This is a genomic window from Streptomyces sp. DSM 116795 (assembly GCF_055792905.1).
Genome location: NZ_CM147707.1, coordinates 4,633,355 through 4,691,025, shown reverse-complemented (window position 1 = coordinate 4,691,025; position 57,671 = coordinate 4,633,355). Strand labels below are relative to the sequence as shown.

45 protein-coding genes and 1 tRNA gene (2 of these 46 running past the window's edge) are annotated in these 57,671 nt (G+C 71.3%); 20 read left to right on the top strand and 26 right to left on the bottom strand.

What is annotated here, in order from left to right; translation table 11 throughout:
- Positions 1 to 324: the 5' end (the start) of a SurA N-terminal domain-containing protein gene (locus ACSMXX_RS20250; protein ID WP_473180118.1), read on the bottom strand. It extends 369 nt beyond the left edge of the window; 324 of the gene's 693 nt are visible here — the first part of the coding sequence; it begins with the start codon at positions 322 to 324; its stop codon lies beyond the left edge, outside the window.
- A 274-nt stretch (positions 325 to 598) separates the two neighbouring features.
- On the opposite strand from ACSMXX_RS20250, the gene ACSMXX_RS20245 reads away from it, so the two are divergent.
- Positions 599 to 1,933 carry an alpha/beta hydrolase family protein gene (locus ACSMXX_RS20245; protein ID WP_473180117.1) on the top strand — a complete coding sequence of 445 codons (1,335 nt, stop codon included), beginning with the start codon at positions 599 to 601 and terminating at the stop codon, positions 1,931 to 1,933.
- Between the two features lie 144 nt (positions 1,934 to 2,077).
- Here the strand turns inward: ACSMXX_RS20245 and mfd are convergent, their stop codons facing one another.
- The 4 genes from mfd to ACSMXX_RS20225 all read right to left on the bottom strand — a co-directional run bounded on the left by mfd (position 2,078) and on the right by ACSMXX_RS20225 (position 10,123).
- A complete protein-coding gene (mfd, locus tag ACSMXX_RS20240; RefSeq protein ID WP_473180116.1) occupies positions 2,078 to 5,677 on the bottom strand; it encodes a transcription-repair coupling factor in 3,600 nt (1,199 codons plus the stop codon).
- Positions 5,678 to 6,092: 415 nt separating this feature from the next.
- Entirely contained in the window at positions 6,093 to 6,452 is a 360-nt protein-coding gene (locus tag ACSMXX_RS20235; protein WP_473180115.1) for a hypothetical protein, read from the bottom strand.
- Between the two features lie 132 nt (positions 6,453 to 6,584).
- Positions 6,585 to 9,170, bottom strand: a complete 2,586-nt coding sequence (locus ACSMXX_RS20230; RefSeq protein WP_473180114.1) for an ABC transporter permease — start codon at positions 9,168 to 9,170, stop codon at positions 6,585 to 6,587.
- A complete protein-coding gene (locus ACSMXX_RS20225; RefSeq protein ID WP_473180113.1) occupies positions 9,167 to 10,123 on the bottom strand; it encodes an ABC transporter ATP-binding protein in 957 nt (318 codons plus the stop codon). Before ACSMXX_RS20225 ends, ACSMXX_RS20230 begins: the two co-directional genes overlap by 4 nt.
- Before the next feature lie 624 nt (positions 10,124 to 10,747).
- Between ACSMXX_RS20225 and ACSMXX_RS20220 the strand changes: the two genes are divergently transcribed.
- Together ACSMXX_RS20220 and ACSMXX_RS20215 are read left to right on the top strand one after the other, a co-directional pair.
- Positions 10,748 to 11,197 carry a DUF485 domain-containing protein gene (locus ACSMXX_RS20220; RefSeq protein WP_473180112.1) on the top strand — a complete coding sequence of 150 codons (450 nt, stop codon included), beginning with the start codon at positions 10,748 to 10,750 and terminating at the stop codon, positions 11,195 to 11,197.
- Entirely contained in the window at positions 11,194 to 12,810 is a 1,617-nt protein-coding gene (locus ACSMXX_RS20215) for a sodium/solute symporter (protein ID WP_473180111.1), read from the top strand. Before ACSMXX_RS20220 ends, ACSMXX_RS20215 begins: the two co-directional genes overlap by 4 nt.
- Before the next feature lie 103 nt (positions 12,811 to 12,913).
- On the opposite strand, the gene ACSMXX_RS20210 is transcribed toward ACSMXX_RS20215, so the two are convergent.
- The 5 genes from ACSMXX_RS20210 to ACSMXX_RS20190 form a co-directional block, all read right to left on the bottom strand.
- A complete protein-coding gene (locus ACSMXX_RS20210; RefSeq protein ID WP_473180110.1) occupies positions 12,914 to 13,990 on the bottom strand; it encodes a cellulose-binding protein in 1,077 nt (358 codons plus the stop codon).
- A gap of 346 nt (positions 13,991 to 14,336) precedes the next feature.
- A complete protein-coding gene (locus ACSMXX_RS20205) occupies positions 14,337 to 14,993 on the bottom strand; it encodes a maleylpyruvate isomerase N-terminal domain-containing protein (RefSeq protein ID WP_473180109.1) in 657 nt (218 codons plus the stop codon).
- Positions 14,994 to 15,223: 230 nt separating this feature from the next.
- A complete protein-coding gene (locus ACSMXX_RS20200; RefSeq protein WP_473180108.1) occupies positions 15,224 to 17,752 on the bottom strand; it encodes an SUKH-4 family immunity protein in 2,529 nt (842 codons plus the stop codon).
- Positions 17,753 to 17,785: 33 nt separating this feature from the next.
- Positions 17,786 to 18,778: an SMI1/KNR4 family protein gene (locus tag ACSMXX_RS20195; protein WP_473180107.1), complete on the bottom strand. Its 993-nt coding sequence runs from the start codon at positions 18,776 to 18,778 to the stop codon at positions 17,786 to 17,788.
- Positions 18,779 to 19,099: 321 nt separating this feature from the next.
- Positions 19,100 to 19,846 carry a hypothetical protein gene (locus tag ACSMXX_RS20190; RefSeq protein ID WP_473180106.1) on the bottom strand — a complete coding sequence of 249 codons (747 nt, stop codon included), beginning with the start codon at positions 19,844 to 19,846 and terminating at the stop codon, positions 19,100 to 19,102.
- 331 nt (positions 19,847 to 20,177) lie between these two features.
- On the opposite strand from ACSMXX_RS20190, the gene ACSMXX_RS20185 reads away from it, so the two are divergent.
- Complete coding sequence (locus ACSMXX_RS20185; RefSeq protein WP_473180105.1) at positions 20,178 to 20,834, top strand: YwqJ-related putative deaminase; 657 nt, start codon at positions 20,178 to 20,180, stop codon at positions 20,832 to 20,834.
- The gene (locus ACSMXX_RS20180) at positions 20,831 to 21,382 is read left to right on the top strand and encodes an SUKH-3 domain-containing protein (protein WP_473180104.1); all 552 of its coding nucleotides are present in this window, start codon (positions 20,831 to 20,833) and stop codon (positions 21,380 to 21,382) included. The genes ACSMXX_RS20185 and ACSMXX_RS20180 overlap by 4 nt, the downstream gene beginning before the upstream one ends.
- A gap of 117 nt (positions 21,383 to 21,499) precedes the next feature.
- Here ACSMXX_RS20180 and ACSMXX_RS20175 read toward each other — a convergent pair whose 3' ends face one another.
- Positions 21,500 to 23,035 (bottom strand): sensor histidine kinase, encoded by a 1,536-nt coding sequence (locus ACSMXX_RS20175; protein ID WP_473180103.1) that lies wholly within the window; start codon positions 23,033 to 23,035, stop codon positions 21,500 to 21,502.
- A 198-nt stretch (positions 23,036 to 23,233) separates the two neighbouring features.
- Between ACSMXX_RS20175 and ACSMXX_RS20170 the strand changes: the two genes are divergently transcribed.
- The 7 genes from ACSMXX_RS20170 (at position 23,234) to ACSMXX_RS20140 (ending at position 29,169) form a co-directional block, all read left to right on the top strand.
- Positions 23,234 to 23,929, top strand: coding sequence for a hypothetical protein (locus ACSMXX_RS20170; protein ID WP_473180102.1), 696 nt, complete (start codon positions 23,234 to 23,236; stop codon positions 23,927 to 23,929).
- An 11-nt stretch (positions 23,930 to 23,940) separates the two neighbouring features.
- Positions 23,941 to 24,012 (top strand) — tRNA-Gln (locus ACSMXX_RS20165).
- A 132-nt stretch (positions 24,013 to 24,144) separates the two neighbouring features.
- The gene (glmU, locus tag ACSMXX_RS20160; RefSeq protein WP_473180101.1) at positions 24,145 to 25,647 is read left to right on the top strand and encodes a bifunctional UDP-N-acetylglucosamine diphosphorylase/glucosamine-1-phosphate N-acetyltransferase GlmU; all 1,503 of its coding nucleotides are present in this window, start codon (positions 24,145 to 24,147) and stop codon (positions 25,645 to 25,647) included.
- Positions 25,648 to 25,743: 96 nt separating this feature from the next.
- The gene (locus tag ACSMXX_RS20155; protein ID WP_473180100.1) at positions 25,744 to 26,721 is read left to right on the top strand and encodes a ribose-phosphate diphosphokinase; all 978 of its coding nucleotides are present in this window, start codon (positions 25,744 to 25,746) and stop codon (positions 26,719 to 26,721) included.
- A 340-nt stretch (positions 26,722 to 27,061) separates the two neighbouring features.
- A complete protein-coding gene (locus ACSMXX_RS20150; protein WP_473180099.1) occupies positions 27,062 to 27,670 on the top strand; it encodes a 50S ribosomal protein L25/general stress protein Ctc in 609 nt (202 codons plus the stop codon).
- A gap of 193 nt (positions 27,671 to 27,863) precedes the next feature.
- Complete coding sequence (pth, locus tag ACSMXX_RS20145) at positions 27,864 to 28,490, top strand: aminoacyl-tRNA hydrolase (protein WP_473180098.1); 627 nt, start codon at positions 27,864 to 27,866, stop codon at positions 28,488 to 28,490.
- A gap of 145 nt (positions 28,491 to 28,635) precedes the next feature.
- Positions 28,636 to 29,169: a hypothetical protein gene (locus tag ACSMXX_RS20140; RefSeq protein WP_473180097.1), complete on the top strand. Its 534-nt coding sequence runs from the start codon at positions 28,636 to 28,638 to the stop codon at positions 29,167 to 29,169.
- Positions 29,170 to 29,324: 155 nt separating this feature from the next.
- Here ACSMXX_RS20140 and ppc read toward each other — a convergent pair whose 3' ends face one another.
- The gene (ppc, locus tag ACSMXX_RS20135; RefSeq protein WP_473180096.1) at positions 29,325 to 32,129 is read right to left on the bottom strand and encodes a phosphoenolpyruvate carboxylase; all 2,805 of its coding nucleotides are present in this window, start codon (positions 32,127 to 32,129) and stop codon (positions 29,325 to 29,327) included.
- A 267-nt stretch (positions 32,130 to 32,396) separates the two neighbouring features.
- On the opposite strand from ppc, the gene ACSMXX_RS20130 reads away from it, so the two are divergent.
- Positions 32,397 to 33,404: an acyl-CoA desaturase gene (locus ACSMXX_RS20130; RefSeq protein ID WP_473180095.1), complete on the top strand. Its 1,008-nt coding sequence runs from the start codon at positions 32,397 to 32,399 to the stop codon at positions 33,402 to 33,404.
- Positions 33,401 to 34,096, top strand: coding sequence for a TetR family transcriptional regulator (locus tag ACSMXX_RS20125; protein WP_473180094.1), 696 nt, complete (start codon positions 33,401 to 33,403; stop codon positions 34,094 to 34,096). Before ACSMXX_RS20130 ends, ACSMXX_RS20125 begins: the two co-directional genes overlap by 4 nt.
- A 90-nt stretch (positions 34,097 to 34,186) precedes the next feature.
- Here ACSMXX_RS20125 and pip read toward each other — a convergent pair whose 3' ends face one another.
- From pip to ACSMXX_RS20110, 3 genes are all read right to left on the bottom strand, one after another.
- Positions 34,187 to 35,158, bottom strand: a complete 972-nt coding sequence (gene pip, locus ACSMXX_RS20120; protein WP_473180093.1) for a prolyl aminopeptidase — start codon at positions 35,156 to 35,158, stop codon at positions 34,187 to 34,189.
- 142 nt (positions 35,159 to 35,300) lie between these two features.
- Complete coding sequence (locus ACSMXX_RS20115) at positions 35,301 to 35,666, bottom strand: VOC family protein (RefSeq protein ID WP_473184873.1); 366 nt, start codon at positions 35,664 to 35,666, stop codon at positions 35,301 to 35,303.
- Between the two features lie 101 nt (positions 35,667 to 35,767).
- Positions 35,768 to 36,655, bottom strand: coding sequence for a methyltransferase domain-containing protein (locus ACSMXX_RS20110; protein WP_473180092.1), 888 nt, complete (start codon positions 36,653 to 36,655; stop codon positions 35,768 to 35,770).
- Positions 36,656 to 36,726: 71 nt separating this feature from the next.
- On the opposite strand from ACSMXX_RS20110, the gene ACSMXX_RS20105 reads away from it, so the two are divergent.
- The 4 genes from ACSMXX_RS20105 (at position 36,727) to ACSMXX_RS20090 (ending at position 41,363) form a co-directional block, all read left to right on the top strand.
- Complete coding sequence (locus tag ACSMXX_RS20105; RefSeq protein WP_473180091.1) at positions 36,727 to 37,224, top strand: MarR family winged helix-turn-helix transcriptional regulator; 498 nt, start codon at positions 36,727 to 36,729, stop codon at positions 37,222 to 37,224.
- 220 nt (positions 37,225 to 37,444) lie between these two features.
- Positions 37,445 to 38,212 (top strand): SDR family NAD(P)-dependent oxidoreductase, encoded by a 768-nt coding sequence (locus tag ACSMXX_RS20100; protein WP_473180090.1) that lies wholly within the window; start codon positions 37,445 to 37,447, stop codon positions 38,210 to 38,212.
- Positions 38,213 to 38,361: 149 nt separating this feature from the next.
- Positions 38,362 to 39,273 (top strand): isoprenoid biosynthesis enzyme family protein, encoded by a 912-nt coding sequence (locus ACSMXX_RS20095; RefSeq protein WP_473180089.1) that lies wholly within the window; start codon positions 38,362 to 38,364, stop codon positions 39,271 to 39,273.
- Positions 39,270 to 41,363 (top strand): NACHT domain-containing protein, encoded by a 2,094-nt coding sequence (locus ACSMXX_RS20090; RefSeq protein WP_473180088.1) that lies wholly within the window; start codon positions 39,270 to 39,272, stop codon positions 41,361 to 41,363. The genes ACSMXX_RS20095 and ACSMXX_RS20090 overlap by 4 nt, the downstream gene beginning before the upstream one ends.
- An 18-nt stretch (positions 41,364 to 41,381) precedes the next feature.
- Here the strand turns inward: ACSMXX_RS20090 and ACSMXX_RS20085 are convergent, their stop codons facing one another.
- A complete protein-coding gene (locus tag ACSMXX_RS20085; RefSeq protein WP_473180087.1) occupies positions 41,382 to 42,347 on the bottom strand; it encodes a LuxR C-terminal-related transcriptional regulator in 966 nt (321 codons plus the stop codon).
- A gap of 302 nt (positions 42,348 to 42,649) precedes the next feature.
- Between ACSMXX_RS20085 and ACSMXX_RS20080 the strand changes: the two genes are divergently transcribed.
- Positions 42,650 to 42,967 carry a GNAT family N-acetyltransferase gene (locus ACSMXX_RS20080; protein WP_473180086.1) on the top strand — a complete coding sequence of 106 codons (318 nt, stop codon included), beginning with the start codon at positions 42,650 to 42,652 and terminating at the stop codon, positions 42,965 to 42,967.
- A gap of 380 nt (positions 42,968 to 43,347) precedes the next feature.
- Here the strand turns inward: ACSMXX_RS20080 and galK are convergent, their stop codons facing one another.
- From galK to ACSMXX_RS20050, 6 genes are all read right to left on the bottom strand, one after another.
- On the bottom strand, positions 43,348 to 44,547 hold the full coding sequence (gene galK / locus ACSMXX_RS20075; protein ID WP_473180085.1) for a galactokinase: 1,200 nt from the start codon (positions 44,545 to 44,547) through the stop codon (positions 43,348 to 43,350).
- Complete coding sequence (galE, locus tag ACSMXX_RS20070; RefSeq protein WP_473180084.1) at positions 44,544 to 45,587, bottom strand: UDP-glucose 4-epimerase GalE; 1,044 nt, start codon at positions 45,585 to 45,587, stop codon at positions 44,544 to 44,546. Before galE ends, galK begins: the two co-directional genes overlap by 4 nt.
- Positions 45,541 to 46,731, bottom strand: a complete 1,191-nt coding sequence (gene galT / locus ACSMXX_RS20065; RefSeq protein ID WP_473180083.1) for a galactose-1-phosphate uridylyltransferase — start codon at positions 46,729 to 46,731, stop codon at positions 45,541 to 45,543. The genes galE and galT overlap by 47 nt, the downstream gene beginning before the upstream one ends.
- 331 nt (positions 46,732 to 47,062) lie before the next feature.
- A complete protein-coding gene (locus ACSMXX_RS20060; protein WP_473180082.1) occupies positions 47,063 to 47,746 on the bottom strand; it encodes a response regulator transcription factor in 684 nt (227 codons plus the stop codon).
- Positions 47,747 to 47,930: 184 nt separating this feature from the next.
- Entirely contained in the window at positions 47,931 to 49,694 is a 1,764-nt protein-coding gene (locus ACSMXX_RS20055; RefSeq protein ID WP_473180081.1) for an outer membrane protein assembly factor BamB family protein, read from the bottom strand.
- 360 nt (positions 49,695 to 50,054) lie between these two features.
- On the bottom strand, positions 50,055 to 51,959 hold the full coding sequence (locus ACSMXX_RS20050) for an ABC-F family ATP-binding cassette domain-containing protein (RefSeq protein ID WP_473180080.1): 1,905 nt from the start codon (positions 51,957 to 51,959) through the stop codon (positions 50,055 to 50,057).
- A 172-nt stretch (positions 51,960 to 52,131) separates the two neighbouring features.
- Between ACSMXX_RS20050 and ACSMXX_RS20045 the strand changes: the two genes are divergently transcribed.
- Positions 52,132 to 52,824, top strand: a complete 693-nt coding sequence (locus ACSMXX_RS20045) for a hypothetical protein (protein WP_473180079.1) — start codon at positions 52,132 to 52,134, stop codon at positions 52,822 to 52,824.
- Between the two features lie 33 nt (positions 52,825 to 52,857).
- On the opposite strand, the gene ACSMXX_RS20040 is transcribed toward ACSMXX_RS20045, so the two are convergent.
- From ACSMXX_RS20040 to ACSMXX_RS20025, 4 genes are all read right to left on the bottom strand, one after another.
- Positions 52,858 to 53,727 (bottom strand): EamA family transporter, encoded by an 870-nt coding sequence (locus tag ACSMXX_RS20040; protein ID WP_473180078.1) that lies wholly within the window; start codon positions 53,725 to 53,727, stop codon positions 52,858 to 52,860.
- Positions 53,724 to 54,221, bottom strand: a complete 498-nt coding sequence (locus tag ACSMXX_RS20035) for a YbaK/EbsC family protein (RefSeq protein WP_473180077.1) — start codon at positions 54,219 to 54,221, stop codon at positions 53,724 to 53,726. Before ACSMXX_RS20035 ends, ACSMXX_RS20040 begins: the two co-directional genes overlap by 4 nt.
- Positions 54,222 to 54,395: 174 nt before the next feature.
- Complete coding sequence (locus tag ACSMXX_RS20030; protein ID WP_473180076.1) at positions 54,396 to 56,042, bottom strand: penicillin-binding transpeptidase domain-containing protein; 1,647 nt, start codon at positions 56,040 to 56,042, stop codon at positions 54,396 to 54,398.
- A gap of 271 nt (positions 56,043 to 56,313) precedes the next feature.
- Positions 56,314 to 57,671 carry the 3' portion of a dolichyl-phosphate-mannose--protein mannosyltransferase gene (locus tag ACSMXX_RS20025; RefSeq protein ID WP_473180075.1) on the bottom strand. The gene runs 538 nt beyond the window's last position, so only the last 1,358 of its 1,896 coding nucleotides appear in the window; its start codon lies beyond the right edge, outside the window; it ends in the stop codon at positions 56,314 to 56,316.

Genomic DNA, 57,671 nt, shown 5'->3' with positions numbered 1-57,671 from the left:
CGTGACGGACACGCCCTCGTCCTTCGCGGCCTTCTCGACGATGCGTTCGCGGATCAGGCTGTCCAGGGCCGCCCGCGTCAACTGCCCGCTGCCCTTGATCATCTCCTCGCTGCGGGGAGCGGCGCGCTGCGCGTCCCGTACCGCCTCCACCTTCGACTGCAGCTGTCCCATGCTGATGCGTTGGCCGCCCGTCACCGCAGCGGCGCCCGGGTGCGCGTCGTCGCCGCAGGCGGTGAGCAGCGGCGCGGCGACGAGCAGCGCGGCCGCACCACTGACGGTGATCGCGGACCTGCGGCGGCGGCTTGCTTTGGTGCTGCTGTGCATCAGCTCTCCCGGACGGCGGCTAGGGGCGTGCGGCGGTTGTGCACGACCTCGGCGTTGATCGATGTTAAGCAGCCGAAGTGGTGGAGACCACCGCTTCAGCTCTCTTCCCGGCAACGATTCGGGGTTAACCGGACGGTTCCGGGAGGCTGTCACACCGTCCGCCGGGGCGGACAGGCGCTCCCGTACGGGGTGCGTCCGGTCCTGCCACCCCTACTCGCCTTCCAGGGGTCTGCCGGATGGCGGCCCCGAATCCCGCACCATAGCGTCCCGTTCCATGACAGCGCCCAGTACCACCGCAGCGGCCCGCACCGCGGCGGCACGCCGGACCGGGGGCCACGGGACCTCCCGTACGCGTCGGTCCGCAGCCGTGGCATTCGTCTCCGCGCTCGCCCTCGCCCTCGCCCTGCCGTCGCCATTGCTCACTGCGGGGGACGCCGCAGCGGCCGGGCACGCGCCTGCTGACGTACCACGCGTGACCGGCGCCGGACAGGGCGGCCCGGCGGGTCGGGCGGGTCCGGCTGACGCCCGCCTGACGCTGCCCCGTCCCACAGGCCCGTACGCCGTCGGACGCGACACCCTCCATCTCGTGGACCGCTCCCGTACGGACCCCTGGCAACCGCAGGCCGAGCCACGGGAGTTGATGGTGTCGATGTACTATCCGGCGCGCCACGGCACCGGCGACGGCACCGCCCCGTACATGACGGGGCGCGAGGCGAAGGCCCTGCTGAAGGGCCAGAAGCTGGACGGGAAGATCCCGGTGGAGACGGTGACATCGGTGCGTGCGAACGCCCGCAGCGATGCGCGTCCCGCCCGCGGACGGCACCCCCTGATCGTCCTCTCCCCCGGCTTCACGCTGCAGCGCGGCACGTTGAGCGTCCTCGCCGAGGAACTCGCGGGCCGCGGCCATGTCGTGGCGGTGGTCGACCACGCATACGAGTCCTACGGCACATCCTTCCCCGGCGGAAGGTTCACCGCTTGCGCCGCCTGCGACGTGCTCGAGGAGGCGCCCGACGACGAGGAGTCGAGGGCGGTGCTGGCGAAGGTCGCCGAAGGACGCTCCGCCGACGTCTCCTTCGTGCTCGACCGGTTGACGGGACGGCACGGCCACCGCCCCACCTGGCCGCACGCCCGCATGATCGACCGCGGCCGCATCGGTGCGGCCGGGCACTCCATCGGCGGCGACGCCGCCGCACGGCTCATGGCCGACGACCGACGGGTACGGGCCGGGGTGAACCTGGACGGCACCTTCTTCGCACCCGTCCCCGAATCCGGGCTCGGCGGCCGTCCGTTCATGCTCATGGGCACGGCGGCCGGCCACAGCCCCGGAGGAGCGGACGCCACCTGGGACCGGGACTTCGCACGACTGGACGGCTGGAAGCGGTGGCTGACGGTCACCGGCTCCGGGCATTTCACCTTCATCGATCTGCCCGTGCTGGCGGGGCAGTTGGGCATGACCGATCCCGAAGCGCCCTTGCCGGGCGACCGTTCCGGTGAGATCACCCGCGCCTACGTGGGCGCCTTCTTCGACGAGCATCTGCGCGGCATCCCGCAGCCGCTGCTGTACGGGCCGTCACCGGCCAATCCCGAAGTCGCCTTCCAGCACCCCTGAGCGGGCACGAGACCCGTCATCGTCACGGACCCGGGACCGACCCGGACACCGTCACGGACCCGGGACCGACCCGGGGCACCGTCACGGGCCCGGGACCGACCCGGACACGGGCCGAGTACGGGACCGACCCGGCACGGGCCCCGCTCACGACCCCGGAACCGTGGTGAGGAACTCGCCCACCCACGCGAGCAGTTCGCGCCCCACGACCGGCTTGCCGCCGATGCCGCCCGCCTTGGGACGCGGCACCAGCACCTGCCGGGCCGCCCGCTTGACGACCGACCGCGGGTAGACGCGTCCGAGCCGAAGCTCCTGCGACTCCCGCAGCTCGACAGGGCTGAAGCGCACGTTGCTGCCCTGCAGGGTGATGTCCGTGACGCCGCACGAGCGGGCGAGCATCCGCAGGCCCGCGACGAGCAGCAGGTTCTCCACAGGCTCCGGCAACGGCCCGTAGCGGTCGGCCAGTTCCTCCCGTACGGCGGTGATGTCCTCCTCGGAGTTCGCTGAGGCGATGGCACGGTAGGCCTGCAGACGCAGCCGCTCACCCGGCGCGTAGTCGTGCGGCACGTGCGCGTCGACGGGCAGCTCGATCTTGACCTCGAGCGGGGCCTCCTCGACCTCGCCGCCCTGCTCCAGCGCGTTCCGGTAGTCGGCGACGGCTTCGCCGACCATGCGTACGTACAGGTCGAAACCCACGCCCGCGATGTGGCCGGACTGTTCGCCGCCGAGCAGATTGCCGGCGCCGCGGATCTCAAGGTCCTTCATCGCGACGTACATGCCGGCGCCCATCTCGGTGTGCTGGGCGATGGTGGCGAGCCGTTCGTGCGCCGTCTCGGTCAGCGGCTTCTCCGGCGGGTAGAGGAAGTAGGCGTAGCCGCGCTCGCGGCCGCGGCCGACCCGGCCGCGCAGCTGATGCAGCTGCGAGAGGCCGAAGTTGTCGCCGCGTTCGACGATGAGGGTGTTGGCGTTGGAGATGTCGATGCCGTTCTCGACGATCGTCGTGGCGACCAGCACATCGGACTTCTTCTCCCAGAAGTCCACCACGACCTGCTCCAGCGCCTGCTCCGACATCTGCCCGTGCGCCGTGGCGATACGGGCCTCCGGCACGGTCTGCCGCAGCCGCGCCGCCGCACGCTCGATGGACTCCACACGGTTGTGGATGTAGAAGACCTGCCCCTCGCGCAGCAGTTCACGGCGGATGGCCGCGCCGATCTGCCGCTCCTCGTACGGGCCGACGAACGTCAGCACCGGATGCCGCTCCTCGGGCGGCGTGGTGATCGTCGACATCTCGCGGATGCCGGTGACCGCCATCTCCAGCGTCCTGGGGATGGGGGTGGCGGACATGCTCAGCACGTCGACGTTCGCCCGCAGCTTCTTCAGCTGCTCCTTGTGCTCGACTCCGAAACGCTGCTCCTCGTCGACGATGAGCAGGCCCAGGTCCTTGAACTTGGTGTCGGAGGAGAAGAGCCGGTGCGTGCCGATGACGATGTCGACCGTGCCTTCCCGCAGGCCGTCGACGACCGCCCGCGCCTCCGACTCGGTCTGGAAGCGCGACAGCGCCCGTACGTTGACGGGGAACTGCCCGTAGCGCTCGGTGAAGGTCGAGAAGTGCTGCTGGACCAGGAGCGTCGTGGGAACGAGGACGGCGGCCTGCTTGCCGTCCTGCACGGCCTTGAACGCCGCCCGCACCGCGATCTCCGTCTTGCCGTAGCCGACGTCGCCGCAGATGAGCCGGTCCATCGGGACGGACTTCTCCATGTCCTCCTTGACCTCGCCGATGGTGGTCAGCTGGTCCGGCGTCTCGGCGTACGGGAAGGCGTCCTCCAACTCGCGCTGCCAGGGCGAGTCCTGGCCGAAGGCGTGGCCGGGGGCGGCCATGCGCGCCGAATACAGCTTGATGAGGTCGGCGGCGATCTCCTTGACGGCCTTCTTCGCCCGCGCCTTCGTCTTCGTCCAGTCGGCGCCGCCGAGGCGGTGCAGCGAGGGCTGCTCGCCGCCGACGTACTTGGTGACCTGTTCCAGCTGGTCCGTGGGCACGAAGAGGCGGTCCCCGGGCTGGCCGCGCTTGGCCGGAGCGTACTCGACCAGGAGGTATTCGCGGGTGGCGCCCTGCACGGTGCGCTGCACCATCTCGACGTAGCGGCCGACGCCGTGCTGCTCGTGGACAATGAAGTCACCGGGGACGAGCGTGAGCGGGTCGATCTGCTTGCGCCGCCGCGCAGGCATGCGGGCGGCCTCGCGGCCCGCGGCCCGCTGGCCCGACAGATCGGTCTCGGTGAGCACCGCGAGCTTCAGCCCGGGATCGACGAAGCCGTTGTCGAGGCAGCCGCGCGCCACGTGCACCACGGACGGGGCGATCTCGCCCAGGTCGCTCTCCTGGCGGGCGGCGATGCCCTCGCCGCTGAGGACTTCGACCGTACGTACGGCGGGGCCGTGCGCCTCGGTGACATAGACGCACTGCCAGCCCGCCGACAGCCACTCCTTGGTGTCGGCGAGGGCGCGGGCGGTGTCGCCGCGGTAGCTCTCGGGGGCGCGCATGCCCAGGCGCAGCACGTCGGCGCCCTCGGCGAGGGACTCCTCGTACGCGGCGTCGTACGCCTCGTCGCCGTCCGGGCCCGCGGGGGCGGCGCCGGAGCTGAACGGGCTGACCGACCACCACATCATGCCCAGCTCACGGGCGCGCTCGCGCAGGTCGGCGATGCCCCACAGGGACGCCGCGCCCAGGTCGACGGGCGCCTTGCCGCTGTCCGACATCGCGGTGGCGCTCCACGAGGCCTGGAGGAACTCCTGCGAGGTGGCCACCAGATCCGCCGCCCGTGTGCGGACCCGCTCCGGGTCGCACACCAGCGTCATCGTCCCCTTCGGTACGACGTCGAGCAGCAGCTCCATGTCGTCGACGAGGACGGGCGCGAGGGACTCCATGCCCTCGACCGCGATGCCCTCGGCGATCTTCCCGAGCAGCTCGCCGAGCTCCGGGTGCTCCTCGGCGAGGGCTGCGGCCCGCCGCCGCACGTCGTCCGTCAGCAGCAGCTCCCGGCACGGCGGCGCCCACAGGCCGTGTTCGGCCGCCTCCAGGGAGCGCTGGTCGGCGACGCGGAAATAGCGGATCTCCTCGATCTCGTCGCCCCAGAACTCCACGCGGAGCGGGTGCTCCTCGGTGGGCGGGAAGACGTCGAGGATGCCGCCGCGTACGGCGAACTCTCCGCGCTTCTCGATGAGTTCGACGCGCGAGTACGCGGCCGCGGCCAGCGCGTCCACGACTTCTTCCATGTCCGTGCTCTGCCCCTGCCGCAGGGCCACGGGCTCCAGCTCTCCCAGGCCCTTGACCTGCGGCTGGAGCACTGACCGTACGGGCGCGACGACGACGCTGACCGGGCCCGTGCCGGCGTCGCCGTCCGCGTCGGGGTGCGTGAGCCGGCGCAGCACGGCGAGGCGGCGGCCCACGGTGTCGGAGCGGGGCGAGAGCCGCTCGTGGGGCAGCGTCTCCCACGACGGGTACTCCACGACCCCCTCGGGGGGCAGCAGCGAGCGCAGTGCCTGAGTCAGGTCCTCCGCCTCCCGGCCCGTCGCGGTCACGGCGAGCACCGGACGGCCCGAGGAGCGCGCGAGCGCCGCCACCGCGAAAGGCCGGGCGGCGGAGGGGCCGACGAGGTCGACGTGGTGCCGGTTGCCGTCGGAGGCGGCCTCGACGGCCTCCTGCAGCGCGGGGTCACGCGCGACGGCGTCGAGCAGTCCGGTGAGACTCATCAGGGGTGGCTTCCCGTCCGGGGGTGGGCAACGCGAACGCCCCGCAACGGCGCTACGCGGACGTTCCGGGGGATTCCAAGCCTACGGCGACCCGCGGACAGGCGTGGCCGCGATCTCCCGCCGGGGGCGGTTCCGGCCTTCCGGCCCGGCCCCCGCCCGGCCCCGCCCGGCCCCCGGCGCGTGTGAGCCGTGACAGCGACAGGCACCGGCGGCCCGGGACCTTGTGGGTCGCTCCGGGCCGCCGGTGCCTGCGGACTGCGTCATGCGGTCGGTACGAGTGCCGGTGCGGGTGCCCGGCGCTCACATTCGGTCATCTGTCATCTGTCACCTGTCAGCTGTCTGATGTCAGCCGTCGGATGACCGCTGTCAGCTGTCAGCTGTCAGCTGTCCGCTGTCGGACGACCTCCGACCGCTGTCAGCGGGGGTAGGCGCAGATCGCGTAGACGCTGATCTCGACCGTGGGGCTGTCGTCCTGCTGGCCGACCCCGACCCAGCCCCTGTGGTTGTGGGTGGGGAAGCTGCCGGCGAGCTCCGCCCCTTCGGGCTCGGCGTGGGCACCGCCGCCGAGCACCTCCTTGCCCTTCGGGCACCAGACCGTGCGGCGCTCGAAGTTGGGCACTTCCTCGCTGGGCAGATGTACTACCTCGTACCCGTGGATCTTGCCGTGTCCCTTGGGCTTGGCCACGGGCGCCGAGTCGGCCTGCGCCGTCCACCCGCCGCCGGCCACCACGGCCAGTGCCAGGGCGGCCGCGCTGAGAGCCAAGTTCTTTCTCATCTGTGCCTCTCCTTGCTGATTCCGGCCCGGCGGTCACCGAGCCGGAATCAGTATCAAGTGGACATACAGAAAGAAAGCCTTAGACACGAGCAAACCAGGACAAGGCCCAGGCGCCGGTCGACGGCCGGCCCGTCACTCCGTAGCGATCGCGTTGAGCACATTCATCCGGCCCGCACGGAACGCCGGCACCAGCGCCGCCACCAGACCCACCAGGGCCGAGCCGGCGAAGACCGCGCCGATCGTCGGCCACGGGATCTCCAGCACGTTCAGCCCTTCCAGCGCCAGCAGCTTCTGCGCCGCAGCGCCCCAGCACATCCCCAGACCCAGCCCGAGCATGGCGCCGAAGAGCGCGATGACGACCGACTCCAGCCGGATCATGCGCCGCAGTTGACGCCGCGCCAGACCGATGGCCCGCATCAGACCGATCTCGCGGGTGCGTTCGACGACGGAGAGCGCGAGGGTGTTCACCACTCCCAGGACCGCGACGATGATCGCCAGCGCCAGCAGTCCGTAGACCATGTTGAGCATCTGCCCGACCTGGTCCTGCAGGGTCTCCTTGAAGTCGGCCTGGTCACGCACCTGGTACTGCGGGTACGGCTTTAGCTCCTTCTTGAGCGCCGTGTACGCCGCGTCCTCCTGGCCGTCCTTCGCCGACCCGAACATCATCACGCTGGACGGCATCCGGTCCTCTGGGAGGTGACGGCGCGCGGTGGCGATGCCGGTGTACATCGCCCCCTTGTCGACGCTGGTCTCCTCCTTGGTGACCGCCGCCACCGTGAGCTTCGCCGTGCGGCCGCCCGCGAAAGCGACCTCCAGCGTGTCGCCGGTCTTGATGCCGTGCTCCTTGGCGTAGGCCGAGCCGACGGACATCGCGTCACGGTCGTAAGCCGCCGTCAGATCACCGGACTTCACCTCGCGTCGCAGGTCCTTCATGTACGAGGGGTCGGTCGCGGAGAGCTGCTCGCTGCCCGACTTCCCGTCCGGCGTGGTGATCCTCGCGGGGACCATCTTGTAGGAGGTGACGGTCTCCAGCGACTCCGAGCCCTTGAGCTTCCGCTCCACGGCGGGAGTGATCGGCTGGCCGTTGCCGGACTGGATGATGAAGTCCGCGCCGACCGAACGGTCCAGCTCCTGCGTCGCCGAAGCGACCATCGACGACCCGACGACCGACAGCGACGCGACGAGCGCCAGCCCGATCATCAGCGCCGCGGCCGTGGCGCCCGTACGGCGGGGATTGCGCAGCGCGTTCCGCTCCGCGAGACGCCCCACCCGGCCGCCGAACGGCCTCAGCGTCACCACCGACAGCACCCTCACCAGCCCGCCGGCGAGCACCGGCCCGACGACGATGAGGCCGAGCAGGGTGAGGACGACGCCCGCTCCCAGATACAGCGACCCCTGGCCCGCCTTCTCCGCCTGTGTGGCGGCGTAGAGGGCTGCTCCGCCGCCGCCCGTGAGGAGGACGCCGAGGACGGCGCGTACCGTCCCGGCCTTGACGTCCGCGGGCGTGCCCGCGTCCCGCAGCGCCGCCATCGGGGAGACCCGCCCGGCACGCCGCGCCGGCAGATACGCCGCGAACAGCGTGACGAGGATGCCCAGCACGAGCCCGGTGACGGGCGTCGTCCACGCCACCGTCAGTTCGGACGTGCTCAGGTTCATGCCCAGCAGGCCCATGAGCTCCATCAGCCCGACCGCCAGCCCGACGCCGGCGCCGACGCCCAGCAGGGACCCCACGACGCCCAGCAGCAACGCCTCGATCAGCACGGACCTGTTGACCTGTCTGCGGCTCGACCCGATGGCCCGCATCAGACCGATCTCGCGGGTGCGCTGAGCGACCAGCATCGAGAAGGTGTTGACGATGAGGAAGACGCCCACCAGCAGGGCGATGCCCGCGAAGCCGAGCAGCGCGTACTTCATCACGTCGAGGAAGGCGCCCATCTCCTCCCGGCTGGAGTCCGCGGCCTCCTTCTTCGTCTGGTACGTGTACTCGCCCGCGCCCAGCGACGCCGTCACGTTCTTCTTCAACAGCCCGTGTGTGACGCCCTCTTCGGCGGTGACCGCGATGCCCGTGTACGAGCCGGTGCGGCCGAGCAGCACCCGCTGGGCGGTGGCGGTGTCGAAGTAGACGATCGCCGCTCCGGGGTTGGTGACCTGGAACGTCGCGATTCCGGAGACGCGCGCGGAGAAGTCGCCGGTGGTGGCGATCGTCCGCAGCTCGTCGCCGAGCTTCAGGTTGCGCTTCTCCGCGGTGTCGGCGTCGACCATCACCTCGGACGCGCCGCGGGGCGCGTGTCCCGATGTGATCTTCATCGTGTTGCGGTCGCCCGCGGTCCAGTTGGCGGCGATGGTGGGGGCTCCGGTGGTGGAGCCGATGTTCTTGTCGTCGCCGTCGACGACGGTGACCTGCTCGCTGGAGACCATGCCTTCCGCCGACTCGGCTCCGCCGGCCTCGCGGGCCTCGGAGAGAGCGGAGGCCGGCACCGTGCGGGGCTTGCCGGAGCTCTGGCCGCCGCCCGAGCCGGCGTCGTCCGTCTTCTTCGGGCTGACGGTCACGTCGGCCGACGTGGAGGCGAAGAGCCGGTCGAAGGTGGTGTTCATCGTGTCGGTGAAGACGAGCGTGCCGCACACGAACGCCACCGACAGCACGACGGCGACGGCGCTGAGCGCCATCCTCCCTTTGTGCGCGAAGAAGTTGCGCAGCGAAGCCTTGAACACGGTCACGGCCGGCCCCCGTTGGCGCCGAAGGCGTCGAATCCGTCGTCGAGGCTGCCGAATGCGGCCAGTCCGTCCGGGGTGCGGCCGGCACCGCCCGAAACGCCGTCCAGGTCCAGCGCATCCTGCGCGCCCTGCGCGGCCGGTGCCGGGCCCGCTCCGGCGGGCGTCACCGCGCCCGGGTCCGTGCCCTCCGCGAGGCGCAGCATCTTGTCCAGTACGGCCTCGGCGGTCGGCCGGTACATCTCGTCGACGATGCGTCCGTCCGCGAGATAGAGCACGCGGTCCGCGTACGCGGCTGCCACCGGGTCGTGCGTGACCATCACCATGGTCTGCCGCAGCTCGTCGACGGAGCGGCGCAGGAAGCCCAGCATCTCGGCGCCCGCACGGGAGTCGAGGTTGCCCGTCGGCTCGTCACCGAAGATGATCTCGGGGCGGGCCGCGAGTGCCCGCGCGACGGCCACCCGCTGCTGCTGGCCGCCGGAGAGCTGGGTCGGCCGGTGCCCCAGACGGTCGTGGAGGCCGACGGTCGAGATGACCGTCTCCAGCCACTCCTTGTCGGGTTTGCGGCCGGCGATGTCCATGGGGAGCGTGATGTTCTCCAGGGCGTTGAGAGTCGGCAGCAGGTTGTACGCCTGGAAGATGAAGCCGATCCGGTCGCGCCGCAGCCGCGTCAGCTTCTTGTCCTTCAGGCGCGTGATCTCCTGCTCGCCGACGAAGATCCGTCCCTCGCTTACCGAATCCAGACCGGCCAGACAGTGCATCAGCGTCGACTTGCCCGACCCCGAAGGGCCCATGATCGCGGTGAACTCGCCGCGTGCGATGTCCACATCGACATGGTCGAGCGCGACGACCCGCGTCTCGCCCGATCCGTACGCCTTGACCAGCTGACGGGCGGAGGCCGCAACGGCCGAACGCGCCCCGCTGCCCCCGCTCCTGGGGTCCGCTACAGCCGTCGTCATGGTGTGTTCCTCTCCCCGTCCGGTGTTCTCCGGCGTTTCCGCTGTTCCGCTGTTTCGCTGTTTCCGCTGTTTCCGGCGTCTCCGCGCCGTGCGCCTGCGCGGTACGGCCCTGTGCCGCAGCGCCGCAGGCAGTGAGTTGTGAGTCCGTGGCCCGTGAGCTGTGAATCCGTGAGCCGTGAACCCGCGAGCCGTGGTGAGCTTCGTCTGGAGTCTCCCGCCGCGCGGGTGCGCGCCGCGATGGTGCCCGTACCTCTTCGGATGCGGGGGCTGGCCCCACCCCGGCCCTGCCGCCCGGGAGCCCGTCCGCAGATCCGGGCCGGCTCCGTGACAGGAGCCTAGGCGGCGGCAGCGGCGCCCTCGTCCCTCTCCAGGACGATTCCGCGCGGCCGCCGACCGACGGAACACCCCTAGGGGACGGGCCGCAGCCACCCGGAGCCCACCCGGAGCCCGGCCGACGCCCACCCGGAACCCGGCCGGAACCCGGAACCAACACGGCTGCCATGACCTTCAGTGACGATGTTGGAAATGTGACAGGTTTCCCCGCGTCCCTTCCAACGACCCGACACCCGCCAGTAACGTGCGCTCAACCTCGGGCGTTCGGCCCCGTACGGAGGGGAGGCGCGCATGGCGTTCAACAACGGCGAACAACATGGGTACTTCGACGACTACGGAACGTACCGGCCCGGACCCGCCTATCCACCCCGCCCGTTCCACCCGCCACGCCCCTCCCACAGCCCGCCGCCGACGCACGCGCCCAGCGTTCCCGCCCACGCCGACACCGAGCTCCGCCGGCTGCGCACGGCCTACCGCTGGCTGCGCCGCAGCATGACCCTGATCGTGCTCGGCTACTTCACCGTGTTCCTCGGCATGGCGGCCTATCTGCCCGACCTCATGTCGCAGTCCGTGTTCGGCTCCGTCAACCTCGGTGTCTTCCTCGGACTGCTGCTGATCCCCATCACCCTGCTGACGATCGTCACGTACGAGCTCTCCGCCCGCGCCACCGTCGACCCCATCTCCCACCGGGTGCGCATAGCCGACGAGGAAGCGCGTGAGAGCGAGGAGGAACGCCGGTGAACCCGAGCTCTGTGGACGCCGGTTCGCAGTCCCTGTCCTTCGCCATCTTCGCCGCCCTGGTCAGCATCACGCTGCTGCTGTGCATCATGACCAGCGCCGAACGCGACGACCTCGACGAGTTCTACACCGGCTTCCGCACCCTCGCCCCGCTGCGCAACGGCTTCGCCATCGCCGGCGACTACATCTCCGCCGCCACCGTCCTGTCCACCATCGGCATCATCGCCCTCACCGGCTTCGACGGACTCGTCCTCGCCCTCGGCACCGCGCTCTCCCTGCTTCTGCTGATGGTTCTGCTGGCCGAACCGCTGCGCAACGCGGGCCGGTTCACCATGGGCGACGCCCTCACCCACCGCGCCCCCAGCCGCCTGGTCCGGCTCGCGGCGACCGCGGTCACGCTCGCCGCGCTGCTGCCCCTGATGGTCTTCCAACTCTCGGGCGCCGGCCATCTCGTCACCCTCGTGCTGGGCTTCGAGGGCTCCTCCGTCCGTACGGCCACGATCGTCGCCCTCGGCGGCCTCATGATCGGCTACGCCGCGATCGGCGGGATGAAGGGCACGGCACTCATCCACATCATCAAGCTCGTGGTGCTCTTCGGCGCCTCGCTGATGCTCGCCCTGCTCGTCATGGACAAGGTCGGCTGGAACCCCTCGCGACTCGTCACACTCGCCGACATCGGCAGCGGACGGGGCGCCGCCTATGCCCGCTCCGGGCTGCTGATCGAGCCGACGTCCATCGGCAAGGTCGACCTGATCGCCAGCTCGCTCACCGTCGTCTTCGGCGCCGCATGCCTGCCGCACGTCACGATGCGCATGTTCACCGCGAGGAACGCGCCCGACATCCGCCGCGCGATGTCCTACGCCGTCATGATCATGGCGGTCTTCGTGCTCCTCATCGCCGTCATCGGCGCCGGAGCGACCGCACTCCTCGGCCGGGAGGCCCTCGCGGCGGCCGACCCCGAGGGCAGCACCGCGATCCTCCAGCTGGCCCGGGCGATCCTCGCCGACTCCGCCGCCCTGTCGACGTTCGTCTTCACCACCGTCTCCACGGCCGTCTTCCTCACGCTGCTCTCGTCCGTCGCCGGCATGATCCTCGCCTGCGGCAACTCGCTCGCCCACGACCTGTACGCACACGTGATGACCCGCAGCGGCGAACCCTCCCCGCGGCGCGAACTGCTCATCGCACGCCTCGCCGCCTTCGCCGTCGGAGCACCCGCGATCGCGCTGGCCGTACTCGTCCAGGACAAGGCGCTACGCGCGCTGATAATCCTGTCCTTCAGCATCGCCGCGTCCGCCATCGCGCCGGCGCTCGTCTACAGCCTCTTCTGGCGTCGCTTCACGCGGGTCGGGCTGCTCGGCACGCTCATCGGCGGCACGGCCGCGGCGATCGTGGTGACGGCCTACTCCACGACGATCTCCGGCACGCCCCAATCGCTCTTCCCCGACAAGGACTTCGACATCTTCCCGCTCACCACCAGCGGCATGATCAGCATCCCCGTCGGCTTCCTGCTCGGCTGGGCGGGCACCTTCCTCAGCGGCCGCCGCAAGCAGGATCAGGGGCGTACGGAGTACAGGGCGGCGGAACCGCGGCTGCTGGCCGGAGCCAGGCGCCGCTGAGGCACCGGGCACTCGCACCCGGCCCTCGGCAGCAGGTCCTCCGCGGCAGGTCCTCCGCAGCAGGCGCGGGGGCCTGGACTTCGGGCGGAACGGTACGGAGGGCTCAGCGGCCGCGGCCCCTGACCTGCCCGGGGACGGTGACGACTTCGGCCGCTCCGCAGGTCTCCCCGTCCGTGCCTGTCGCCCTCTCGGCGCTCCCGGTGCTTCCGGCGCCCTCGGCGGCGCTCTCGGCGCCCTCCGCAGCGTCCGCCCCGGACCTGGAGGCCTGCGCCTGCCGCCGGGGGCGCTCCGGCTGCTCGTCGCCGTGCCCCGCCGTACGCCCCGTCAGCGCCGCGAGAGTGCTGCGCACCCGCGCCATGTGCCGCCTCATCTCCGCCGCGTGCTCGGCGTGTTCGCCCAGCACCCGCTCGGTCTCCCGCTCCACGGCCTCCGCACGCACCCGTGCCCCCGCGAGCAGCTTCCCGCCCCGCGCCTGCGCCTCCTCCTGCCAGCGCCGCGCGTCCTCCTCGGCCCCGGCACGCTCCTGCCGGGCCGCCTCCAGCAACTCCTCGCCGCGGTAGGCCAGTTCACCGGCGTACGCCTCGACGGCCCGCCTGCGCTCGGCGAGTTCACGCCCGGCTTCCTCCGATGTGGCAGCCTGCGTCCGCTCCTGCTCGGCCAGCGCCTCCGCGCAGTGCGCCTCCGTCTCCCGGAGCGCCTCCTCCGCATCGGTACGCGTCTGCCGCGCGACCTCCCGCGCGGCGGCCTGCACGGCCTCGGCCTCGCTGCGTGCCGCCTCGACCCTGCGGGCAGCGGCCGCGGCCGCTTCGGTCCGCAGCAGCTCCGCTTCCTCCTCCGCGGCCAACCGGACGGCCTCGGCGTGCGCTTCGGCGTCCGCCCTGGTCCGTGCGACGTCGGTGCCGGTCGCCTCCCGTACGTCCGCGGCCTCCGCCTCGGCCAGCGTCAGCAGCCGCCGGGCACGTTCGCCCAGGCACTCGTACGTCTGCGGCGGCAGCGACTCCGCGAGACCCCTCAACCGCTCGGCCTCCGCGGTGAGTTCCGTCTCGAGCGCGGCCAGTTCGGCCATGCGCCCGCGGTCCTCCTCCTGCTGCCCGATCAGCACGGCCATCGCCCGGTCGACCTGCTCGGGCCGGTAGCCGCGGCCCCGTACAACAGTGAACGCATGCGGCGACGCACCCATATCGAGCCCCTTACCTCAGCAACACACTCAACGGCGAAGGCACATCCTTCTCGATGAGAGCGAAGCGGTCATAGCGCGACACTTCATACGAGTGCAGCACGAAGGCGGCGGCCCGCCTCCCTGAGCGGGCCGCACGGGTTCCATGTCGCCAGGGATCGTGCGCGGCACCAGCGGCGATGCCCTCGCCGCGGGGATCGCGCCGCCCGTCACCTCACGGGCGTCGCGGACCATCCGTGCGAGTGACATACGGCCGGGCAGGCTTCCGCCTCGAAGGGTGACCCGAAAGGTGAACGGTGCGGCTGCCGCACCCGGCCCGCCTGCCCGTCCTGCCGCTCCGGTGGAAGTGTCAGCCGAGGAAGAGGGGCACTCTCGCGGCCAGTTCGCCGAGCGCGGCCTTCTCCGCTCCGGTCGGCGCCCGGCGGCCGGTGCCGACCAGAAGCGCGTCCTTGTCGGTCAACGACGCAGGGAACGCGGCGCCGGCGATCTCCTCGAGCATCGCGCGGGACCGGGCCAGACCCTCCGTGGGCGGCTCCGCCGCGTCCGGGAGGTGCGCGATCAGGTCGAGGTGGTGCAGCGTCCATTCCAGGACGTACGCGCTGAGGTAGTCGCCGACGGTGAGAACCACGTCGCGGGTGCCCACCCGGACGCCGGGGTCGGCGAGCCGCGCGGCGCGTCCCGCGGCCGAACCGACGTCGTCCAGGTGGAACTTGAGCAGGCTCGGTTCCCCGTACGCAGCGGCCAGCCGGACGGTCAGCGCGTCCAGCGGGTCATCACCGGTCGGCGGCCGGTCCTCGACGTTCCAGTAGGCCGCCGCGTCGACGGTCGGTTCCCCTGCGACGGGGGTGACGAGGGTGATCAGCACGTCCTGCGCGTCGATGACCAGATGGCACACGAGGTCCCGCACGAGCCAGCCGGCGCAGCCGGAGGGCTGCCCGAAGTCCTTGTCCGGGAGCTCGGCGACCGCGGCGCGCAACGCCGTCCAGGAGCGTGAGAAGAGATCCACACGGGCAACGTAGTGCGGTGCCGGAACGGCGGACAATCGCATTCCGGACGGTCGCCTCGTGAGCCCGGACTCGTGAGCCCGGTCTGTGAACAGCAGGCCCGAGTCGGGTGACCGGAGGCGCGCCTGCCTGTGCAGACGCGCCAACCCGCCTCAACGGCCGGCTGTGAAAGGCGCATTCGTCATGCCAAGGTGCCCGAGGGGGCGTCCGGCGGATCCTCGCGGGACACCCCCTAGAACAGCCCGTCCCACATCTGCTCCAGCAGCACCGCCCACCAGTTCTCCGGCGAGGAGAGCGCCGCAGGGTCCAGCGCGGCGAGCTGAGCCTGGAAGTCGACCGTCCAGCGGCCCGCCTGCTCCTGCGTCAGCCCGTACCGCAGCGGCCACATCCGGCCGAGCAGCGCGAGCGCCCGTACGAACTCCGGCAGACCGGTGCTCACGAACTGCGGCTGCGCGGGCTGCCCTTCGGGGCCGCCCTCCAGCGGTACGGCCACGATGTTCGCGGTGCCGTACTGCACGCACATCTGCTTGCCGAAGTCGTTGCCCATCACCAGATACGAGCCCGCGTCCGCGCCGGGCTGCACGCCCCGCTCCTGGGCCAGCTCGGCCAGCGTCGGCACCGGACGGCCCGGCTGGGTCTGCCCCCAGAAGAACGGTCCGACGTCCACCGGCAGCCCCGCCCACACCAGCGTCTGCCCGACGATGTCGGGCACGCCCTGCCGCGAGACGGCGTGCTGGTCGAAGCGGAAGACGGCCTGCGGCCCGAACGCCTGAAGCAGCTCCTGCCCGATCGCGTCCGGCGGCACGGGAGGCACGGGCGGAATCTGGTGCGGCGGCGGCAACGGCACCCGGTACGGGGCCGGCCGGGCCGGGCCGTCCGCGACCTGGGCCAACTCGCCCTGGTGCTCCAGGAGATGGCGCATTCCCTGCTGACGGGAGGTGTGGTCGCGTCCGTACGGCGCGGTGTGCGTGACCCGTACCTGCGGCCACGTCTCGCGGATCATGCGGGCGCAGTAGCCGCCGGGCAGCTCGCAGGACTCCAACTCGGTGTGCAGCTCCACCACTTGCTGCGGCGGCACGTTCATGTTCCGCAGCTCGTGCAGGATCTGCCACTCCGGGTGCGGAGTGCCGGGGGCGGAGCGCCTGATCAGCTGCTGCTCCGAGCCGTCCGGCGCGCGGTAGCGGAGCACCGCCATGTAGCCGGGGCCGACGGTGGGCACGCCGGAGGGCGGCGCCTGCTGCTGCGGATAGCCGTACGCGGGCGGGGCGGGCCCCGCGGGGGCGCCGGGGCCGGCGGGCGCGGCGGCGGGCGGCCCCGCGGCGGGCGGCGGACCGGCGGGCGGCCCCTGCTGCGGGAAGCCGTACCCCTGCGGAGGGGCACCGGCAGGAGCCCCGGGCACGGGAGGCGGCGGGGCGGGAGGCCCCGGTGGCGCCGGTGTGCTCGGGCCCCCCGCGGACGGGGAGGGGGGCGGGGACGCCAGCATCGTCGCGGCGTGGTGTACGTCGTCGCCGCCACCGGCGCCGGGTGCGCCCGGGGCACCGGGGGGCGGAGGCGTACCGGGGGCGCCCGGGCTGTCGCCGGGGCCGCTGTCGCCGGGGCCGCTGTCGCCGAGCTGTGCCACCTCGTCGGCGGAGACCATCTGCGTCGGTACGTAGCCCGCGCCGGGCGGCCCGGACGCACCGGGCGGCGAGCCGGGGCCCGCGTCGCCGCCGGGCCTGGCGCCGGGTGTGCCCGGTGCGCCAGGGGGCGGCGGTACGGACGGTCCGCTCCCCCGAGAGGGCGGCGCTGCTGCGGAGCCGCCCGTCGCGGCCCTGCCCGTATCGGCGTCGGGGCCGGCGCCCACCGCTCCGGGAGGCCCGGGCGGACCGGGAGGACCGGGAGGACCGGGAGGCGGAGGCGCACCGATTCCGCCGGCGCCGCCCTGTGACGGGTCCGCCAGCATCGTCGCCGCATGGTGCATGCCGCCGCCGCTGTCACCGCCGCTGTCACCGCCGGAGGCCGGACCGGGGGGCGGTGCCGGTGCGTTCGGCGGCATGGGCGGAGGCGGAGGCACGCCCGGCCCGTGAGGCTGTCCGGGCACCTGTCCCTGGGCCTGGCCGGGCGCCTGGCCCTGTGCCTGTGCCTGCTGGTCCGTGCCGTCCACAGCGGGGGACACGGCCGTGGACGGCAGGGCCGGGCCCTCGGGCATCATCTCCGTCTTCGCGTCCGGCGACGCCGGGTCGCCGGAGAGGGGCGGCGCGAAGACCGTCGCGGGCGGGGACTGTGCCTCGCCGCCGCCCGAACTGCTGGTGTCCGCCGCGTCCCACGGGCTGGCCCCGGCACCCGCGCCCGCTGCCGCACCCGTACCGGCGCCCGCCCCGGCACCCGCGCTCCGCCGGCCCGGGATGCCCATCTGGTCGGCGGCCTGCTGCAGCCACTCCGGCGGGGTCAGCAGGAAGGAGGTGGCCTCCAGGTCCAGCCGCTGCGGCGCGGACGCGCCGCCCGGAGCGGTGGCCGGCACCTCAGTCGGGCCGTACTCCTCCTCGTAGCGGCGGATGACCTCGCCCACCGGCAGCCCAGGCCACAGCGTCGTGTCTCCGCTGTCCCGCGCTATCACCAGCCGCATACGGGTCACTTCGGCGCCGGGCCCGCCGGGCTGCTCCGCCCAGGCGACGAAGCCCAGGTCGAACTCCCGCACCCGCACCTCACTGTGCTGTTCGTCCGGCACATCACCGTTGACCCAGCGCTCCGCGCGCTCCTGAGCCTGTGCGAAGGTCACCATCGCGCGCTCACTCCTCAACCCTCAACGCCGGCCTCACACTTGGACCGCTCGTGCGAAACCGCCGTCCACCATCAGGTTCGCCACGGTCTCCAGCTCCGGCGGGCTGCCCGCGAGCCGCAGCAGGAACTCGTCGAAGTCCGCGCCGCACGGCCGCATGAGCCTCTCCACGCGGGCCTGTACGTCCAGACCGTCCTGATCGCGTGCGTCGTCGAAGGCGCAGAACCACACCGAGCCGACGGATTCGCCCTTCACCTTCACCGCGATCAGGCCGCCCTGCACGAAGCCCACCCCGAGGAAGTCCTTGGTGAAGTGGTCGCGCAGGCACTTGTTGATGTAGACGAGGTCGTTCACGGCAGCGTCCTCCCGCACCGTGAAGAACGGCTGGTCGACCAGCAGCCCCAACTCGGCGTCCAGCGCCACCCCGCGCGGCGCGCAGCCGCCCGCGGCCTTCAGGAACGCCCGGTAGGCGGGCGGCAGTCCGTACCCCAGCCGTTCCTCGACCTCCAGCACCTGCGACTCGGTCACCGCGACCGAGTGCGGCACCTCGAAGTGCACCGGCCTGGTGTCCTGCAACGGCCGCGTACCGCCCTTGGCGTGATCGACGTTCGCCGTCGCCAGCCCGCCGTGATGCCGCAGCAGCACCTTCACCTCTACGGGGATCAGCTCCATGCGGCGGCAAAACGGCACGTGATGCCACGTCCAGCCGTGCGGAGTGGCCACCGGGGGCAGATCCGCCCACAGTTCGTGCCCAGAGGCGTGCAGCGCGGCGTTCGCCGACACGTAGTCCGTCAGCCGCAGTTCGTCGCCGCCGAAGCCCTCCGGCGGCTCCGCGATCTCGGCGGCGGCACGCGCGTACGGAGCGAAGACCGGCAGGCCGTGCTCGTCGACCCGTACCCCACCGGGATGACGGGCCACCCTCACCGGATCGGGGAAGTTCACGATCTGCCCGGCATAGGCCCGGTTCGGTGGCGCGGCCGTCGCCGGCGAAGCGTGAGGGCGTGCCCCCTCGATCCGGCCTGTCGTCATGGCGGAAGCCCCCTGCTGAACATCTGGCTGACATGGGACAGCCTATGCGGTACGCCGACGGCCGGGCACCGCACGGCTGGTGCGGACGATCACCCCGCACACGCGGACGCGGCCCGCGGAACGCCCGCACGGGCGGCGGCCTTGCACGTCCCTCCGATCGCCGGCCTGGCTCCCGGCCTGGCTCCCGGACTGGCTCCCGGACTGGTTCCCGGCCCGGTTGCCCGGCCTGGTTCCGGGCGTCGTTCCGCTCCCAGCTCTCCGCCGGTTCGCCGCCTGGTTCGCCGCGTGGCCCTCTGCCTGGTCCGCCGCTTGATTCCCCGGCTAGTTCTCCGCCGCGTCCGTCAGCTTCTCGTGCTGCTTCTCCACCAGGGACTTGGCCACCGACTGCGGCTCGCCCGACAGCGAAACCGACATGAACGACGCCGTGTTGGCACCCGTACGGACGATGGTGAAGACCGTCGGGGAGTCCTTCCCCTTCGCGTCCTCCATCGTGAACTGCACCGAATCGTCCCCGACGCCCACGGCCTCACCCGGCTTCGTCCGAAGCCGCGTCTTCTCACCCGCGCCGATCTTCCCCGTGAACGAACTGCAGCCGCTCAGCGCCTTCTTCAGCTGCGCCAGCCACTTCTCGGCCCCGCCCTCCGCGTACGAGGACAGCAGCACCTGCTGCACCGCACCCCCCGTACTGAGGGAACCTTTCATCAGCACGCCGCTCGTGTACGCCTTGCGCTCGTGCTCCGGCTTGGAATCCACCACATCGGTGATCGGGGAGCACCGCGGATCGTCCGACTCCATCGTGTTCTGCTCCGGCAGCGCGTCCTCCTTGTTGCGCTGCGCCCGATAACCCTTCACATCACCGGACTTGAGAAGCGCCTCCTTCAACTGCTTCTCGTCCAGCGGCGCGATACCGCCCCCGGCGCCGTCCTCGCCGTTGCCACCACCGGTGCCCTCGTCGCCGCCGTCACCGGAACCGCCGCCGGTCGCCTGCTCCTTGCCCTCCTTCTTCCCGCCGCCGTCACCGCCGCCGCTGCACCCCACAGCCGAAACGGCCAGCACGGGCACAACCACCGCCACTCCGAGAGCACGCCGAACACGGAGACCGAGACGACTACCCCTGCGACCACACGTGCGACCGTGTCGGTCACCATCACTGCGACAACGAATAGAGGTGCGGCCCATCACGGAACTCCTGCCTCGAAAAGAACGACGTACGCCAGATGCTGAGCCCAACTATCCCGACCCACCACCCCCTGACTCATCCCACTTCGGAAACCATCACATCCCCATGGCATGCCCACTGGCATGATCGACTCGCCCCCCACACTGCATACTTGGCCCGGCACACAGCACACACCACGACACAAACGGCAGAAGGGGCCGTGCGGGGAGGAACCACCACATGAACACCGCGTCGCTCAATTCCCCGGCGTCCACCGCACCGGCACGCCCGGCCGGTACGGACAGCGCGGGCGTACCGGCCGCAACGGCCACGCCGGCCGCAACCGCCACACCCACCGCGACGGGCACGCCCCGCACGCACGACGACCCCCGCGTCGGCTGGACCACCACCGCACCCGACGACGCCACACCCCCGCTCCACGAGCGCCGCGACGGAATCCTGCCCGCGGTCGCCGCCGCCCTCTCCGTACGCGGCAGCACCCTCACCTCCACCGGGAACAAGGGCGACCAGCCACCCGCACCCCACCCCCTCGTGCAGGACTTCCTCGACACCCTCAGCACCGAGAACCGCGCCCGCCATACCGGCCGCTGCCCCGAGACCGTCCTGGTCTCCCGCTACCTCACCACCACCGAGACCGCGCGCGCTGCCAAGCGCGGCAGCCGCCGTACAGGCAGCGCCAAACCCCGGCCCCTCACCCACAGCGAGGCCCGGCGCGCCCTCAAGAACGCGAAACTCACCGCCCGCCACATCCGCGAACACGGCGACCCGCTGCACGGCCGCTACGCCCCGCCCTGCCGCGCATGCGGCGCACTCCTCGCCCACTTCGGCGTACGCACAGTCGACCCCGGAACCGCAGGCGAAAAGGCCCCCCGGTGAACCGGCCCCCCGACCGGCGCACCTCCACCACCCGCTTCCCCGTCGCCGTCGACGACGCGCTGCGCACCGCCGGCTGGCAGCCGGGACGGTGGGACATGCGCCAGGCCGAGGAATGGGCCGACGCCCTGCGCGGCCACGTCTCCCCCGGCGGCCACCGGCACGCCGTCTTCCCCGCCGCCGTCGAGGTCTGGGCCGAGTTCGGCAACCTGCCCATCGCCCCGACAGGACCCGGCCGCAACATCGCCCCCTCCGGCGTGCACATCGACCCCCTGCACGCCCTCCACGCCGCCCGTACCCTCGCCGACCTCGGCCGCGCGCTGCGCACCCAGATCTGCCCCCTCGGCACCGACGGAGCCGACGCCGCCCTCCTCGCCATCGACACCGACGCACGCGTCTACAGCCTCGACCACACCGGCGACTGGTACCTCGGGCGCGACTTCGACACCGCCCTCGCCGCACTCCTCACCGGCAGCCGGCCGGAACGGCTCACCAGACCGCTCGACGCCGCCACGGGCCCAGACCCGTCAGCCTCTCCAGCGGGCCTCTGAACCGAGCCGGTCCCGACCGAGCCGGCCCGAACCGACCCTGCGCCCTTTTCCGGGACCAGCCCCCCGGAAACGGCCCGGCGCCGCCCGGCCGCCGCGGCAGCCCTACCGGACCCCGAGCTACCGGAGACCCGCTCCGTCCGGCCCGGCAGCCGCCGACCGCCCCGCCGGAATCACCGCCGACACCCGGAAACCCCCGGCGTCCGTCGGCCCCGACACGAACCCCCCGCCGAGCGCCGTCACCCGCTCCTCCATCCCCACCAGGCCGTTGCCGCCACTCGGCAGCCCCGCACCGCCCGCACCGTCGCCGTCCGCCGGACGCTCGTTCTCCACCTGCACTGCGACCTCCCCCTCGCGATGCGCCAGCCGCACCCTCGTACGGGCACCGGGCGCATGCTTGTGCACATTCGTCAGCGCCTCCTGCACCACACGGAACGCGGTCTGCTCCACCCCCGCCCCGTAACCACGCGACGAACCGTCCACCGAGAGTTCGACGGACATCCCCGCCTCCCGCGACTGCCCCACCAGCGCATCCAGCCCCGAGAGGAACGGCCCCTCACCCGCCCCCTTCTCCTCCGCCGCAGCCCCGGCCGAACCGTGCGAGCCATGGGAACCACGCGGACCAGGCGGACCAGCCGGGCCGGACACGGCCCCCGCACCGGCAGCACCCGCACCCGCGCGCGGACCGCCCAGGACACCGGCCTCCCGCGACGCCCCCTCCCGGCCCCGCCCACCCCCGTCGTCCCTGGCCGACCCCGCCGCAGCCACCGCGAACTCCGCCAACCGCACCGACGCGCCCCCGGAGCCAGAACCGGAATCCGAACCCTCCGGCCCTTCCTCGTGCGAACGCAGCACCCCCAGCATCGTCCGCAGCTCCGTCAGCGCCTGCCGCCCCATGTCACCCACCACGGCCGCGTTCTTCGACGCCTTCTCCGGGTCCTTCAGCGCCACCGCCTGCAGCGCGGCCGCATGCACCACCATCAGGCTCACCCGGTGCGCCACCACGTCGTGCATCTCCCGCGCGATCCGCGTCCGCTCCTCGCTGCGCGCCCACTCCGCCCGCTCCTCGGCACGGTCCGCCAGCAGCGCCAACTCCCGCTCCAGGCCGTCCGCCCGCTCCTCCAGCGACTCCACCAGACGCCGGCGCGCACCCACGTACAGGCCCATCAGCACCGGCGGCGCCGTCAGCCCGATCGCGACCACGACGGACATCAAGGGGATGAACCACGCCGGCGGATTGAACCCGGCGTCCTGGCCGATGCTCTGATGCATCCGTATCACCGTGATGATCACGGCGGCGGCCGCCTGCATGCCCGTCAGCAGCACAGTGATCCGGCGCGGCACATCGGCCGCGACCGCCAGGCTGTACAGCCCGATGAAGCCGAGCAGATACCCCATCTCCGCCGGCGACAGCGCGATGGACACCAGCACGACCGCGATCGGCCACCGCCGCCGCAGCACCAGCGTGGACCCCGCCACCAGCCCCAGAACCACACCGGACGCCGCCGGCAGCCCGGCCTCGTCTGCGAAGTCCACGCCCTGTACGGCGCACTCCACAGCGGAAATCAGGCCGAGGGTGATGTCCAGCACGGCACTCCGCCGGCGCTTCCACCACCATGGCCCGCCGACGGTCTCCCTATCCCCCGTCTCGGTCATACCGACCAGCGTACGACCGGGCGCCAAGCTCTTTTCCGACTCGTACAGGACCCGAACACTCCGTCGCCGGAACCCAACATTCCGCTCAACAGCAACCGCGGGCGGGATGCGCAACGAAAACGCCCGTTCCCCGCTCGAACTGGTGAATAGTCCCTGTTTCCACCGCACACCCCCGCGGACCTCGCGCAAGCTTCCGGCATGGTGCAACCGAAACCCGAACTGAAGGCCCGCGCCCGGGAACTGCGACGGGCAGGCAGGACGTACGACGAAATCGTGGCGGAGCTGGGGGTGGCGAAAAGCTCCGTGTCCCTGTGGGTACGGGACCTCCCGACACCGCGACGCTCCGTGGAGCACGCGCGCAGGATGGCCGAGACGCGGTGGGAGCCGTACCGGCGCGAGCGGGACCTGACCCGCAAGCAGTCGACCGAGCGGGCAAAGCGGGACTTCGGCTGCCTGAGCACGCGGGATCTGTTCGTACTGGGCGTGGGCCTCTACTGGGCGGAGGGGGCGAAGAGCAAGCCGTACAGGCTCAGCGAAGCCGTCACGTTCATCAACAGCGACCCGGACATGATCAGGGTCTACTTGGCCTGGCTGCAGCTGCTCGAAGTCGCACCCGACCGCCTGCGCTTCTCCGTGATGATTCACGAGTCCGCGGACGTGGCGGGAGCCGAGAGCTACTGGGCGGATCTCGTCGGGGCCGACCGGCAGGCCTTCGGCAAGACCACCCTCAAGCGGCACAACCCGAAGACGGTACGCAAGAATGTGGGAGCCGACTATCGCGGGTGCCTTGTGGTCCGCGTGCTGCAAGGTGCTGATCTGTACCGTCGCATCGAAGGCTGGTGGTCGGGCATAGTAGAGGGCGCTGCAGCGGAGCTGGCGCAATGTCCGTTTTGACTGCTTTGCTATCCCCTGTGGTGTAATTGGCAACACTGTCGGTTTTGGTCCGACCATTCCAGGTTCGAGTCCTGGCAGGGGAGCTCAAGGTTCGAATCCCGGCCCCCGGCCTCCCCGAGGTCGGGGGCCGCTCTCGTGTCCGGATCCGAGGCCCTCCGTAACCCACCGGTATCCTGCGGGTGTTCCCCCTGACCCCGTAGCCGAAGGGCACCCCCGTGAGCGCCAACCGCCCGGCAGCCGTCGTCGTACTCGCAGCGGGTGAGGGCACCCGTATGAAGTCGGCGACGCCCAAGGTTCTGCACGAGATCTGCGGCCGTTCCCTTCTCGGCCATGTCGTCGCCGCGTCCCGCAGCCTCTCCCCCGAGCACCTCGTCGTCGTGGTCGGTCACGCGCGCGAGCAGGTGACCGCGCATCTCGCCGAGGTGGACGCCGATGTGCGTACGGCGGTGCAGCACGAGCAGAACGGCACCGGCCATGCCGTCCGCATGGGCCTGGAGGAGCTGTCGGGCAGCGGCGTGGCGCTCGACGGGACGGTGATCGTCGTCTGCGGGGACACCCCGCTGCTGACCGGGGAGACGCTTCAGGCGCTGGCCGGGACCCATGCCGCGGACGGCAACGCCGTCACGGTGCTGACGGCTCAGGTGCCGGACTCGACGGGTTACGGGCGCATCGTGCGCGATCCGGAGAGCGGCGCGGTGACGGAGATCGTCGAGCACAAGGACGCGACGCCCGCGCAACTGGCCATCACGGAGATCAATTCCGGGGTGTTCGCCTTCGACGCCCAGCTGCTGACGGACGCGCTCGGCAAGGTGCGTACGGACAACAGTCAGGGTGAGGAGTATCTGACGGACGTGCTCGGCATCCTGCGCAGCGCCGGGCACCGTGTGGGTGCGTCGGTGGCGGGCGATCACCAGGAGATCCTCGGGATCAACAACCGGGTGCAGCTTGCCGAAGCGCGCCGTCTGCTGAACGGCCGTCTGCTGGAGCGGGCGATGCTCGCGGGGGTGACGGTGGTCGATCCGGCGTCGACGTGGCTGGATGTGTCGGTGTCGTACGAGCAGGACGTGACGGTGCTTCCGGGTTCGCAGTTGTCGGGTGCGACGCATCTGGCCACGGGTTGTGAGGTGGGCCCGAATTCGCAGTTGACGGATACGGCCGTGGGTGCGGGTGCGTCGGTGAGCAACACGGTGGCGTCAGGTGCGGAGATCGGCGAAGGCGCGAAGGTCGGCCCGTTCACGTATTTGCGGCCCGGTACGAAGCTGGGTGCGAAGGCGAAGGCCGGCGGTTTCGTGGAGATCAAGAACGCGAAGATCGGCGACGGTTCGAAGGTTCCGCATCTTTCGTATGTGGGTGACGCCTCGGTGGGCGATCACACCAACATCGGTGCTGCGACGGTGTTCGTGAATTACGACGGTGAGAACAAGCACCGCACGTCGATCGGTTCGTACTGCAAGACGGGCGCGGACAACATGTTTGTGGCGCCGGTCACTGTCGGGGACGGCGCCTATACGGCGGCTGGTTCGGTCATCACGAAGGATGTGCCGCCGGGTTCGCTCGCGGTCGCGCGCGGCCAACAGCGCAATATCGCGGGCTGGGTGGCGCGCAAGAGGCCGGGAAGCGCGGCGGCTCAGGCGGCGGAGAGCGCGGCGGAAGGCGCTTCGGAGGGTGCCGTGCCGGCGCCGGACCCGGGGGGCGCCGAGGGTCCGCGGGGTGGCTGACGAGCGGCGACGGCTCCAGCCGGGTACGCGGGGCTGTAGGGCGGGGCGTACGGTTAAGTGACACGCACGCCCCGCGGAACTCAAGGAGACGGTGCAGTGACCGGGATCAAGACGACCGGCGAGAAGAAGTTGATGCTCTTCTCCGGCCGCGCCCACCCCGAGCTGGCGGAGGAGGTTGCGGATCAGCTGGGTATCGGTGTGGTCCCGACCAAGACTTTCGACTTCGCGAACGGCGAGATCTATGTCCGCTTCCAGGAGTCCGCGCGTGGCGCCGACTGCTTTCTGATGCAGAGCCACACGGCTCCGATCAACAAGTCGATCATGGAGCAGCTGATCATGATCGATGCTTTGAAGCGTGCTTCGGCCCGCAGTATCACGGTGATCGTCCCGTTCTACGGCTATGCGCGTCAGGACAAGAAGCACCGGGGGCGGGAGCCCATTTCGGCGCGGCTGATGGCGGATCTGCTGCAGACGGCGGGTGCGGACCGGATTCTCACGGTGGATCTGCACACGGATCAGATTCAGGGTTTCTTCGACGGTCCGGTGGATCATCTTTTCGCGTTGCCTGTTCTCGCGGACTATGTGGGCGAGCAGGTGGACCGGGACAAGTTGACGGTGGTCTCGCCGGACGCGGGCCGTGTGCGGGTTGCGGACCGGTGGGCGGACCGGCTGGGTGCGCCGCTGGCGATCGTGCACAAGCGCCGTGATCCCGAGGTCGCGAATCGTGTGACGGTGCACGAGGTGGTCGGTGATGTCGAGGGCCGGGTGTGTGTCCTGGTGGACGACATGATCGACACGGGCGGCACGATCTGTGCGGCGGCGGACGCGCTGTTCGCGAACGGCGCGGAGGACGTCATGGTCACCGCGACGCACGGTGTGCTGTCGGGTCCCGCGGCGGACCGGCTGAAGAATTCGAAGGTGAGTGAGTTCGTCTTCACGAACACGCTGCCGACGCCGGGTGAGCAGGATCTGGACAAGATCACGGTGTTGTCGATGGCGCCGACGATCGCCCGCGCGGTGCGTGAGGTCTTCGAGGACGGTTCGGTGACGAGCCTCTTCGACGAGCAGGCGTGAGGAGGGGCGGCCCGGGCGGGTGCACGCCCGGGCCGCGTCGTACTGCCGCTAGTCCTGCCGCGTCGTCCTGCCGCGTCGTCGGGGCAGCCAGGTCTCCCGCTTCGTGATCGATTTCCGCACGGCCTGCGTCGCCGCGTAGACTCCCGGTGTCGCTCGGCGAGGGAGGCCGTGTTCGTGCGCTGGTCGTACGGTCCCGGCTCATCCGTTATCGACGCGCGCTCTTCGCCAGGGTTCGCACGGCGTTCCGTCCGTGGCCGGCTCTGCGGCGTGGCCGGTCTGTCGTGGACGGACCGAGTGACACCCCAGATGCGGGATCCGTTTCGAGTGCGAGGAGCGCAGCATGGCTGACGTCAATCTTTCCGCGAGTATCCGTTCCGAGTTCGGCAAGGGCGCTGCTCGTCGTCTGCGCCGCGAGGAGAAGATTCCCGCGGTGATCTACGGTCACGGCGAGGACCCGGTCCACGTGGCTCTGCCCAGCTACGACATGATGATGGCGCTGAAGACGCCGAACGTGCTGATCCACCTGGATGTCGAGGGCAAGAAGCAGCTCGTCATTCCGAAGGCCGTTCAGCGTGAGGCGATCCGCGGCTTCCTGGTCCACGCGGACCTGCTGGTCGTGCGCCGCGGTGAGAAGGTCAGCGTGGACATTCCGATCCACGTCGAGGGCGAACTGGCTCCCGGGCAGAATCTGCTGGAGCACGTGCTGGTGGCGCTTCCGGTCGAGGCCGAGGCCACGCACATTCCGGAGTCCGTCACGGTGTCCGTCGAGGGTCTGGACGCGGGTGACTCGGTCACGGCCGGCGAGATCAAGCTGCCGAAGGGCACGACGCTGACGGTCGACGAGAGCGATGTCGTGATCCAGGTTCTCGCGGCCCAGGCGGAGGAGCCGGCTGCCGAGGAGGAGACCGAGGGCGAGGCGGAGGCCCCGAGCGAGGTCGCCCCTGAGTGATCCGGTCCTTCCGGGTACCGGGTCTGTTTCCGACTGCCGCCGCGTTCCCTGGCTGCATGGCCGGGTGGAGCGCGGCGGCAGTTGTTCCGCTCCTGCTGAACGCCGCACGCCGACGTTGCATGCCGACGTTGCATGCCGAACCCTGCATGCCGAACCCTGCATGCCGCATGCCGAACGCTGAAGGACCGCACACATGACGACTGTTGCCGGTACGGGTGATACGGGTGGTACGGGCGCGCCGGGGCCCTGGCTGGTCGTCGGGCTGGGCAATCCCGGGCCGGCTTACGAGGGCAACCGGCACAACATCGGCTTCGCCGTCACGGATCTGCTGGCTTCCCGCATCGGGGGGAAGTTCAAGGCGCACAAGTCGCGTTCGCGTGTGCTGGAGGGCCGTTTCGGGGCGCCGGGTTCGGCGTCGGGCTGCCGGGTGATCCTGGCGCAGCCGATGTCGTACATGAATCTCTCGGGTGGTCCGGTGACGGCGCTGCGCGACTTCTACAAGGTGCCGCTGGAGCGGATCGTCGTCGTGCACGACGAGCTGGACATCGACTTCGGGGTGCTGCGTCTGAAGAAGGGCGGCGGCGACAACGGCCACAACGGGCTGAAGTCGCTGACGAAGTCGCTGGGGCCGGGGTATTTCCGGGTGCGGTTCGGTGTGGGCCGGCCTCCTGGCCGTATGCCGGTGGCGGACTACGTACTGAAGGATTTCTCCGCCGCGGAGCGCAAGGAGCTCGACTACTTCGCGGACCGTGCGGCGGATGCGGTGGAGTCACTGGTGCTGGACGGCCTGGAGCGGGCGCAGAGCACGTACAACTCGTAAGCTCCGCCCGGGGGTTGCCCCGGAACAGGGACGAAGGCCCCGTACCGACCGTGCTGCCGGGGAGGAGCCGGGCGCATCCGCCTTTTACGGTCCAAGCAGGATGCGGAGGTTGACCCTCCGGGCGGTTTGCCCAAGGATCTCGGCCATGTCCTCCTCGACGTCCTCCGCCACGAGCAGGGTCACAAAGAAGCGCAGCCGTTCTCGCCGGGCCGGGGAGAGCATGTTCGGGGTGCTGCTGCTGACGCGCAACATCGTCCTGACCCTGATCGCGCTGCTGCTGCTCGTCGCCGGGGGCTGGACGTCGTGGCAGACGGCGGGGCCCGCGCTGACGGGCGATGCGCGGGGCACGGTGCGGATCGCGGAGTGCGGCGAAGAGGTGTGTGCCGGAACGTTCACCCCGGCCTCCGGCGGCAGTTCGCAGCCGAAGAAGGTGAAGGTCGCCGAGTCCGCTTCCGGCAAGGAGGGTGAGCGGCTTCAGGTGGCGCTGCGTCCGGGCACGGAGGAGGCCGTACGGACGGGGCCGTCGGGTGCGCTCCACGGCGCGCTGCCGTTCGGGGGTTCGCTGGTGCTTGCGGCGCTGGTGTTCGTGGGCGGGATGCGGATGAAGCGCACGGCGCTGGTGCTGGGGCTGCTCGGCGTGGCACTCATGGGTGCCTCGTGGGCGCTGCTGACGTTCTGAGGAGACGCTCCGTACGCAGCCGTACGCAGCCGTACGGCAGTCTGTACGGCAGCGGCAGGACAGCCGTACGGCGCGGCCGTGGCGGGAAGGGCCTTCTTCCCGCCACGGCCGCGCCGTCGTCCGTGACGATCGTCGCCGTCCGGTGAGCGTGCCCGTCAGCCGGTGTTGCGCAGTCCCGCGGCGACGCCGTTGACGGTCAGCAGCAGTGCGCGGCTGAGCATCTGGTCAGGCTCCTCGCCGCGTTCGGCGGCGGCGCGCTGCCGGTGCAGCAGCGTCACCTGGAGGTAGGAGAGCGGGTCGAGGTAGGCGTCGCGGATGGCGAACGTCTGCTTCAGTACGGGGCTGGCGTCGAGCAGTTCGCGTTCCCCTGTGATGCTCAGCACTTCCCGTACGGTCAGGTCGTGTTCGGCGCGGATGGCGTCGAAGACGTGCCTGAGTTCGTCGGGCACGAGGGTGTCGACGTAGTGCTGTGCGATGCGCAGGTCCGTCTTGGCGAGGGTCATCTCGACGTTGGCGAGGAAGTTCTGGAAGAAGTGCCAGTGTTCGTGGGCTTCTTGGAGCACTCCGTCGAGCCCGGCCTCGCGTGCCGCCTTCAGTCCGGTGCCGACGCCGTACCAGCCGGGGACGATCTGCCGCGACTGCGTCCAGCCGAACACCCAGGGGATGGCGCGCAGTCCGTCGAGTCCGGCGCCGCTGTCGGGGCGGCGTGAGGGCCGGGAGCCGAGGTGGAGTTCGGCGAGCTGGTCGACGGGGGTGGAGGCGAAGAAGTAGGCGGGCAGGTCGGGGTCCTCGACGAGGCTGCGGTATGCACCGTGTGCGGCGTCGGAGACGGTGTCCATGGCGGCGTCCCAGCGGGCGAGCGCCTCGTCGGACTGGCGGGGCGCGGTGTGCAGCGCGGACGCCTGCAGGGTGGCGGCGACGGTCAGCTCCAGGTTCTCCCTGGCCAGCGACGGCACGAGGTACTTGTCGGAGATGACTTCGCCCTGCTCCGTGACCTTGATCTCGCCTTCGAGGGTGCCCCAGGGCTGGGCGAGGATCGCGTCGTGCGTGGGGCCGCCGCCGCGGCCGACGGTGCCGCCGCGGCCGTGGAAGAGCCGCAGCCGTACGCCGTGCCGGTGTGCGACGTCGCGCAGCCGCCGCTGGGCGCGGTGGATCTCCCACTGGGAGGTGGTGATGCCGCCGAACTTGGAGGAGTCGGAGTAGCCGAGCATGACCTCCTGCAGGTCGCCGCGGAGCGAGACGAGCTTGCGGTAGGAGGGGTCGGAGAGCATCGCGTCGAGGAGTTCGTCGGCGATGCGCAACTCGTCGGTGGTCTCCAGCAGCGGGACGATGCCGATGTCCGCCCAGCCGGCGTGCAGGTCGACCAGGCCGGCCTCGCGTGCGAGCACGGCCGCGGCGAAGACGTCGTCGGCGCCCTGGCACATGGAGATGATGTAGGACTCGATGACTTCAGGCCCGAAGGTCTCCAGCGCCTTGCGGACGGTGCTGAAGACGCCGAGGGTCTTCGCGCCCGCCGCGTCCAGCGGCGCCGGCGAGGGCGAGAGGGGGCGGCGGGAGCGCAGCTCCTTGGCGAGGAGGCGCTGCCGGTAGTCGCGGGGCATGTCGATGTAGCGCCAGGACTCCTCGCCGAGGCGGTCGAAGAGCTGGCCGAGGGCGTGGTGGTGGGCGTCGGCGTGCTCACGTACGTCCATGGTGGCCAGCTGGAGACCGAAGGCGGCCAGCGTGCGCAGTACGCGTTCCAGGCGGCCGTCGGCGACGAGTTCGCCGCGGTGTGCGCGCAGCGAGGTCTGCAGCAGCATCAGGTCGTCGACGAGTTCGCCGGTGCCGAGGTAGTCGCGCCCGGCGGCGTGCGGTGCGCCGGCGGCGAGCCGGTCGCGGGTGTTGAGGAGCTTCTGCCGTACGCAGGTGGCCTTGAGGCGGTAGGGCTCTTCGGCGTTGAGGCGCTTGTAGCGGGGGCTGATCTCGGGCAGCCGGTCCAGGTCGCGGCTGAGGGAGTCGAGCAGTTCGGTGGTGGCGCCGCTGTTGCGGATGGAGTTGGAGAGGGCGCCGCGCAGCTCGTCGATGTGTTCGAGGGCGTCGGTGATGCCGTGTTCGTGCTGGAGCAGCAGGACTTCCCAGGTCACGTCGGGGGTGACGTTGGGGTTGCCGTCGCGGTCGCCGCCGATCCAGGTGCCGAAGGTGAGGGGCCTGGTGCCGGTGGGGAGGGGCGCGCCGGCCCGGTCGAGTTCGGCGGCGAGGTCTTCGAGTACGTCGCCGACGGCGCCGCGGTGCAGTTCGTCCAGGTAGTAGACGGCGTTGCGGGCCTCGTCGGCGGGTTCGGGGCGTGCGACGCGCAGCTCGTCGGTCTGCCACACGAGGTCGACGTTCTCGGCGAGGCGCAGGTCGGTGCGGCGCCGGTCGTCGCTGTCGGTGTGTTCGAGCAGTTCGGCGATCTTGCGGAGCTTGGTGAGGACGGAGCGGCGCGCGGCCTCGGTGGGGTGCGCGGTGAAGACGGGCCGGACGCCGAGGTTCCGCACGGTCGCGGCGAGGTGTGCCGGGTCGGCGTCCTTGAGCATGTCCGCGGTGCGGGAGAGGTTGCCGCCTTCGGCGGCGCGGCGGGCACGCAGTTCGCGGCCGCGGTGGACCTGCTCGGTGACGTTCGCCAGATGGAAGTACGTGGAGAAGGCCCGCACCAGCTTGGTGGCGGTCTCCAGGTCGGTCCTGCCCAGCAGTGCCGCCGCCGCCTCGCCGTCGCTGCGTGTCAGTGCCCGTACGCGTTCGACGAGGTCGAGCAGTTCGGCGCCTTCCTGGCGGACCAGGGTCTCGCCCAGCAGGTCGCCCAGGCGGCGGATGTCGGCGCGCAGCGCGCTGGTCGCCTCGGTTTCGGCGGCTGTCTCGCAGACGGGTCCGGTGCCGGCCCCGGACCCGTTTCCGCCCTGCTGGTGGCGGGTCTCGGCTCGGCTCACATCGGCACTGCTCACAGGTGCGGCTCCTTGCAGCATTTTGCTTCGGGCAGATCACGGACCGCGCTGTCCGACGCTCCCCAGGATATGCGGGGGCGGCCTTCCGCCCGGTGTGCCGTCCGATGGGTGAGCACGCACTCGTCTCCCCCATGCCCCCACTTGCTACGCCTGTGAGGGCTGCCATACTTACGAAGCCGTAGGTTACGGTTCCGTAGGACTTGCGTGGGCACGAGACGAGAAAGTGCACGACGCAGAAGCCCCTTACCGCTCTGACAAGGGACATCTATGACCACAAGCCCCCCGGACGTACTCGACACCTCCCCCGACGCCCAGAACGAGACCGCTTCCACCGCCCCGGATTCCCCCGCCGCCCTGGCGACGCTCGGCAGTGAGAAGCGCGGCTCGGTGGAGCAGGTCGCGCTGCTGGCCTTCATCGTCGTCCCCTTCATCGCGCTGCTCGCGGCGGTGCCGCTGATGTGGGGCTGGGGAGTGAGCTGGCTGGATCTCGGCCTGCTCACCGCCATGTACTTCATCGGCTGCCACGGCATCACGATCGGCTTCCACCGCTACTTCACGCACGGCTCGTTCAAGGCGAAGCGGCCGCTGCGCATCACGCTCGCCGTCCTGGGTTCGCTGGCCGTCGAGGGTCCGGTGGTGCGCTGGGTCGCCGACCACCGCAAGCACCACAAGTTCTCCGACGCCGAGGGCGACCCGCATTCGCCGTGGCGCTACGGCGAGTCCGTCCCGGCCCTGATGAAGGGCCTGTGGTGGGCGCACGTCGGCTGGATGTTCGACGAAGAGCAGACGCCGCAGCAGAAGTACGCACCCGATCTGATCAAGGACCCGGCGATCCGGGCCGTCTCACGGCAGTTCGTGCTGTGGACGACGGTGTCGCTGCTGCTGCCCGCCGTCATCGGCGGCCTGGCGACGATGTCCTGGCAGGGTGCGCTGACGGCGTTCTTCTGGGGTTCGCTGGTGCGTGTGGCGCTGCTGCACCACGTCACCTGGTCGATCAACTCCATCTGCCACGCGGTGGGCAAGCGGCCCTTCAAGTCCCGTGACAAATCGGGCAACGTGTGGTGGCTGGCGATCCTGTCCTGCGGTGAGTCGTGGCACAACCTGCACCACGCCGACCCCACCAGCGCCAGGCACGGCGTGGAGCGGGGCCAGCTCGACTCCAGCGCGCGCATCATCCGCTGGCTGGAGCTGGCGGGCTGGGCGTACGACGTGCGCTGGCCGGCCCGTTCGCGTATCGACTCCCGCCGCAAGGAGCAGTCCCGCCAAGCGGCATGATGGAGCCTGTGCCGACGGATGACAGCACCGCGAAGCCCGCAAGAGCGGCCAGGGCCGCCAAGAAGGAGAAGCGCGCCGCCCGCCGCCGGATGAGTGGCAAGGAGCGTCGCGAACAGCTGCTCGACATCGGACGTGCCCTCTTCGCCGAACGGGGCTTCGAGGGCACGTCCGTCGAGGAGATCGCTGCGAAGGCGGGCGTCTCCAAGCCCGTGGTCTACGAGCATTTCGGCGGCAAGGAAGGTCTCTACGCGGTCGTCATCGACCGTGAGATGCGGCAGCTCCTGGACATGGTGACGGGTGCCCTCACGGGCGGGCACCCGCGGGAGCTGCTGGAGCAGGCGGCGTTCGCGCTGCTGGACTACATCGACCTCTACACGGACGGCTTCCGCATCCTCGTCCGCGATTCGCCCGTCGCACAGTCGACGGGCAACTTCGCGTCGCTGATCAGCGACATCGCCACCCAGGTCGAGGACATCCTGGGCCGCGAGTTCAAGTCCCGCGGCTTCGACCCGAAGCTGTCGCCGCTGTACGCGCAGGCGCTGGTGGGCATGGTCGCCCTGACGGGGCAGTGGTGGCTGAACGTCCGCAAGCCGAAGAAGGCCGAAGTCGCCGCCCACCTGGTCAACTTGGCGTGGCACGGCCTGGACGGGCTGGAAGCGAAGCCGCGCCTGATAGGCCACCGGCGCAGCTGACCTGCCGGGACGGCTCGTCGCTCCGGCCCGGCTCGGCTCGGCTCGGCTCGGCTCGGCTCGGCTCGGCTCGGCTCGGCTCGGCCTGGAGCGTCATCGCACAGCGAAGCCGTCGAGGGCGGTGCGGATCTCCGCGCTCGTCCTGTCGCTGCCGAGATGTCCCGCGTCCTCGACGACGACGAGACGTGAACCGGGCCATGCCCGGGCCAGTTCCCAGGCGGTGTTCAGCGGGCCGCCCATGTCGAAGCGCCCGTGGATGAGGACACCGGGGATGCCGGCGAGGCGCCCCGCGTCCCGTATGAGCGCTCCCTCCTCCAGCCAGGCGCCGTTCGAGAAGTAGTGCGCGCAGATTCGGACCAGAGCGTGCCGGGCTTCGGGCGGCCGGTCCCCGTACGTCTTGGGGGCGCCGTCCTGGGCCTCCATGGAGAGCACCGTGTCCTCCCAGCGGCACCATTCGCCGGCTGCCTCCGCCCGTACGGCGGCGTCGGGGTGCGCCATGCGCTTCGCGTACGCCGCGAGCACGCCGGGGAGGCCCGCCTCGGGATCGGCTTCCGGCACGGCGGCGGCGAAGCGGTGCCGCTCCTCGGGGAAGAACCGGCCGGCGCCCTGGTAGAGCCACTCGGTCTCGGACCGCCGGGTGGTGGTGACGGCGGGGATGACGATCTCCGAGACGCGGCCCGGGTGCTGCTGCGCGTAGGCGAGGATCAGGGTGGATCCCCAGGAGCCGCCGAAGAGCAACCACCGCTGGATGCGCAGGTGTTCACGGAGGAGTTCCATGTCGGCGATCAGATGGCCGGTGGTGTTGTGACGCATGTCCGTGGACGGATCGGCGGCGTGCGGGGTGCTGCGCCCGCAGCCGCGCTGGTCGAAGAGGACGACCTTGTAGCGGCCGGGATCGAAGCGGCGCCGGGCGACGGTGCCGCTGCCCGATCCCGGTCCGCCGTGCACGACGAGGGCGGGCTTGCCCTCCGGGTTGCCGCACACCTTCCAGTGGACGCGGTTGCCGTCGCCGACGTCGAGCATTCCCTGGTCGTAGGGCTCGACGGGCGGGTACAGATGGCTCATGCGGGAAGTCCCTCCGGCTGGGCAGAAGCGGCACCATACGGAGGCCGGCAGGGGCGGGCAACCGGTATTCGCAGGCGCGTACTTGAGCCGTGACCGACGCGGCAGGGACCCCCGCACGCTGGTCATCACGCCCTGCCGGACATCACTCCCTGACCTCGGGCTCCAGGAACTCCAGGCGGTTGCCGACCGGGTCCTGCGAGTAGAAGCGGCGGTGGCCGGGGAGGTCCGCGTCCCAGGTGACGGGGGCCCCGGCGCCGGCGAGACGGGCGGCGAGGGCGTCGATGCCGCGTACGCGGATGCCGGGATGGGCCTTCCTCGCGGGCCGGAAGTCCTCCTCGACTCCCAGGTGCAGTACGGCGGAGCCCGCCGCGAACCAGCAGCCGCCGCGTGCGGCGAGGGCCGGCGGCTTGGGGATCTCCGTCATGCCGAGAGTGTCCGCGTAGTACGTACGGAGGGCGTTCTCGGAGCCCGGCGGGGCGGCGAGCTGGACATGGTCGAGGGAGTCGATCCAGCTGGACGGGCCGGACGCACCGGGCGGAACGGACGTACCGGACGAGCCGGGTGCGGTCCCGGGCGGCGGCTCCGGTTCCTCCGCCGGGCGTCGGCGCGTCACCGCTTCACCGCCACGACGAAGACGCGGCGGAAGGGGAAGACGGTCCCCCGCCCGGGATCGCCGCTCAGCGGCGGATAGGCCTCACGCAGCAGCCGGCCGTACTCGGCGAGGAAGGCGGCCTGCGCCTCCGGGTCGTCCGCGAGCAGCGTGAGGACGGGACGCAGGGCGGTGCCCTTGACCCAGTCCAGGACGGGATCCTCACCGCTCAGCAGCTGCGCGTACGTGGTCTCCCAGGCGTCCGTCTCGCAGCCCAGCGAGTCCAGCCGGGCGAGGTACTCCGGCGGGTCGAGTACGGAGCCGATACGCGACGCGGACGCCAGACGCCCGCGCCAGCGGGGCGAGTTGCGCAGCTCCTGCAGCAGGGTGTGGCTCGGGGCGTCGAAGTTGCCCGGGACCTGGAAGGCGAGCACGCCGCCGGGCGGCAGGGCGTCGACCCAGGCCGGGAAGAGAGCCGTGTGAGCGGGGGCAGGGCCGGGAGATCGTCCGTTGCCTCCGGGGAGGACCCGTCCCTTGCCTCCGGCAGGGAGGACCCAATGGAGAGCCGCGTTCGAGAAGATCAGGTCGAACCGCTCGCCGCCCTCGGGGCTCCACGTGGAGAGGTCGGCGTAGGTGAATTCGAGGCTGCCGCCCGCGGGCGTGTCACCGGCGTGGGCGCGGGCCTCGGCCAGCATGGCCGGGGAGTTGTCGTAGCCGGTGATGCGGGCGGCGGGCCAGCGCTCGGCGAGCATCAGGGACGGGCCGCCGGGTCCGCATCCCAGGTCGGCGATGCGCGGGGTCTCGTCCTCGCGCAGTGCGGGCACGCGGGCGAGCAGGTCGGCCAGCGGGCGGTTGCGGTGCCCGGAGTGACGTTCGTACTGATGCGGGTCCCACACGGATGACGTCATGGTGGCAGCCTCCAACCGATGTATCTCGATGTCAAGAGACTTCATGTCGACACAACTACTACACTGATCACATGGAGGACGAGGTCGACCGACTGGTGGCAGCCTGGCGCCGCGAGCGCCCGGACCTCGACGTGGAACCGCTGGAGGTGCTCAGCCGCGTCAGCAGACTCGCGCGGCATCTGGACCGCGCACGCCGGATCGCCTTCTCCGAACACAACCTGGAGCCCTGGGAGTTCGACGTCCTGACCGCGCTGCGCCGCGCGGGCACCCCGTATCAGCTCTCACCCGGGCAGCTCCTCACCCAGACGCTCGTCACCTCGGGGACGATGACGAACCGCATCGACCGGCTCGCCAAGAAAGGCCTCGTCGAACGCCGGCCCGATCCGAGCGACCGGCGCGGCGTACTGGTGCGGCTCACGGTTGAGGGCCGCGACAGGGCCGACAGCGCCCTGGCCGGGCTGCTCGACCAGGAACGCGCGCTCCTCGCCGGGCTCTCCTCGGCGCAGCGCGGCGAACTGGCCTCGCTGCTGCGGCAGTTGACGGCACCGTTCGACAACATCCCCGGCTGACCGGGCTCCGGACGACCGCTGGGCGAGCGCACCGACACCGGCGTCGAGTCGGTGGCTCCCCGGCAGTCCCCGTGAACTCGGCCGGTCGCGGCCGCTGTTCGAAGAAGGACGTGCCGCGGCGCGGAGGGAACTCACCACCGGGCGAGAACTGTTGCGCCGGTGCGGCCCGCCCCGGAGTGCCCCGCTGCGATGCGCGCCGCGCAGCCCGTAGCATCCGTGCATGGGCGGACGTCATTCGAATCGATTCACTGGACGCACCGTCCTTGTCACCGGCGGTGGCGCGGGTATCGGGGCCGCGACGGCTCACAGGCTGGCCGACGAGGGCGCTGCCGTGGTCATCCTCGACAACGACGAGGACGACGGGCACCGCACCGCCCGTGAGATCACCGCGGCCGGCGCCCGCGCCGCGTTCGTGCTCGGCGACGTCACCGACGAACCCGCCTGGGCCAGGGCCGTACGCACCGCGCACGACGGTTTCGGGCCGGTCGACGGGCTGGTGAGCAACGCCGGACTGATGCTGCCCGGGCCGGCCGGTGAGCTCCCACTCTCGGACTGGCAGGCGCAGTTGGGCGTGAATCTGACGGGCGCCTTCCTCGGATTACGCGCGTGCCTGGAAGATCTCCGCGCCCGCGCCGGCGCCGTCGTGCTGACCTCGTCCGTGCAGGCGCTCGTGGGCCTGCGCGAGCGTCCCGCGTACGCGGCGGCGAAGGCCGGCCTGACAGGGCTGGGCCGCCAACTCGCCGTCGACTACGGGCCGCAGGTCCGCGTCAACAGCGTGCTGCCCGGGCCGATCGTCACCGGCGCCTGGGAGGGCACCAGCGAGGAGGATGCGCGGCGCACGGCCGAGCAGACCGTCGCGGGCCGCTACGGGCACCCGGACGAAGTCGCCGCCGCCATCGCGTTCCTGCTCTCCGACGACGCCTCGTACGTCACGGGCACGAGCCTCGTCGTGGACGGCGGCTGGAGCGTGTACAAGACCTCGCTCTGACCGGCTCACCGAGGTGTTTACCGCCTGCTCACCGTTGTGGCACTCTCGGATTCTTTGGCCGAGGGGGGCGGATGGCGGCGCGGGGATTCACGGAGATCGGTGCGCTCCTCCGCTCGCTGCGGATGGCCACCGGGTTACCTTCGGCCGCTGTGGCCGCATACCGTTCGCTGCCCGGACTCACTGAGGCGTACGAGCAGGTCGTCGCACCGTTCCTGAGCGGGACCCTCACCGACCCGGGCGAGCGCGACCGAGCCGGCCGGGCCCTGCGCGCGATGAGCGTGAAGTTCGGCCTGGCCATGCTCGCCTACGCCCGCCTGACCGGACGCGGGCCCCGACCGGACGTCGCCGTCCTGGCCGGAGCCGTCACCCGGCTCTACGACGACATCATCGACGGCGACGCCGACCGCTCGGTTGACGCCCGCCTCGCCGACCTGCTGGGCAACCGCCCCTTCACAGCGGGCTCCGAGGCCGAACTGCTCCTCGGGCGGCTGGTGTACGAGATCGAGCGCAGACTCGGCCACACCCCCGACGAGTCGATGTTCATGGCGCTCGTCTCGCTGCACGAATACCAGGTCCTCTCCCGCCGCCAGCGCGAAGCGGACGTCCCCGTCGACGTACTCGAGAAGATCACCCGCGGTAAGGGCAGGGCGGCCAACCTCATTCTCTGCGGCATCGTCAACCCCGGCCTGGAGACCGCCGAACGGGAACTCGCCATGGATCTGGGCGAGGCCCTGCAGTCCCTCGACGACTACATGGACGCCGACCTCGACCGGGCGCACGGCGTGACCACCCTCGCCACCCTCGGCGTGCTGACCCTGCCGCAGATCGCGGGGCGACTGCGCGCCATGAGGCCGCGGCTGGTGGCGAGTTACGGCGGCCGGTCCGCCGGACCGTACTGCGGAATGCTCTACTTCCTGCTTCTCAAGTCGTGGGTCGGCCGCAGGCTCCCCGTCTTCGGCCGGCTGGCGCGCCGCCCCGCCGCCCGGAGTTCCGCCGTGCTGGCCTTCCTCTCCCGCGGAGCGGACGCCCTCCCGCCGGCCGGACCGGGGAAGCGCCCATGAGGGCCCGGCGCGCGCTCACGGCGGTTCTCTACACGGCGCTCGCCGTCGTCCTGGTGGCCACAGTGGGGATGGCCGTACGGGGTGTCATGAGCGGTGATCTGAAGGCGCTGGATGTGTGGGCCTCCTTCGTCCCCCCTGTACTCACCGTCGCCACCATCGTGACGACGGTGCTGCAGGCCGGCCGCCGTCCGCCTGCCACGCTGGACGAGGCGGTGCCGGCGCTGGCGCGGAAGGTGGCCAGGGACTGGGCAGAGGAGAGCCGCCACCGCGGCCTGTTCTCGGAGCGCCGGATGGCGGTGCGGTGGCGGCGACAGGCCGGTTCGGAGCGGGTCTCGCGGCTGGCCGCCGAACTGCCCGACGAGGGCGTACTGGATCAGCTGACGGGAGCCTTCACCCGGAACGCCCGCGAGGGCAGCCTGTCCCGGCTTGTGGTGACGGGGCAGCCGGGAGCCGGCAAGACGGCGGTCTGCGTACTGGCCACGGTGGAGCTCGCCGAACCGGCGGGGCCGGCCGTCCCCGTGCTCTTCCGGCTCTCCTCCTGGAACCCGGCCCGTCCGCTCATGGACTGGATGGCGGACGAGCTCAACACCGACTATCCGGCCCTCGCCGACCAGACGCGCAGCCACCGGATCGCCGGCAAGCTCGTCCAGCACCACGTGCTGCCCGTTCTCGACGGACTGGACGAGGTCTGCGACCCGGCCGCCGCACTGCGGCGTATCGAGGACGAGCTGGAGGGCCGGTCCTTCATCCTGACCTGCCGCGCTGCCGACTTCGACCGGCTGGACGCCGACGGGGTGCTGAGCGAGGCGCTCGTCGTACGGCTGCAGCCGCTGCGTGCGGACGAGGCCCGCGGAGTCCTGGAGACCGCGGGTCCGGGGACGGTCATGGAGCCGCTGGCATCCGCCCTTGCCGACCGGCCGTACGGACCGCTGGCGCAGGCGCTGGAGACGCCGTTCATGCTCTCCCTGCTCGTGGCGCTCGGCGGTTCGCTGCCCGGAGAGCTGCTCACGGCCACCGGGCCGGGAGCCGAGGAGCGGATCAAACAGCATCTGCTCGGGGCGTTCGTCACCCGGGCCTATCGGCGCGGTGACGACGATGCGGACGAGGCCCGCCGTCATCTGACCTTCCTCGCCCGCAACGTCGACTCCGCCACCGGCAGACTGGCCTGGTGGCAGCTGCACCGGGCGGTGCCGCGGTGGGTGTATCTGGCGGTGGCCCTGGTCAACGCGGCGATCGGCTGCTCGGCTGCGGCGATCGCGCTCTTCGCCCTCTTCGGACGTCCGCTCCTGGGCCTGTGGATCGGGCTGGGCGCCGCGCTGGTCGGCGCGCCCGTGGTGGAACTGGTGCCCCAGGACGATCCGCGCCGTGCCAAGCCCCGGCTCCGGTCCGTACGGCCGCCGTCCTCGCACGCACTGCAGCGGGTGCTCGGCTTCGGAGCGGTGGGCGCCGCCGCCTGCGCGGTGATCGTCTGGTTCCTGTACGAGAAACCTCAGTACGCCGTGATCGGCGGCGTCCTGACCGGCATCACGTACGCCGCCGCCCGCTACTTCAGCGAACCCAGCGACCCGATGGAGGCCGTCACCCCTGCCACCCTGCTCCGCTCCGACCGCTCCGCGGTGCTCTACGCATGGCTGGCCGGCGCCGTTGCCGGGGCCCTCACCGGGGCCTACCTCGGTGCGTCCATCAAGGACGGCAGGCGTACACCGCAGCTCGACGACGTCACCCTGATCGACCAACTGCCCACCGCCGTCGAAGCGTTGATGGGGGCCGCCGCCGGTGCGCTGCTCAGCGCCACCGGGCTCGGGCTGATGGCGATCGGGTCCAGCTCATGGGGGCGGTTCGTGGTCACCCGCGGCTGGCTGGCCGTACGCGGGGATACGCCGCGACGGCTGATGGCGTTCGTGGAGGACGCGCGGGAGCGGGGGGTGCTGCGGCAGATGAACGGCTACTACGAGTTCCGCCACCGGCTGCTCCAGCGGCACCTGGCTGAACCGGCACGGAACGTCCCCGCCGCCGTCGGCAGCGCCGCCGACACCAGAGCCGGCACCACGGCCGGCGCCGCCGGCTCCAGTCCGGACGGCTCCCGGTAGGCCCACGCGACAGGCCGTTCAGCGTGAGGCGCTCGGCTCCAGGTCGACGGGGCCGACGCCCGCGCGGCGAGCCAGCGCGACCGCGGCGAGCGTCGAGTGGACGCCGAGTTTGCCCAGCACGTTCTGCATGTGCGTACGGACGGTGTGCGGCGAGAGATACAGCCGCTCCGCGACGGCCTTGCGGCCCAGCCCGGCGACCATGCAGCGCAGCACCTCCCGCTCCCTCGGGGTCAGCGACTCCACGAGGCGCTCGCTCTCGGTGCGGTGCTTGCGGGAGGCCGTCAGCTCCTTCAGTACGCCGGTCAGGAGCGCGGGCGGCAGATGCGTCTCGTCCTTCAGCACCCCGCGGATGACCTGCAGCAGCCGGGAGAGCGAGCAGTCCTTGGCGACCCAGCCGCCGGCTCCGGCCTGCAGGGCCGATGCGGCCTGCCGCGGGTCGTCACGCTCGGCGAGCACCACGGTGCGCACCGCGGGGTGTTCGCTGCGCACGCGGCCGACGAGTGGAATGCCTCCGGGATTCGTGCCGGTATCGGACAGTGCCGCCTTGCCGCCTGACGGTGCGGCGGGATTCTGGCCGCCGGAGAGACGGAGGGGGGCGCCCGCACCCGAAGTGGGCACCACCGTAGGCCCGTTGGAGGCGCCACCGGGCGGAACGGCGGCCGGCAGCGCCCAATTGGCGCCGTTCGGCGCGGCGGGGACGGAACCCTGAGCGGCCGCACCCACGCCAGGTGCCGTCGCCGTCGCCGGTGCGGGTGGTGCCGGTGCCGGTACGGGTGGTGCCGTCGCCGGTGCGGAGAGGTCCGCGTCGACGAGCAGCACGTCGAAGCGGCGGCCGTCGGCGGCGCCCCGTTCCAGGCAGCGCAGCGCGGCCTGCGCGCTGCCGGCCGCGGCCACCTCTACGTCCTGCTCGGCCGCGAGCGCAGCGGCCAGGGACTCGGCGAAGATGCGGTGGTCGTCGACCACCAGCACACGGATTCGTTGCATGGCGCCCCCTGGCAGTGCGGGTACGTCACCCCCGTGGCGGAGGGAAGAGATGCGCGTGCTGGGGGTCCCTCGCCCCGCTGGGCCCCCCTCCCACACCGAAGGTCGTGTCGTGGGGAGGACACCGCCGCGCCCCTTGCCGGCCCGCCGGCAACACCGCGGCCCCGGCGTGGCCTGACCGGCCGCCCCGCCCCTGACTGGCACCGGCCCCCACCGGTGCAATGCGTACGACTCAGAGTAAGGCCGCGAGATGACAACGGAAACCGATTGGCGAAACTGCTTGCGCATGGCGTGAACTGAGCGACATGTTCCACATCGACGTACACCCCGACGAGCCAAGACGCCGCCTGGTTCACGAACGGCTACGCGAGTCCAACTCCCGCAGCTCACCGGTGATGCGTCAACTGCGCGGCACAGCTGCGGATTCCGAAGTTCCCGTCGAGGTCTACGCGTTCGAGGGCGAGCGGCTCGCCGGCGGCCTCGTCGGCAATGCGTGGGGGCGCTGGCTGCACGTCGAACTGCTGCGAGTGGACGGGAAGTTGCGCGGTTCCGGGCTGCGCTCGAGGCGGCTGGAGGCGTCAGAGCGAAGCGTCCGTGAGACCCACGGACGCTCCCCCGGCTGAAGCCTGTCCTGGTGACCCCAGGACACGGCTAAGCGCTGGGCGGTGCTCCAGCACACTCTTCGTCAAGCGTCTTTGAACCCTCCCCCTGCTGAAGCAGGGGGATTCCTGGCTCAGGAAGCCCCGCAGGTCAGCGACCCGAAAGGTCTTACTCCCTCAACACCAGCCGGGACGGAACCTGCCCGGTTGCCCGAAAGCATTGGGTTGCGCTGGCTTGGTTCTCGCTCAGCGCGTGTACGGGCTTGGTTCTCGCACCGCACGCGATGCATCCTACGCGATCGTGTAAGTGGTCTTTCGCCCTGAGAGCGAAAGACCGTTCCCTGCCCCGCTACACGGGAAACGATTCCTCCCCGGCCTGAAGGACGGGGCATCCTCCGGAGATCTCAGGTGATCCGCCGCGCGCCCGGCCCCGGCACCGCCTCGAAGACGCGTGGCGCCCGGTGGCCGGCGGCCGCGAAGGCCTCACCGACCGCCTTGGCGACGGATTCCGCGGTCTCCGCCCGTACGAGCACGATCGCAGAGCCACCGAAGCCGCCGCCCGTCATGCGGGCGCCCAGAGCGCCGTTAGCGGTCGACGCCTCGACGACCAGGTCGAGTTCGGCGCACGAGACCGCGAAGTCGTCGCGCAGCGAGGCGTGCCCGTCGGTCAGTACGGGCCCGATGGCGTGCGTCTGCCCCGAGTCGAGGAGGCGGACGGTGCGGGCGACGCGCTCGTTCTCGGTGACCACGTGCCGTACCAGCGGCCGCAGCGCCTCGTCCTCGATGCGCCGCAGCGCGGCAGCCAGTTCCCCGTACGCGACCTCGCGCAGCGCCTCCACGCCCAGCGCGGCGGCGGCCGCCTCGCAGCCCGCGCGGCGTTCGGCGTAGGCGCCGTCGCCCAGGGCGTGCTTGACGCGGGTGTCGACCACCAGCAGCCGCAGCCCCCGCGCCGCGAGGTCGAAGGGGATCTGTCTGCGGGTGAGGTCCCGGGTGTCCAGATACAGGGCGTGCCCGGAGGTGCAGCAGGCGGATGCCATCTGGTCCATCACGCCGCACGGGACGCCCGCGAAGTCGTTCTCCGCACGCCGGCACAGCTCGGCGAGACGGTGCGGGGCGAGGCCGAGCCCGTACAGCCCGTCGAGGGCGACCGCGGTGGCGACCTCCAGCGCGGCGGACGAGGACAGGCCGGCGCCGGTCGGCACGCTGCTCTCGAAGTGCAGGTCCGCGCCGCCCACTTGGTGCCCGGCAGCGCGCAGCGCCCATACGACGCCCGCCGGGTAGGCGGCCCATCCGCCGCGGTCGCCGGCGGCGCCCAGCGGGGCGAGGCCGGCCACTTGCAGCTCGGTGACGCCTCCGGGGACGTCGGCCGAGTGCAGCCGCAGTACGCCGTCGTCGCGGCGGGCGGCCGCGACGCGGCAGGTGTGCGGGAGCGCGAGCGGCATGACGAAACCGTCGTTGTAGTCGGTGTGTTCACCGATCAGGTTGACTCGCCCCGGCGCCGCCCACACGCCCTCGGGCGCCGCCCCGTACACGGCGCGGAAGCCGTCCGCCGTACCGGGCTCGTCCGCCGTACCGGGCTCGTCCGTCCGGGGCTCGTCCGTCATTCGGCGCCGGCCCCGCTCGCGTACCGCTGGGTGAAGTCCCAGGCGTCCTGCACGATTTCGGCGAGGTCGGTACGCGAGGGGCGCCAGCCGAGCTGCTTCACGGCCCGTTCCGCGGCCGCCACGAGCTGGGCCGGGTCACCGTCGCGGCGGGGGGCTGCGGCCTCGGGCACGGGGTGGCCGGTCACCTTGCGGACCGTCTCGACGACCTCGCGGACGGAGAAGCCGTTGCCGTTGCCCAGGTTGCAGATCAGGTGGGCGCCCGCGGCCACCTCGTCCGCGCCTTCGCCGCCGCCGGTCATCGCGGCCATGGCGAGGAGGTGGGCCTCGGCGAGGTCCGCGACGTGGATGTAGTCCCGTACGCAGGTGCCGTCGGGTGTCGGATAGTCGTCGCCGAAGACGGAGACGGCGTCGCGGCGGCCCTGCGCGACCTGGAGCACGATGGGGATCAGATGCGACTCGGGGTCGTGCCGCTCGCCGTAGCGTCCGTACGCCCCGGCGACGTTGAAGTACCGCAGCGAGACGGCGGCCAGCCCGTGCGCCCGGCATTCGCCGCTGATCATGTGGTCGACGGCGAGCTTGGAGGCGCCGTAGGGGTTGGTGGGAGCCTCGGACGCCTCCTCGTGGATGGGCGTGCTCAGCGGCTCACCGTAGGTGGCGGCGGTCGAGGAGAAGACAAGCCTGCGGACGCCCGCCTCACGCATGGCGCTCAGCAGCTCGATGCTGCCGCCCACGTTGTTGCGCCAGTACTTGCCGGGGTCCTGCACGGACTCGCCGACCTGGGAGTGGGCCGCGAAGTGGAGCACACCGTCGTACGAGGAGTCCAGCACACGGGCGGCGTCCTGAATCCGCCCCTCGACGAACACGGCGCCCTCCGGGACCGCCTCGCGGAAGCCGGTGGAGAGGTCGTCGAGCACGGTGACGGAGTGCCCGGCCTCGACCAGATGGGCGGCGACGACGCTTCCGATGTATCCGGCACCGCCTGTGACCAGGTACTTACCGGTGTGTGCTGAGGGGGAGAACCCCCGGGGGCTGGCAGTCACTCGCTACCTCTCGCAGTCGCTCGGCCGCGCGCTCCGGCGGCACATCGTTGATGAACACGTTCATCCCGGATTCGGAACCCGCGAGGAACTTCAGTTTGCCGGAAGTCCGTCGGACGGTGAAAAGCTCAAGGTGGAGCGCGAAGTCCTCGCGGGCCGCGGACGCCGCCGCACCGTCCCCCGCACCGTCCGGCCGCTGCCTGCGCGCGGGCAGTGTGAACGGCGCCTGGTGCCAGGCGGCTATGTACGGAGTGGGCGGCTCGTCCGGGCCGAAGACGCGGTCGAAGCGGCGCAGCACCTCCAGATACACGCCCGGGAAGTCCGCCCGCGCCTCCTCGCTCAGCGCCGGCAGATCCGGAACCCGCTCCCGCGGATACAGATGCACCTCGTACGGCCAGTGCGCGGCGTGCGGAACGAAGGCGGTCCAGTGCTCGCTCTCGCACACCACGCGCCGCCCGTCGGCGGCTTCCGCGGCGACGACGTCGTCGAAGAGGTTGCGCCCGCCGGTGCGGGCCGCGTGCCGGGCGACGGAGTCGAGCATGCGCGCGGTGCGCGGGGTGGTGAAGGGATAGGCGTAGATCTGGCCGTGCGGGTGCTGGAGGGTCACTCCGATCTCCGCGCCCCGGTTCTCGAAGCAGAAGATCTGCTCGACGCCGGGGCGCTGGGAGAGTTCGGCGGTGCGGTCGGTCCACACGTCCAGCACCAGCCGGGCCTGTTCGGGGGTGAGGGACGCGAAGGAGGCGTGGTGGTCGGGGGTGAAGCAGACGACCTCGCAGCGGCCGGCGCCGGGCCGGTGCTCCAGCAGACCGGGCGGGCCGGTGGCGGCTTCGGGGCCCGGGCCGCCGGTGAAGGAGGGGAAGCGGTTCTCGAAGACGGCTACGTCGTAGTCGGGTTCGGGGATCTCGCTCAGATGTCCGCCGCGGGTCGGGCACAGGGGGCACGCGTCGGCGGGCGGGTGGTAGGTGCGCTCCTGCCGGTGCGCGGTGACGGCCGTCCACTCCGCGAGCAGCGGGTCGTAGCGGATCTCGGAGGCCGTCGTCGTCCCGCCCAGGGGGCGCCGGTCGGCGGCGTCGCGCACCGCGTCGTCCCGCAGGTCGTAGTAGATGATCTCGCGGCCGTCGGCCAGCCGGGTCGAGGTCTTCTTCAACGGTGTCCACTCCTCACGGTCCGGCCGACACCAGTCTCAACATAATCGCACACAAGAAATCAGGGACCAACAGGCCCGCACGGCACCAGCGGACCGCTCGCAGGCGCATACCGTACACATGGGATATCAGGGACAGGGAGACAGGACACCGGTACGGCAGCAGCACCGGGGACGACAGCACCGGGGAATTCCCCGGCGGACACGGGCAGTTCAGACTCCGCGGTTCAGAACACCCGGTTCAGGGGCTCGCGGTTCAGGGCTCGCAGCTCCCGGTTCCCACTTCGCAGTTCACGCCGCGCCCCCGCCCCGCCCACGCCTCCGCGGCGCGGGGTCACTCCTCGGCGGTGCCCGGCTCGTACGCCCGCTCCAGCAGCCCCGTGCGGGCCGCCAGCGCCGCCGCCTCCAGCCGGGACCCGACCCCCAGCTTCATCAGCACCCGCTGCACGTGCGTACGGGCGGTGCTCGGCGCTATGCGCATCCCCGTCGCGATCAGCCGGGTGTCCTCGCCCTCCGCGACCCGCATGAGCACCTCCACCTCGCGGGGCGTGAGGAGTTGCAGGAGCCGCGCGCCCTCGTCGTCAGGTTCGGGGGCCGGGTTGAGCAGATCGGCGAAGGACTCCGCCAGCAACTGCGGCGCCACCGCCGCGTCCCCCGCCCGTGCCTTCATCATGGCGCGCTCGACGCCCTCGATGCGCTCGTCGTGCCGTACGTAGCCGGAGGCGCCGGCGGCGAACGCCGAGGCCACACCGCGCGGGCTGGGCACGGGCCCCAGCACCACGACCGCTATCTGCGGCTTCTCACGCTTGATCCGTATCACCGGGTCGAAGACGCCCGCCTCGGCGGGAGCCGCCGTACCCAGCAGACAGACTTCGGGCGCCCTGCTCAGCACCAGATCCGCCGCGCCCGCGCTGGGCGCCGCGGCAGCCAGTACCCGGTGGCCGCGCAGTTTCAACGCCGAGGCGAGCGCCTCGGCGAGCAGTCTGTGATCGTCCACCACCATGAGCCGGACGCTCATGCGCAACAACCCCCCACCGCCGCTCCCTGCGGGCGCCCCCTCAGGCCCCTGGGGCCCGGGCGGCCCTGGGGCGCGCGGGAGCGACCCCTCCTGTGCTCCCGGAAGCTACACGTTCGTCCGCCGTTCCGGGCCACTTCGGGGGAGAAGTGGGAGGAACGGCGGACGAATGGTGATCACCCAGGGGTTACTCGGCGCCGAATCCGATGCCGAGGTATTTGCCGTAACTGCCGGTGCTGCGCTCCGAGATGAGGGTCTGGTGGAGGAAGAGGCGCCCGTTCTCGTAGAGGGGCGGTTCGCGCAGCGTGATGCCGGCGAAGTTGTTCTCCGTCTCCGAGCTGTCGTCGGGGTGCCGCATGTACAGCTCCTGCTCACCCTGCTTGCCCGGGTCGACGGCGACGACCTGCCCGCCCGCGCCGTACGTCGGCTTCTTGTACGCGATGAGCTTGCCGCCCTGCATGCGCACGGGGGTGATGGTGCGCCGCTCGCCCGCGTCCGACTTCCACTTGGGCTTTCCGGACTCGAGGTCGAAGGCGATGATCTCGTTCGTGGACGCGTAGTCGTCGCCCTGGTGCCGTGCCGAGGGCAGGTAGACGTAGTCCTGGTCCACGACCGCGGACGCGCACGACTCGACGCCCGTGCTGCATCCCGGGTCGTACTTGCGGTCGCCGAGCGAGATCTTGGACTTGAGCTTCTCGTCGTCACCGACCGTCATCACATCGGTGGTCGAGCTGGTGCCCGCGCTGACACCGATCACGACGGGATCGGAGGAGATGATCCGGGCGCTCTGCACGCCCTTGGGCACGTCGAACTCCCAATTCGCCTCGCCCGTCTTCGGGTTGAGCTTCTGGACCTTCAGCTTCGGTTCGCTGTAGCTGCCGCACTGCACGACCGCCATCAGCTCCTTGCCGCCCGCGAAGCCCTCGTCCTGGCAGCCGCTCCCGCCGGCGCTGCCTTCGGACTTCCACAGCGGCGTGCCGCCCGACATCCCGTACGCCACCGAGCCGCCGATCCACTTGGCCGCGACGACGTTCTGGCTGATGGTCATATTCATGCCCAGCGTGGTGGCGCGTTCGCTGTTGGGCATCTTCTCCTGCCAGAGCTTCTTGCCCTTGTTCAGGTCGATGACGGCGATCTGATTGCACTCCGCGCGGGACGACTTGGTCTCGGCGGTCACCACCGCCGTCTTGCCGTCGTCCGTGGAGTGCCGGGAGGCGGCGCACACTTGACCGTCGAGGTCGATCTTCCAGGCCTGCTTGCCGCGGGCCGCGTCCATGCCGATGATGCCGTCGACCGTGCTCTTGGCGAAGATCTCGTCGGTGGCCCAGGCGCCGGTGACGCTCACCGACTCCTCATCCGTGAGCTTCGGCGAGGGGATCTTGAACAGTTCCTTGCCCTCGGTGCTGGCCGGCTTGCCGCCGATCCCCTTCGTACCGGTCTTCGGGTCGTCCTTGGCCTCGGTGCCCTTGTCGTTGTTCACCAGGAAGAATCCCACGGTGACGACGGCCAGTACGGTGGCGACCGCGGCCGCGACGATCGCGATCACCTTGCCGTTGCCCCCGCCCGGTGCGGGGCCGCCCGGACCGCCGGGCCCGTAGGGGCCGTTGGGCGGTCCCGTCGGGTACGTGCCGGGGCCCTGGCCGTAGGGCTGACCCGGCTGCTGCGCGTAGCCGTAACCGTAACCGCCGCCCTGGGGCGGCTGCTGCGGATAGCCGTAGCCACCCGACGGTGGCGGCGGAGCCCCGAAACCGCCCGGCGGAGGCTGCTGCGGATAGCCGTAGCCGCCGGCCGGGGGCTGCGGCGGGGCGCCGAAACCGCCCGGCGGGGGCTGCTGCGGAGCCTCGGCGCCCGTAGGCTCCTTCTTCTCCAGACCGGGGCCCTCTTCCGGCTTCTCCGGATCGGGTGAATCCCCTCTGGGAGGCTGACTGGGCGGCGGAGGCGGCTGCGACATGAGCGATTCCCTCGTTGACGTTCAGACCGGACGTCCGCCCCTCAAGCCCCCGTAGGGCGGAGCGAATCGGACATCTGGCCCGCCTTCGGCTGGCTTGTACGCGGATGTCTTTCTATCACCGGACACCACGGACCGGCGGTCCGGTTCCAGCCGGTAACCACTGGAAGAGACGGGCCCGAGACGCATACGTTGCGCGGCCGTCACCGACCCGCGAGTAGCGGTCCGGGCGGCTGAACGCGGCGGCACGACCGACGGTACCGAGCGGAGCGGCCGCCAGTACGGAGCGGAGCGGCCGGCGGACGCGACGCCGGTACGGGCCGCAGCACGCCTCGCCGGCCGCCCAGCCCGTACGTCATCGCGTCATCCGCTCTCGGCGAGCTCCAGCCAGCGCGACTCCAAGTTCTCGCGCTGCGAGTCCAGTTCGCGCAGCTCCGCGTCGAGACCCGCGACCCGTTCGAAGTCCGTGGCGTGCTCGGCGAGTGCCTCGTGCAGCTCGGTCTGCTTCTCGCCGATGCGGTCCAGCTGACGCTCGATGCGCTGCATCTCCTTCTGCCCCGCACGCGCCGCCGCCGCCGGTTTCCGCGGAGCCTGCGCCCCGGACGCCGGGGCCGAGGAGGCCGAGGAGGCCGAGGAGGCCGAAGCCGAGGACGAAGCCGAGGACGAGGACGAGGCCGAAGGGCGGGACGCCGCAGGAGCGTTCGCGTTCGCCTGCGCCGACTCCCGCTGCCGTGCGCGCCGTTCCAGATACTCGTCGATGCCGCGCGGCAGCATCCGCAGCGCGCCGTCCCCGAGCAGCGCGTACACCTGGTCGGTCGTGCGCTCGACGAAGAACCTGTCGTGGGAGATGACGACCAGCGAGCCCGGCCAGCCGTCCAGCAGGTCCTCGAGCTGGGTGAGGGTCTCGATGTCGAGGTCGTTGGTCGGTTCGTCGAGGAAGAGCACGTTCGGCTCGTCCATCAGCAGACGCAGGATCTGCAGCCGGCGGCGCTCACCGCCGGAGAGATCACCCACGGGTGTCCACTGCTTCTCCTTCACGAAGCCGAAGCGTTCGCACAGCTGCGACGCGGTCATCTCCCGCCCCTTGCCGAGGTCCACGCGCGAACGGACCTGCTCGACAGCCTCCAGCACGCGCAGCTTCGGGTCCAACTCGGCGACCTCCTGCGAGAGATACGCCAGCTTCACCGTCCTGCCGACCTTGACCCGGCCGCCCGTGACCAGCTCCGACTGCTGTTCGCCGCCGCTGCGGGCCACCGCCGCGAGGACCTTCAGCAGCGACGTCTTGCCGGAGCCGTTGACGCCGACGAGACCGATGCGGTCGCCGGGGCCGAGCTGCCAGGTCAGATGCTTCAGCAGCACCTTGGGCCCGGCCTGCACGGAGACGTCCTCCATGTCGAAGACGGTCTTGCCCAGCCGGGAGTTGGCGAAGCGCATCAGCTCCGCGCCGTCGCGGGGCGGCGGTTCGTCCGCGATGAGCGCGTTGGCGGCCTCGACGCGGAAGCGCGGCTTGCTCGTACGGGCGGGGGCGCCGCGGCGCAGCCAGGCCAGTTCCTTGCGCATCAGGTTCTTCCGCTTGGCCTCCTCCTGCGAGGCGATGCGCTCCCGCTCGGCCCGCGCGAAGACGTAGTCGGAGTAACCGCCGTCGTACTCGTGCACCCCGCCGCGCTGCACGTCCCACATCCGCGTGCACACCTGGTCCAGGAACCAGCGGTCGTGCGTCACGCACACCAGCGCCGAGCGCCGCGCCCGCAGATGGGCGGCGAGCCAGGCGATGCCCTCGACGTCCAGGTGGTTGGTGGGCTCGTCGAGGACGATCAAGTCCTGTTCGGAGATGAGCAGTTGAGCCAGGGCGATGCGGCGCCGCTCGCCGCCGGAGAGCGGCCCGATGACGGTGTCGAGGCCCTGCGGGAAGCCGGGCAGGCCGAGGCCTCCGAAGAGCCCGGTCAGCACGTCGCGGATCCTGGCGTCGCCCGCCCACTCGTGGTCGGCCATGTCGCCGACGACCTCGTGCCGTACGGTCGCGGCCGGGTCCAGGGAGTCGTGCTGCGTCAGCACACCCAGGCGCAGTCCGCCCGAGTGCGTCACGCGCCCGTCGTCGGCGGGCTCCAGCTTGGACAGCAGCCTGATCAGGGTGGTCTTGCCGTCCCCGTTCCGCCCGACGACGCCGATGCGGTCGCCCTCGCTCACCCCGAGCGAGACGCCGTCGAGCAGCGCCCGGGTGCCGTAGACCTTGCCCACGGCTTCCAGATTGACGAGGTTGACGGCCATCTCACTCCTTCACGGCACGGGGACCCGGGCATCAGCCCTCCAGGGTACTGAGGTCCCGGCAGACCCCGTCCGCCCCGCTGGGTAGAGTCCGCCCCGGCGCCCGCCGAGCTGTCCGGGCGCCGTACGGATACGTGGTTCAGGGGGACTACGTGGTTCAGGGGGACGGGGAAGCATGGAGAGGTTCTGGCTGTTCAATCCGGTGCCGGACACCACGGGAGCCCGCGCTGAGTGGGAGCCGCCGGCCGACGGACGGGTCTTCCGGGAGATACGCAGCGGCAGTGAGGCACCTGGCGCCGTCGAGGACGGGTCGGCGTGGACGGTCGCACGCGTCGAGCGCGCACTCCCTCCCGGCGGCGCCGAGGAGTACCGCAAAGCCCGCAAGGACGGGACCCGCGGTTTCGATCTGTGGGCCGACCCGTACCGGGCGCAGCGCGTCGCCCAGGTGGTGACCCAGCCGGGGGGCGGACGGGTGGCGACGTACGAGGTCTTCGGACCCGCAGGTGAACAACTCGCGCTCGTCACACGGCAGAAGGCGTTCGCGGGGGGACGGATCAGAGCCCGGTGGAGCGTTCAGCAGACGGGGCGGCGGGCCGCCGTCGGTGTCAAGGGCCGGGTGTTCTGGCACTGCGTGTGGTGGCTGCTGCTGCCGTTCTGGGTCTTCATCGCGTTCGGCTCGCCCGATGTGCCCCGGATACCCGTACGTACGCGCTTCAGGCTGGACGGGCAACTGGCTCTCGACTGGCGGAGCGACGGCTTGAACGTCCTGTCCGACGGGTGGGACCAGAGAGTGCTCGCCGCGCTGGTTGCCCTGATGAGCAGCCATTCCGGCTTCAACAAGGACAGCTGGGACGACTACGAGGTCTGAGCCGGGCACGGGCGCCCTGGTCCCCGCCCGCGTTCAGCCGCCGTGCAGCATCAGGGCTATGCCGCCGACCATCAGCGCGGACGCGGCCACGCGCGGAGTGCCGAAGCGCTCCTTGAAGAAGAGCGCGCCGATGGCCGCTCCCGCGATGATCGACGACTCGCGCAGGGCGGCGACGGGCGCAAGGGGCGCCCGCGTCTGCGCCCAGAGGACCAGTCCGTAGGCCGCCAGGGAGAGCGCGCCGGCCGTCAACCCCCGTACGGCGAGTGGCCGGAGCTGGGCGAGGAGCGCCCTTCGGCGGGTGGCGACCGCGTACGCGGGGATGGCGACGCTCTGCAGCAGCATCAGCCATGCCACATAGCCGAGTGCGGAGCCCGAGGCGCGTACCCCGGCACCGTCGACGACGGTGTACGAGGCGATGGCCAAGCCGGTCGCCACGGCCGCGGCCAGTGCGGGCCAACGGGAGGAAGCGGGCCCGGCCGACGCACCCCGCCTGCCCCGGATCCCCCACAGGGCGACGCCGAGCAGCCCCGCCGAGGCGACCGCCACACCCGTCAACTGCCAGGCGTCCGGCAGCTCCTGGAGGAAGAACGCGGCGAGCACGGTGACGACCAGCGGTGCCGTGCCCCGGGCGACCGGGTACATCTGACCGAAGTCGCCGAGCCCGAACGACCGCATCAGCAGCAGCTGGTAGACGACGTGCAGCACCGCGGAGACCGTCAGCGCAGGCCACGCCTGAGGCGCCGGCAGCGGCACGAAGCACGCGAGCACCAGCCCGCACAGCGCACCGCCTCCGCCGACGAGGGTGAAGGCGAGCAACTGGTCCTTGATGTGGTGCGCGAGGGCGTTCCAGGCGGCGTGCGTGACGGCGGCCGCCAGCACCGCCGCGACGACCAGCGGCGTCACGGAACGTCGGCGGTCTGCTCGCGTACGTCCACGACCGAGCCCCGCGCGTGCGCGATCAGCTCGTCAGGGGCCAGGGCGAAGACCGTGTGCGGGGTGCCGGCGGCGGCCCAGACCACGTCGTGCGCGAGCAGTCCGCGGTCGGCGAGCACCCGCGTCGTCTGCGTGACGTGGCCGAAGGGCGGCACACCGCCGATCGCGTAACCGGTCGCTTCGCGCACCAGCGCCGCGTCGGCGCGGCGTACGGCCTCCGCGCCCAACTCGGCCCGTACGAGGGCTACATCGACTCGGGACGACCCGTCCATCAGTACGAGGACAGGCTCGCCGTCGGCCTCGAAGACCAGCGACTTGACGATCTGGCTCAGCTCGCATCCGACCGCCTCGGCGGCCTGCGCCGCGGTGCGGGTGGCGTCGGGGAAGGCACGGATCTCGACGTTCAGGCCCATGGCCGACAAGGCCTCCGCGAAGCGCGGATGGGCTGCGGGTGTGCTGCTCATGGGGCGGACGCTACCCGCCGGGCCCCCGCCCGCGCGACGCCGTTTCCCCTCTTCCGGCACACGGCACACGACGAGCGGTGCCTCCCGGATATGCCGGGAGGCACCGCTCGCTCTGCGCTTGTGCTGTGTTGCGCTGTGCTGACGCTCTTCGCGCCGCAGGGGCAGGGGCCGGGCTCAGCCCGCCGCCGCGTCGAGCATCTTGCGCACGACCGGACCGGCGTTCTCGTTGCCGTGCCCGGAGTCGGGGACCACGGCCGCCGCCGCCATGTCGCCGCTGTACGCGGTGAACCAGGCGTTCGGCTTCTTCTGCCCGTCGACCTCCGCCGAGCCGGTCTTGGCACCGACGTCACCGCTGAGCCCCGCCATCGGCTTCGCGGCGGTGCCGCTCGCGGCCGTGAGCTTCATCAGACCCTTCAGGTCGCTGTGGGCCTGCGGCTTCATGGTGCGCGCGGCCTTCGCGATCTTACGGTCGTCCAGCGACGGCGAGACGATCACCGGCTGCTTGAAGGTGCCGCTCTGCACGGTCGCCGCGACCGACGCCATGTTGAGCGGGTTCATCCGCACGGCACCCTGGCCGATCAGGGAGGACGCCATCTGCGCGTCGGACTGCACGGGCACGCTGCCGTCGAAAGTGCCGGTGCCCACCTGCCAGTTCATGCCGATGCCGAAGACGTCACGGGCCTCCTTGGTCAGGTCGTCGTCCTCCAGCTCCTTGGCCTGGCTGATGAAGGCGGTGTTGCAGGAGCGGGCGAAGCTCTGCGCGAACGTCCCGTCCTTGATCTCGAACTTGTCGTCGTTGCGGAACTTCCAGCCGCCGTACGTCTCGTACTTGGGGCACGGGTGCGGCTTGTCCGGCGCGGCGAGACCCTTGTCCAGCAGCATCGCGGCGCTGACGACCTTCATCGTGGAGCCGGGCGCGAGCGAACCGCGGATGGCGTTGTTGTAGCTCTCCGCGGGCGAGTTGGCCACGGCCCGCACTTCGCCGGTGCTGGGCTGGACGGCCACGGCCGCCGCCTTCGGCTTGCCCTTGACGGACTGCTCGGCCGCGACCTGCATGTCCTTGTCGAGCGTCGTCTTGAGAGTGCCGGGCGTGCCTTTGGAAAGGGTGCGCAGGGTCGTGCCGGTGTCCTTGCCCTTGCCGTCGACGATGCGGGTCTCGACGCCGGGCGTGCCGTCGGTCTTGTCGCCGTAACGCTTGCGCAGGTCGTCGAGGATGCTCCCGAGCATCGGGTGCTCTTCCTTGGACAGTGCGGCGCCGTTGCGGTCGACGGCCTTGATCGGCGGGGTGCCCGCCTTGCCGGTCTTGACCGACTGGCCTTCCTTCAGCTTCGGGTTCAGCACCGTCGGCTTCCACTCGACGACCGGGTCGCCGCTCTTCTTGTCCCGTACGACCTCCAGGGAGGAGGCATAGGACCACGTGGCGCTCTGCTGTGCGTAGGAGATCTGAGCCGTCACGTCGAACGGCACCTTCGTACCGGAAGCGGAACCCTGCGACAGCTTGATCTTGGCGACGCGGGCGTCGGCCTTGAAGCCCTTCAGCCGCTCGGCTGCCTGCGCCTTGTCGTCGGTCAGCTTCGCGGCCTTCTGCGCGTCGCCGGAGGACCAGGCGGTCAGGAACCGCTTCGCGGTGGTGCGGACCTCGGACGCACTGGGCGGGCCCTTCTCGGCCTTGTCCTCACCGTTGCCGTTGTCCGAGGCGACGCTGCCGTTGCCGCCTCCGTTGCCTTCACCTCCGACGAGTGCGTAGACGCCGAAGCCGGTCGCACCGACGACGACTGCGGCGGCGCCACCGATCAGCGCCATCTTCTGAGTGTCACGCATCTGAGAATCTGCCCCTCCACCCCGCCTCAGCCATGCGGCCGAGGACCTGTCCGAGGCACCCTAGAGCACGCGCGCAACATCACGTGCCCCCGGTATCCGGGTTAGGCCGCATATGGACGGGATGCGGATTCGAATAATCACCAGATCAGGGGGCGGGCCAGAACCGGAACCTTACGGGAGCACCTGCCGTGTCCAGCACGGTTCAACTTCCGTTCATCCGGCGTCACTCGGGCTTCACTCCGGCGTCGCTCTGATCACGCCCGCGCAAGGCTCAGATCCAGGTCTCGAACCACATCCGGTTGCGCCAGGCGTCCATGGGGAGCGTCTCGCCCGTGTAGATGGGCCAGAAGTAGACGAAGTTCCACACGATGAGCAGCACCAGGATGCCGGTGCCGACGATCCCCGCGCTGCGCCTGCGCTCCCCCACGCCCGGTGGCCCGGCCAGGCCTCCGGCCGCCATCGCCAGGGCGAGGCAGAGGAACGGCACGAAGACGACCGCGTAGAAGAGGAAGATCGTGCGCTCCTGGTACATGAACCACGGCAGATAACCCGCCGCGATGCCGCACAGCACGGCACCGGCGCGCCAGTCGCGCCGCAGCAGCCAGCGGTAGAGCGCGTACGCCACCGCGAAGCAGGCCGCCCACCACAGCAACGGCGTGCCGAGCGCGAGCACTTCGCGGGCGCAGCCCTCCGTCTGTGCCGACGGGCAGCCGTCGCGGCCGGCCTTGGGCGACTCGTAGAAGTACGAGACGGGGCGGCCCAGGACCAGCCAGCTCCACGGGTTGGACTCGTAGGTGTGACCGGAGGTCAGGCCCACATGGAAGTCGTAGACCTCCGCCTCGTAGTGCCACAGGCTGCGCAGCGGCCCGGGCAGCCAACCCCAGGGGCCGCCGGCGCCGTCCTTCTCCGCCCAGTCGCGGAAGTAGCCGCCGGCGGTGGCGAACCAGCCGGCCCAGGTCGCGACGTACGTGCCGAAGGCGACGACGGCCGTTGAGGCGAACGCCGGCAGCGCGTCCTTGCGGAGCATCGCGAGGAACGGCCGTGGCGCTCCGCCCGTACGGCGTGCGCCCATGTCCCACAGGACGGTGAGCAGCCCGAAGGCGGCGAGGATGTAGAGGCCGTTCCACTTGGTGGCGAAGGCGAGGCCAAGGCAGAGGCCGGCCGCCAGCCGCCAGGGGCGCAGACCGAAGGACAGGCGCGCGCCGGTCTCCGGGTCGGGACGTACGTCCGCGCCGCCGCGCGGAACGCGGTTCGCTGGACCGGACGGGATGCCGGACGGGATGCCGGACGCGGCTGCGGAGGAGACCCCGGACGGCGGCTCGGCCGCGGCGGAGCCCGCGTGGCCGTTCCCCTGCGCCCCGACGGCGGCGCCCGCGTACGCCTCGGACGCCGCGTACGGCTGGTACGCCTCGGCAGGCAGCGCGTCCGCGAGCTTCGCTCTCGTACGGTCGCGGTCCAGCAGCAGACAGCCGAAGGCAGCCAGCACCCAGAACATGAGCACCAGGTCGAGCAGCGCGGTGCGGCTCATCACGAAGTGCAGCCCGTCCACCGCCATGAGCGCCCCCGCGAGGCAGCCCAGCGTGGTGGACCGGAACAGGCGCCTGCCGATGCGGCACAGCATCAGCACCG

Excerpts from the sequence above, each read along its gene's own strand:
- ACSMXX_RS20130 (WP_473180095.1), top strand. The coding sequence starts at position 32,397 with ATGACCACAAGCCCCCCGGACGTACTCGACACCTCCCCCGACGCCCAG.
- ACSMXX_RS20170 (WP_473180102.1), top strand. The coding sequence starts at position 23,234 with ATGGTGCAACCGAAACCCGAACTGAAGGCCCGCGCCCGGGAACTGCGA.
- ACSMXX_RS20185 (WP_473180105.1), top strand. The coding sequence starts at position 20,178 with ATGAACACCGCGTCGCTCAATTCCCCGGCGTCCACCGCACCGGCACGC.
- ACSMXX_RS20085 (WP_473180087.1), bottom strand. The coding sequence starts at position 42,347 with ATGCAACGAATCCGTGTGCTGGTGGTCGACGACCACCGCATCTTCGCC.
- ACSMXX_RS20235 (WP_473180115.1), bottom strand. The coding sequence starts at position 6,452 with ATGAGAAAGAACTTGGCTCTCAGCGCGGCCGCCCTGGCACTGGCCGTG.
- ACSMXX_RS20050 (WP_473180080.1), bottom strand. The coding sequence starts at position 51,959 with ATGGCCGTCAACCTCGTCAATCTGGAAGCCGTGGGCAAGGTCTACGGC.
- pth (WP_473180098.1), top strand. The coding sequence starts at position 27,864 with ATGACGACTGTTGCCGGTACGGGTGATACGGGTGGTACGGGCGCGCCG.
- ACSMXX_RS20060 (WP_473180082.1), bottom strand. The coding sequence starts at position 47,746 with ATGAGCGTCCGGCTCATGGTGGTGGACGATCACAGACTGCTCGCCGAG.
- ACSMXX_RS20100 (WP_473180090.1), top strand. The coding sequence starts at position 37,445 with ATGGGCGGACGTCATTCGAATCGATTCACTGGACGCACCGTCCTTGTC.
- mfd (WP_473180116.1), bottom strand. The coding sequence starts at position 5,677 with ATGAGTCTCACCGGACTGCTCGACGCCGTCGCGCGTGACCCCGCGCTG.
- ACSMXX_RS20195 (WP_473180107.1), bottom strand. The coding sequence starts at position 18,778 with ATGACGACAGGCCGGATCGAGGGGGCACGCCCTCACGCTTCGCCGGCG.
- galK (WP_473180085.1), bottom strand. The coding sequence starts at position 44,547 with ATGACGGACGAGCCCCGGACGGACGAGCCCGGTACGGCGGACGAGCCC.
- ACSMXX_RS20175 (WP_473180103.1), bottom strand. The coding sequence starts at position 23,035 with ATGACCGAGACGGGGGATAGGGAGACCGTCGGCGGGCCATGGTGGTGG.
- ACSMXX_RS20200 (WP_473180108.1), bottom strand. The coding sequence starts at position 17,752 with ATGGTGACCTTCGCACAGGCTCAGGAGCGCGCGGAGCGCTGGGTCAAC.
- ACSMXX_RS20140 (WP_473180097.1), top strand. The coding sequence starts at position 28,636 with ATGTCCTCCTCGACGTCCTCCGCCACGAGCAGGGTCACAAAGAAGCGC.
- pip (WP_473180093.1), bottom strand. The coding sequence starts at position 35,158 with ATGAGCCATCTGTACCCGCCCGTCGAGCCCTACGACCAGGGAATGCTC.
- ACSMXX_RS20045 (WP_473180079.1), top strand. The coding sequence starts at position 52,132 with ATGGAGAGGTTCTGGCTGTTCAATCCGGTGCCGGACACCACGGGAGCC.
- ACSMXX_RS20225 (WP_473180113.1), bottom strand. The coding sequence starts at position 10,123 with ATGACGACGGCTGTAGCGGACCCCAGGAGCGGGGGCAGCGGGGCGCGT.
- ACSMXX_RS20210 (WP_473180110.1), bottom strand. The coding sequence starts at position 13,990 with ATGGGTGCGTCGCCGCATGCGTTCACTGTTGTACGGGGCCGCGGCTAC.
- ACSMXX_RS20245 (WP_473180117.1), top strand. The coding sequence starts at position 599 with ATGACAGCGCCCAGTACCACCGCAGCGGCCCGCACCGCGGCGGCACGC.
- ACSMXX_RS20080 (WP_473180086.1), top strand. The coding sequence starts at position 42,650 with ATGTTCCACATCGACGTACACCCCGACGAGCCAAGACGCCGCCTGGTT.
- ACSMXX_RS20125 (WP_473180094.1), top strand. The coding sequence starts at position 33,401 with ATGATGGAGCCTGTGCCGACGGATGACAGCACCGCGAAGCCCGCAAGA.
- ACSMXX_RS20220 (WP_473180112.1), top strand. The coding sequence starts at position 10,748 with ATGGCGTTCAACAACGGCGAACAACATGGGTACTTCGACGACTACGGA.
- ACSMXX_RS20150 (WP_473180099.1), top strand. The coding sequence starts at position 27,062 with ATGGCTGACGTCAATCTTTCCGCGAGTATCCGTTCCGAGTTCGGCAAG.
- ACSMXX_RS20090 (WP_473180088.1), top strand. The coding sequence starts at position 39,270 with ATGAGGGCCCGGCGCGCGCTCACGGCGGTTCTCTACACGGCGCTCGCC.
- ACSMXX_RS20030 (WP_473180076.1), bottom strand. The coding sequence starts at position 56,042 with ATGCGTGACACTCAGAAGATGGCGCTGATCGGTGGCGCCGCCGCAGTC.
- ACSMXX_RS20105 (WP_473180091.1), top strand. The coding sequence starts at position 36,727 with ATGGAGGACGAGGTCGACCGACTGGTGGCAGCCTGGCGCCGCGAGCGC.
- ACSMXX_RS20035 (WP_473180077.1), bottom strand. The coding sequence starts at position 54,221 with ATGAGCAGCACACCCGCAGCCCATCCGCGCTTCGCGGAGGCCTTGTCG.
- ACSMXX_RS20055 (WP_473180081.1), bottom strand. The coding sequence starts at position 49,694 with ATGTCGCAGCCGCCTCCGCCGCCCAGTCAGCCTCCCAGAGGGGATTCA.
- ACSMXX_RS20110 (WP_473180092.1), bottom strand. The coding sequence starts at position 36,655 with ATGACGTCATCCGTGTGGGACCCGCATCAGTACGAACGTCACTCCGGG.